The organism is Natronolimnohabitans sp. A-GB9, from assembly GCF_030848565.1.
In the GTDB taxonomy this organism is placed as follows: domain Archaea; phylum Halobacteriota; class Halobacteria; order Halobacteriales; family Natrialbaceae; genus Natronolimnohabitans.
Genome location: NZ_JAVDDV010000002.1, coordinates 283,276 through 339,410, shown reverse-complemented (window position 1 = coordinate 339,410; position 56,135 = coordinate 283,276). Strand labels below are relative to the sequence as shown.

54 protein-coding genes and 1 tRNA gene (1 of these 55 running past the window's edge) are annotated in these 56,135 nt (G+C 63.2%); 36 read left to right on the top strand and 19 right to left on the bottom strand.

The window, feature by feature from the left end; translation table 11 throughout:
* A protein-coding gene (locus RBH26_RS04160) for a glutamate--tRNA ligase (RefSeq protein WP_306756751.1) crosses the window boundary here: on the top strand, window positions 1-1,346 show its 3' portion. 373 nt of this gene lie to the left of the window's left edge; 1,346 of the gene's 1,719 nt are visible here — the last part of the coding sequence; its start codon lies beyond the left edge, outside the window; the stop codon is at window positions 1,344-1,346.
* 59 nt (window positions 1,347-1,405) lie between these two features.
* Here RBH26_RS04160 and RBH26_RS04155 read toward each other — a convergent pair whose 3' ends face one another.
* Window positions 1,406-1,660, bottom strand: a complete 255-nt coding sequence (locus RBH26_RS04155) for a zinc ribbon domain-containing protein (RefSeq protein ID WP_306756749.1) — start codon at window positions 1,658-1,660, stop codon at window positions 1,406-1,408.
* A 110-nt stretch (window positions 1,661-1,770) separates the two neighbouring features.
* The gene (locus tag RBH26_RS04150) at window positions 1,771-2,256 is read right to left on the bottom strand and encodes a DUF456 domain-containing protein (protein ID WP_306756748.1); all 486 of its coding nucleotides are present in this window, start codon (window positions 2,254-2,256) and stop codon (window positions 1,771-1,773) included.
* A 157-nt stretch (window positions 2,257-2,413) separates the two neighbouring features.
* On the opposite strand from RBH26_RS04150, the gene RBH26_RS04145 reads away from it, so the two are divergent.
* Window positions 2,414-3,157: an SDR family NAD(P)-dependent oxidoreductase gene (locus RBH26_RS04145; RefSeq protein ID WP_306756745.1), complete on the top strand. Its 744-nt coding sequence runs from the start codon at window positions 2,414-2,416 to the stop codon at window positions 3,155-3,157.
* Window positions 3,158-3,215: 58 nt separating this feature from the next.
* Window positions 3,216-4,280, top strand: coding sequence for an alanine--glyoxylate aminotransferase family protein (locus RBH26_RS04140; protein ID WP_306756744.1), 1,065 nt, complete (start codon window positions 3,216-3,218; stop codon window positions 4,278-4,280).
* A 121-nt stretch (window positions 4,281-4,401) separates the two neighbouring features.
* On the opposite strand, the gene tmcA is transcribed toward RBH26_RS04140, so the two are convergent.
* The gene (gene tmcA, locus RBH26_RS04135) at window positions 4,402-6,708 is read right to left on the bottom strand and encodes a tRNA(Met) cytidine acetyltransferase TmcA (protein ID WP_306756742.1); all 2,307 of its coding nucleotides are present in this window, start codon (window positions 6,706-6,708) and stop codon (window positions 4,402-4,404) included.
* A gap of 349 nt (window positions 6,709-7,057) precedes the next feature.
* Between tmcA and rpl7ae the strand changes: the two genes are divergently transcribed.
* The 11 genes from rpl7ae to RBH26_RS04080 all read left to right on the top strand — a co-directional run bounded on the left by rpl7ae (window position 7,058) and on the right by RBH26_RS04080 (window position 15,371).
* Window positions 7,058-7,420 carry a 50S ribosomal protein L7Ae gene (rpl7ae, locus tag RBH26_RS04130; protein WP_306756741.1) on the top strand — a complete coding sequence of 121 codons (363 nt, stop codon included), beginning with the start codon at window positions 7,058-7,060 and terminating at the stop codon, window positions 7,418-7,420.
* A 10-nt stretch (window positions 7,421-7,430) separates the two neighbouring features.
* The gene (locus tag RBH26_RS04125) at window positions 7,431-7,655 is read left to right on the top strand and encodes a 30S ribosomal protein S28e (RefSeq protein ID WP_049926927.1); all 225 of its coding nucleotides are present in this window, start codon (window positions 7,431-7,433) and stop codon (window positions 7,653-7,655) included.
* Window positions 7,655-7,969, top strand: coding sequence for a 50S ribosomal protein L24e (locus RBH26_RS04120; RefSeq protein ID WP_306756740.1), 315 nt, complete (start codon window positions 7,655-7,657; stop codon window positions 7,967-7,969). Before RBH26_RS04125 ends, RBH26_RS04120 begins: the two co-directional genes overlap by 1 nt.
* Window positions 7,969-8,433, top strand: a complete 465-nt coding sequence (gene ndk / locus RBH26_RS04115; protein WP_049989872.1) for a nucleoside-diphosphate kinase — start codon at window positions 7,969-7,971, stop codon at window positions 8,431-8,433. The genes RBH26_RS04120 and ndk overlap by 1 nt, the downstream gene beginning before the upstream one ends.
* A gap of 160 nt (window positions 8,434-8,593) precedes the next feature.
* The gene (locus RBH26_RS04110) at window positions 8,594-8,995 is read left to right on the top strand and encodes a hypothetical protein (protein WP_306756738.1); all 402 of its coding nucleotides are present in this window, start codon (window positions 8,594-8,596) and stop codon (window positions 8,993-8,995) included.
* 244 nt (window positions 8,996-9,239) lie between these two features.
* Window positions 9,240-9,842 carry a superoxide dismutase gene (gene sod / locus RBH26_RS04105; RefSeq protein ID WP_306756736.1) on the top strand — a complete coding sequence of 201 codons (603 nt, stop codon included), beginning with the start codon at window positions 9,240-9,242 and terminating at the stop codon, window positions 9,840-9,842.
* 221 nt (window positions 9,843-10,063) lie between these two features.
* Entirely contained in the window at window positions 10,064-10,330 is a 267-nt protein-coding gene (locus tag RBH26_RS04100; protein WP_306756735.1) for a DUF5827 family protein, read from the top strand.
* A complete protein-coding gene (locus RBH26_RS04095) occupies window positions 10,327-11,154 on the top strand; it encodes an ATPase (protein ID WP_306756734.1) in 828 nt (275 codons plus the stop codon). The genes RBH26_RS04100 and RBH26_RS04095 overlap by 4 nt, the downstream gene beginning before the upstream one ends.
* Window positions 11,155-11,290: 136 nt before the next feature.
* Window positions 11,291-12,415: a thiamine ABC transporter substrate-binding protein gene (locus tag RBH26_RS04090; protein WP_306756733.1), complete on the top strand. Its 1,125-nt coding sequence runs from the start codon at window positions 11,291-11,293 to the stop codon at window positions 12,413-12,415.
* Window positions 12,416-12,429: 14 nt separating this feature from the next.
* Window positions 12,430-14,325 (top strand): iron ABC transporter permease, encoded by a 1,896-nt coding sequence (locus tag RBH26_RS04085; protein ID WP_306756732.1) that lies wholly within the window; start codon window positions 12,430-12,432, stop codon window positions 14,323-14,325.
* The gene (locus RBH26_RS04080; RefSeq protein ID WP_306756731.1) at window positions 14,322-15,371 is read left to right on the top strand and encodes an ABC transporter ATP-binding protein; all 1,050 of its coding nucleotides are present in this window, start codon (window positions 14,322-14,324) and stop codon (window positions 15,369-15,371) included. The genes RBH26_RS04085 and RBH26_RS04080 overlap by 4 nt, the downstream gene beginning before the upstream one ends.
* A gap of 138 nt (window positions 15,372-15,509) precedes the next feature.
* Here the strand turns inward: RBH26_RS04080 and RBH26_RS04075 are convergent, their stop codons facing one another.
* The gene (locus RBH26_RS04075) at window positions 15,510-16,088 is read right to left on the bottom strand and encodes an MBL fold metallo-hydrolase (protein WP_306756730.1); all 579 of its coding nucleotides are present in this window, start codon (window positions 16,086-16,088) and stop codon (window positions 15,510-15,512) included.
* Between the two features lie 149 nt (window positions 16,089-16,237).
* Here RBH26_RS04075 and RBH26_RS04070 point away from each other — a divergent pair, with 149 nt between their 5' ends.
* The 3 genes from RBH26_RS04070 (at window position 16,238) to ppc (ending at window position 20,970) form a co-directional block, all read left to right on the top strand.
* Window positions 16,238-17,458, top strand: a complete 1,221-nt coding sequence (locus RBH26_RS04070; protein WP_306756729.1) for a helix-turn-helix domain-containing protein — start codon at window positions 16,238-16,240, stop codon at window positions 17,456-17,458.
* 144 nt (window positions 17,459-17,602) lie between these two features.
* Window positions 17,603-17,677: transfer RNA gene (locus RBH26_RS04065), tRNA-Glu, on the top strand.
* 602 nt (window positions 17,678-18,279) lie between these two features.
* Window positions 18,280-20,970, top strand: a complete 2,691-nt coding sequence (gene ppc, locus RBH26_RS04060; RefSeq protein ID WP_306756728.1) for a phosphoenolpyruvate carboxylase — start codon at window positions 18,280-18,282, stop codon at window positions 20,968-20,970.
* 24 nt (window positions 20,971-20,994) lie between these two features.
* Here the strand turns inward: ppc and RBH26_RS04055 are convergent, their stop codons facing one another.
* Complete coding sequence (locus tag RBH26_RS04055; RefSeq protein WP_306756727.1) at window positions 20,995-21,531, bottom strand: hypothetical protein; 537 nt, start codon at window positions 21,529-21,531, stop codon at window positions 20,995-20,997.
* A gap of 208 nt (window positions 21,532-21,739) precedes the next feature.
* On the opposite strand from RBH26_RS04055, the gene RBH26_RS04050 reads away from it, so the two are divergent.
* Both RBH26_RS04050 and RBH26_RS04045 read left to right on the top strand, forming a co-directional pair.
* Window positions 21,740-22,051 (top strand): DUF192 domain-containing protein, encoded by a 312-nt coding sequence (locus RBH26_RS04050; protein ID WP_306756951.1) that lies wholly within the window; start codon window positions 21,740-21,742, stop codon window positions 22,049-22,051.
* Window positions 22,052-22,107: 56 nt separating this feature from the next.
* Window positions 22,108-22,422: a glutathione S-transferase N-terminal domain-containing protein gene (locus tag RBH26_RS04045; protein WP_306756726.1), complete on the top strand. Its 315-nt coding sequence runs from the start codon at window positions 22,108-22,110 to the stop codon at window positions 22,420-22,422.
* A gap of 26 nt (window positions 22,423-22,448) precedes the next feature.
* Here RBH26_RS04045 and hpt read toward each other — a convergent pair whose 3' ends face one another.
* Entirely contained in the window at window positions 22,449-23,009 is a 561-nt protein-coding gene (hpt, locus tag RBH26_RS04040; RefSeq protein ID WP_306756725.1) for a hypoxanthine/guanine phosphoribosyltransferase, read from the bottom strand.
* A gap of 213 nt (window positions 23,010-23,222) precedes the next feature.
* Here hpt and RBH26_RS04035 point away from each other — a divergent pair, with 213 nt between their 5' ends.
* Window positions 23,223-24,749: a (R)-citramalate synthase gene (locus RBH26_RS04035; RefSeq protein ID WP_306756724.1), complete on the top strand. Its 1,527-nt coding sequence runs from the start codon at window positions 23,223-23,225 to the stop codon at window positions 24,747-24,749.
* Window positions 24,750-25,039: 290 nt separating this feature from the next.
* Here the strand turns inward: RBH26_RS04035 and RBH26_RS04030 are convergent, their stop codons facing one another.
* Window positions 25,040-25,234: a hypothetical protein gene (locus RBH26_RS04030; protein WP_306756722.1), complete on the bottom strand. Its 195-nt coding sequence runs from the start codon at window positions 25,232-25,234 to the stop codon at window positions 25,040-25,042.
* Window positions 25,235-25,384: 150 nt separating this feature from the next.
* Window positions 25,385-27,004 (bottom strand): 4Fe-4S ferredoxin N-terminal domain-containing protein, encoded by a 1,620-nt coding sequence (locus RBH26_RS04025; protein ID WP_306756721.1) that lies wholly within the window; start codon window positions 27,002-27,004, stop codon window positions 25,385-25,387.
* A gap of 414 nt (window positions 27,005-27,418) precedes the next feature.
* Between RBH26_RS04025 and RBH26_RS04020 the strand changes: the two genes are divergently transcribed.
* Window positions 27,419-28,525, top strand: a complete 1,107-nt coding sequence (locus RBH26_RS04020; RefSeq protein WP_306756720.1) for a hypothetical protein — start codon at window positions 27,419-27,421, stop codon at window positions 28,523-28,525.
* On the opposite strand, the gene RBH26_RS04015 is transcribed toward RBH26_RS04020, so the two are convergent.
* The 4 genes from RBH26_RS04015 to RBH26_RS04000 all read right to left on the bottom strand — a co-directional run bounded on the left by RBH26_RS04015 (window position 28,522) and on the right by RBH26_RS04000 (window position 33,538).
* Window positions 28,522-29,433, bottom strand: a complete 912-nt coding sequence (locus RBH26_RS04015; RefSeq protein ID WP_306756719.1) for a dihydrodipicolinate synthase family protein — start codon at window positions 29,431-29,433, stop codon at window positions 28,522-28,524. The two genes, RBH26_RS04020 and RBH26_RS04015, sit on opposite strands and share 4 nt — an antisense overlap.
* Window positions 29,434-29,552: 119 nt before the next feature.
* Window positions 29,553-30,227 (bottom strand): helix-turn-helix domain-containing protein, encoded by a 675-nt coding sequence (locus tag RBH26_RS04010; RefSeq protein WP_306756718.1) that lies wholly within the window; start codon window positions 30,225-30,227, stop codon window positions 29,553-29,555.
* Between the two features lie 422 nt (window positions 30,228-30,649).
* Window positions 30,650-31,864 (bottom strand): orc1/cdc6 family replication initiation protein, encoded by a 1,215-nt coding sequence (locus tag RBH26_RS04005; RefSeq protein WP_306756717.1) that lies wholly within the window; start codon window positions 31,862-31,864, stop codon window positions 30,650-30,652.
* A gap of 402 nt (window positions 31,865-32,266) precedes the next feature.
* Window positions 32,267-33,538: an HAD family hydrolase gene (locus tag RBH26_RS04000; RefSeq protein WP_306756716.1), complete on the bottom strand. Its 1,272-nt coding sequence runs from the start codon at window positions 33,536-33,538 to the stop codon at window positions 32,267-32,269.
* 125 nt (window positions 33,539-33,663) lie between these two features.
* Between RBH26_RS04000 and RBH26_RS03995 the strand changes: the two genes are divergently transcribed.
* The 4 genes from RBH26_RS03995 (at window position 33,664) to RBH26_RS03980 (ending at window position 36,899) form a co-directional block, all read left to right on the top strand.
* A complete protein-coding gene (locus RBH26_RS03995) occupies window positions 33,664-34,761 on the top strand; it encodes a glucose 1-dehydrogenase (protein ID WP_306756714.1) in 1,098 nt (365 codons plus the stop codon).
* Window positions 34,758-35,408, top strand: coding sequence for a transcriptional regulator GfcR (gfcR, locus tag RBH26_RS03990; RefSeq protein ID WP_306756712.1), 651 nt, complete (start codon window positions 34,758-34,760; stop codon window positions 35,406-35,408). Before RBH26_RS03995 ends, gfcR begins: the two co-directional genes overlap by 4 nt.
* A gap of 281 nt (window positions 35,409-35,689) precedes the next feature.
* Entirely contained in the window at window positions 35,690-35,941 is a 252-nt protein-coding gene (locus RBH26_RS03985) for a hypothetical protein (RefSeq protein WP_306756711.1), read from the top strand.
* Window positions 35,942-36,341: 400 nt separating this feature from the next.
* Window positions 36,342-36,899 carry a DUF4399 domain-containing protein gene (locus tag RBH26_RS03980; protein WP_306756708.1) on the top strand — a complete coding sequence of 186 codons (558 nt, stop codon included), beginning with the start codon at window positions 36,342-36,344 and terminating at the stop codon, window positions 36,897-36,899.
* 79 nt (window positions 36,900-36,978) lie between these two features.
* Here RBH26_RS03980 and RBH26_RS03975 read toward each other — a convergent pair whose 3' ends face one another.
* The gene (locus tag RBH26_RS03975) at window positions 36,979-37,941 is read right to left on the bottom strand and encodes a transcription initiation factor IIB (protein ID WP_006108914.1); all 963 of its coding nucleotides are present in this window, start codon (window positions 37,939-37,941) and stop codon (window positions 36,979-36,981) included.
* Window positions 37,942-38,103: 162 nt separating this feature from the next.
* On the opposite strand from RBH26_RS03975, the gene rnhA reads away from it, so the two are divergent.
* A complete protein-coding gene (gene rnhA, locus RBH26_RS03970) occupies window positions 38,104-38,697 on the top strand; it encodes a ribonuclease HI (RefSeq protein WP_306756700.1) in 594 nt (197 codons plus the stop codon).
* 153 nt (window positions 38,698-38,850) lie between these two features.
* Complete coding sequence (locus tag RBH26_RS03965) at window positions 38,851-39,498, top strand: rnhA operon protein (protein WP_306756699.1); 648 nt, start codon at window positions 38,851-38,853, stop codon at window positions 39,496-39,498.
* Window positions 39,499-39,552: 54 nt separating this feature from the next.
* Here the strand turns inward: RBH26_RS03965 and RBH26_RS03960 are convergent, their stop codons facing one another.
* Window positions 39,553-39,912 (bottom strand): PadR family transcriptional regulator, encoded by a 360-nt coding sequence (locus tag RBH26_RS03960; protein WP_306756698.1) that lies wholly within the window; start codon window positions 39,910-39,912, stop codon window positions 39,553-39,555.
* A 205-nt stretch (window positions 39,913-40,117) separates the two neighbouring features.
* Here RBH26_RS03960 and RBH26_RS03955 point away from each other — a divergent pair, with 205 nt between their 5' ends.
* The 3 genes from RBH26_RS03955 (at window position 40,118) to RBH26_RS03945 (ending at window position 42,489) form a co-directional block, all read left to right on the top strand.
* Complete coding sequence (locus tag RBH26_RS03955; protein ID WP_306756697.1) at window positions 40,118-40,651, top strand: inorganic diphosphatase; 534 nt, start codon at window positions 40,118-40,120, stop codon at window positions 40,649-40,651.
* 160 nt (window positions 40,652-40,811) lie between these two features.
* The gene (locus RBH26_RS03950) at window positions 40,812-40,946 is read left to right on the top strand and encodes a hypothetical protein (protein ID WP_306756694.1); all 135 of its coding nucleotides are present in this window, start codon (window positions 40,812-40,814) and stop codon (window positions 40,944-40,946) included.
* A 199-nt stretch (window positions 40,947-41,145) separates the two neighbouring features.
* The gene (locus RBH26_RS03945; protein ID WP_306756691.1) at window positions 41,146-42,489 is read left to right on the top strand and encodes an alkaline phosphatase family protein; all 1,344 of its coding nucleotides are present in this window, start codon (window positions 41,146-41,148) and stop codon (window positions 42,487-42,489) included.
* 104 nt (window positions 42,490-42,593) lie between these two features.
* Here RBH26_RS03945 and RBH26_RS03940 read toward each other — a convergent pair whose 3' ends face one another.
* Complete coding sequence (locus tag RBH26_RS03940) at window positions 42,594-44,762, bottom strand: ATP-binding protein (protein ID WP_306756690.1); 2,169 nt, start codon at window positions 44,760-44,762, stop codon at window positions 42,594-42,596.
* Between the two features lie 117 nt (window positions 44,763-44,879).
* On the opposite strand from RBH26_RS03940, the gene RBH26_RS03935 reads away from it, so the two are divergent.
* From RBH26_RS03935 to bluB, 3 genes are all read left to right on the top strand, one after another.
* On the top strand, window positions 44,880-45,293 hold the full coding sequence (locus tag RBH26_RS03935; protein ID WP_306756689.1) for a DUF371 domain-containing protein: 414 nt from the start codon (window positions 44,880-44,882) through the stop codon (window positions 45,291-45,293).
* 149 nt (window positions 45,294-45,442) lie between these two features.
* Complete coding sequence (nth, locus tag RBH26_RS03930) at window positions 45,443-46,273, top strand: endonuclease III (protein WP_306756688.1); 831 nt, start codon at window positions 45,443-45,445, stop codon at window positions 46,271-46,273.
* 113 nt (window positions 46,274-46,386) lie between these two features.
* On the top strand, window positions 46,387-47,061 hold the full coding sequence (gene bluB, locus RBH26_RS03925) for a 5,6-dimethylbenzimidazole synthase (RefSeq protein ID WP_306756686.1): 675 nt from the start codon (window positions 46,387-46,389) through the stop codon (window positions 47,059-47,061).
* A 323-nt stretch (window positions 47,062-47,384) separates the two neighbouring features.
* Here the strand turns inward: bluB and RBH26_RS03920 are convergent, their stop codons facing one another.
* The gene (locus tag RBH26_RS03920; protein WP_306756685.1) at window positions 47,385-49,319 is read right to left on the bottom strand and encodes a beta-CASP ribonuclease aCPSF1; all 1,935 of its coding nucleotides are present in this window, start codon (window positions 49,317-49,319) and stop codon (window positions 47,385-47,387) included.
* Window positions 49,320-49,654: 335 nt separating this feature from the next.
* Between RBH26_RS03920 and RBH26_RS03915 the strand changes: the two genes are divergently transcribed.
* Window positions 49,655-50,137: a hypothetical protein gene (locus RBH26_RS03915; protein WP_306756684.1), complete on the top strand. Its 483-nt coding sequence runs from the start codon at window positions 49,655-49,657 to the stop codon at window positions 50,135-50,137.
* Here RBH26_RS03915 and RBH26_RS03910 read toward each other — a convergent pair whose 3' ends face one another.
* Window positions 50,138-50,746 carry a hypothetical protein gene (locus RBH26_RS03910; protein WP_306756683.1) on the bottom strand — a complete coding sequence of 203 codons (609 nt, stop codon included), beginning with the start codon at window positions 50,744-50,746 and terminating at the stop codon, window positions 50,138-50,140.
* 136 nt (window positions 50,747-50,882) lie between these two features.
* Here RBH26_RS03910 and nucS point away from each other — a divergent pair, with 136 nt between their 5' ends.
* Window positions 50,883-51,671: an endonuclease NucS gene (gene nucS / locus RBH26_RS03905; protein ID WP_306756682.1), complete on the top strand. Its 789-nt coding sequence runs from the start codon at window positions 50,883-50,885 to the stop codon at window positions 51,669-51,671.
* Between the two features lie 104 nt (window positions 51,672-51,775).
* Here nucS and RBH26_RS03900 read toward each other — a convergent pair whose 3' ends face one another.
* On the bottom strand, window positions 51,776-52,237 hold the full coding sequence (locus RBH26_RS03900) for a YbhB/YbcL family Raf kinase inhibitor-like protein (RefSeq protein ID WP_306756680.1): 462 nt from the start codon (window positions 52,235-52,237) through the stop codon (window positions 51,776-51,778).
* A gap of 179 nt (window positions 52,238-52,416) precedes the next feature.
* Window positions 52,417-55,116: a DNA mismatch repair protein MutS gene (mutS, locus tag RBH26_RS03895; protein WP_306756679.1), complete on the bottom strand. Its 2,700-nt coding sequence runs from the start codon at window positions 55,114-55,116 to the stop codon at window positions 52,417-52,419.
* Window positions 55,117-55,577: 461 nt separating this feature from the next.
* Here mutS and RBH26_RS03890 point away from each other — a divergent pair, with 461 nt between their 5' ends.
* Window positions 55,578-56,027: a cupin domain-containing protein gene (locus RBH26_RS03890; RefSeq protein ID WP_306756678.1), complete on the top strand. Its 450-nt coding sequence runs from the start codon at window positions 55,578-55,580 to the stop codon at window positions 56,025-56,027.
* Window positions 56,028-56,135: the final 108 nt, after the last annotated feature.

Sequence of the window (56,135 nt, the reverse complement as noted above, 5' to 3'; positions counted from 1 at the left end):
CCCGGATGCCCGCGGTCATCGGGAGCTACAAGGAGCGCTACGACGGCTGGTTCTGTGTCCGGTTCGACGACACCGATCCCGAGACGAAACGGCCCGATCTCGAGGCCTACGACGCTATTCTGGAGGATCTGGAGTATCTGGGCTTCGAACCCGACGCGACCTACAAGGCAAGTGACCGCCTCGAGACCTACTACGAGTACGCCCGTGAGCTGATCGAACTGGGCGGGGCCTACACCTGCTCGTGTTCGGGCGAGGAGTTCTCGGAGCTGAAAAACGCGGGCGAGCCTTGTCCCCACCGCGACAAGGACGTCGAGACCGTCAAATCGGAGTTCGAGGCGATGATCGACGGCGAGTACGACAGCGGCGAGATGGTTCTCCGGGTGAAAACCGACATCGAGCACAAGAACCCCGCCCTGCGCGACTGGGTCGCCTTCCGGATGATCGATACACCCCACCCCCGTGAGGAAGCCAGCGACTATCGATGCTGGCCGATGCTCGACTTCCAGTCGGGGATCGACGATCAGCTCCTCGAGGTCAGCCACATCATCCGCGGGATCGACCTCCAGGATTCGGCCAAACGCCAGCAGTTCGTCTACGACTACTTCGACTGGGAGTACCCCGAGGTCATCCACTGGGGCCACGTCCAGATCGACGCCTACGACGTAAAGATGAGCACGTCGACGATCTCGGAGCTGATCGAGACGGGCGAACTCGACGGCTGGGACGATCCACGCGCGCCGACACTTTCGAGCCTGCGCCGGCGGGGTATCCGCGGTGAGGCGATCGTCGAGGCGATGGCTGCACTCGGAACGTCGACCAGCGACGTCGACCTCGCGATGAGCTCGATCTACGCGAACAACCGTGAACTGATCGACGACGAGACCGATCGCCGCTTTTTCGTCCGCGAGGGCGAACGGCTCTCGCTGGCCGGCGATCCGCCTGCAGTGGCGAATCCGCCGCTGCACCCCGACCACGAGGACCGCGGTGTCCGGGAGATCCCCGCCAGCGACGCCGTGTTACTCGAGTCCGAAGACGTCCCCGCCGACGAGGACCGCGTCTGGCTCAAGGGGCTTGGCTGTTTCCGTGGCACCGACGACGGCCTGGAGTACACGGCCGACGAGATCGACGTGGTCCGCGAGGGCGACGTCGACGTCGTCCACTGGGTGCCGGCCGACGAGAACGTCACCGTTCGGATGCGAACGCCCGATGGAGACGTCTCCGGCCACGCCGAACCCGGCGTCGGCGGCCTCGAGGCAGACGAACTGGTGCAGTTCGAACGCGTCGGCTTCGCCCGCATCGACCGTCACGAGGACGACGAGACGGTCGTCTACTACACCCACCCCTGACCGTCGACTCGATTACCGATCGCGTCGACTGCGACAGTCTGCGTGTCCGGCTGGTGGCGTCACTTCGTGTTAGTCTCCGATTCTGACTCCGAGTTCGCGTCTGACGCTGACTCCGCCTTTGCTTCCGACTCGGGTTCGGTGGCGGATTCGACGCGAGCTATCTCGGTGCTTCCACACTCCGGACACGCTTCCGGTTCGCTGTAGAACCCTTCTCCGCAGTCGCGACAGCGAAACTCGACGCTGTCTTCCCGTCCGGCTACCGCTTCCTGTTTCAGTCGCTCGACTTTCTCGCCGAGCCGTTCGAACATACCCATGCTAGTATCACTGTTGTACAGACGGATAAATTCCGACCACGGCCGGTCGAATACGAATTTCGGTACTATACTGGAACCGAAGCCGAAAGCGGCGACGACCGACGTCGCCCTTACAGCACGAACACGGCGAGGACGAACGTCACGAGGATCGTCAGCGTCAACAGCGCCTGCAGTGCCGTCGAAGCGAGCGTCCCGACGGTGGCGAACAGCGCCGATCGAGTGCTGTGTGCGGCGTCGCCCCGCCGGACGTACTCGACGACGAAGACGGTCCCGAACAGTCCGACGAGCAATCCGAGCGGGCCGGTGACCAACAGCAGGACGATCGCCACGGCGGCTGCGATGGTCGTCGTCGTCCACGACGCACCGCCGGCTCGAGCGGCGAGCGAGCCGGCGAACAGCTCCGCAAACAGGGTCAGCAGGCCCAACAGTGTGAGCACGGCGAGCGTGATCGTTCCAGGCTCGGCAAAGCCTGACTGCCACCAGTAGAGGTAGACGCCCGACAACGAGAGCAACCCACCGGGGACCAGCGGGACGAGCGTTCCGACGACGCCGCCGACGAGCAGGACGACCGCGAGGGCGGCGACCGCGTCGATCATATCGGTTCGACGACCGACCGCGCCAAAGGCGTACCGCCTTCGGTCTCGAGGACGTCGCCACGCGCTCCCCATCGAGGGTCGTCCAGTCGTCCGTCCCGGCGTGGTCGTGCTCCAGTCGTGTCGGAATCTTCACATCGGTGCCGGCAAATCTCGAGACGTGAGCGAACCACGCGGAGCGATCGTCGTCGGCGCGTCGTCGGGGATCGGCGAGGCGCTGGCCCGAACGCTCGCCGAGGAGGGGTATCGGATCGGCTTGGCTGCCCGCAGAACGGAGCGTTTGCAACGGATCGGCAGCGAGTTACCGACTCAGGCTTACGTCGCGACGATGGACGTCACCGACGTCGACGACGCCCGCGAGGGCTTTTTCCAGCTCGCCGAAGCGATGCCGTCGGTCGACGTGGTCGTCGTCAGCGCCGGCGTCGGCGACGCGAACCACGACCTCGAGTGGGAGACCGAACGCCGGACGATCGACGTCAACGTCCGTGGGTTCACCGCTATCGCGACGGCCGCGATGGAGTACTTCGAACGCGACTCCGACACCGCTACCGACCGGGACGGCCACCTCGTGGGTATCTCTTCGGTCGCTTCCCGGTTCGGTAACGGCGGGACGCAGGCGTACAACGCCTCGAAGGCCTACGTCTCGCGATACCTCGAGGGACTGCGAGATCGACAGACGGACAGCGACGCCGATGTGACGATCACGACGATCGAACCGGGGTTCGTCGACACTGAGATGGCCTACGGCTCGTTCTGGCAGTGTTCGCCCGAGACGGCCGCCGAACAGATCGCACGGGCGATCCGCAAGGAGCGAACCCACGTCTACGTGACACGCCGCTGGCGGCTGGTCGCGTGGCTGCTCCACGCGATGCCCGAGGCGGTGTGTCGACGGCTGCTCTCGTAGTGTCCCGTGACCTCGAACTCACCGTAACCGACTCCCGTGGGCGGCCCGCAGGACGACCATGCAGTTCACACCAGGACCGACTGCAGTGCCGCCGTCCGTCAGGGAGGCGATGGCCGAACCGCAACCGAACCCGGACGTCGATCCCGACTTCGCGACGCGGTACGAGGCGCTCTGTGAGAAACTCGCAGACGTCTACGACACGGATCACGACGTCATCGTCCCCGGCGGCGAGGGCATTCTGGGCCTCGAGGCGGCGATCACCTCGCTGGTCGCGCCCGGCGACCGCGTCTGCTGTCTCTCCAACGGGCGCTACGGCGACGGCTTCGCCGATTTCGTCGCGTCCGCCGACGGTGACGCCGAACTCGTCTCCGCGCCGTACGACGAGGGCCTCGATCTCGAGGCCATCGAGGCGTCACTCGAGGCGGCCGCCGACGCCGACGAGCCGTTCGCGCTGGCGACGATGGTCCACTGTGAGACGCCGACGGGGACGCTCAACGATCTCGAGCCCGTCCTCGACCTCCTCGAGGAGTACGACGTGTTGAGCGTCGTCGACGCCGTCTCCTCACTGGGTGGGACGTCAGTGCCGACCGATCGGATCGACGTCTGCCTCGGCGCTTCCCAGAAGTGTTTCAGCGCGCCGCCGGGGTTGACCACGGCCGCGATCAGCGACCGGGCCTGGGACGCGATAGCAGAGCGCGACCCGGACTCGCTGTATACGAACTTCCTCCCGTGGCGGGACGTCTCCGACGGCTTCCCCTACACGCACCTGAACGCAAACGTTGCTGCACTCGAGACGGCCGTCGATCGGCTGCTCGAGGAGGGTCTCGAGTCCGTCCTCGAGCGCCACGAGGCTGCCGCCAAGCGGTGTCGCGAGCGCGGTCGTGAACTGGGACTCGAGATCTACCCCGATCCCGAGCGAGCGTCGCCGACCGTGACGGCCGTTCATCTCCCCGGCGAGGCACAGCGGATTCAGGAGCGCGTCGCCGAGGAAGCAGACGTCGTGCTCGCGACCGGACTCGGCGACATGAAAGACGACATTCTCCGCTTTGGTCACATGGGATACAACGCCGACGTCGAGAAAGTAGATGGGGCGATGGACGCGCTCGAGGCCGTTCTCGAGTAGTTCGAACGGTGGAACACTCTCTCCGTGATCGGATCGCTCGAGACTGCTGTGAAAAGGGCCTATCGTCGTATTCACAACTGAAAAGCCGACAACACCCTCGATCTGACAAGCGGCGACGGTCTTACGGGTCGGTGAATCGCTCCCGAACCTCGAGTGCGGCGTCCGATCCGTAGTAGTCGACCAGCGGCTGGAACGTCTCGCCGAGGGCACGCATACATTGGCTCGTGGAGGGATACTCGAGCCGATCGGCGACGGCCGACCAGTCACGCCCCTGTAACGCGCGCAAAACGAGCAGCCGCTCGTTACGGACGGACACCTCGATCCCATCGGGATCTTCCACGAAGTAGCGGACGACCAGTTCGCGAAACGGCCCCGGGTCGACGTCGAACAAACCCGGGCCGTAGGCCGCGCCGGCGACGACGCGCCACTCGTGGGCGGTCAGGTCGATTGTCGGGGCCGCGTCGGCGTCGACCGAGCGCAGGAGAGCGCGGGCGACGTCGGGCTCGAGATCGGAGAGGGCGTCCGTACAGAGCGCGCCGAACCGACGGGCGAACCAGTCGGCGTGGCGGTCGTGAAGTTCACGGCCGGCATCGCTCGTCGGTGTGAGCATGAGCGCGGAGTACTCGCCGCTTGCGTCGTTGCGCGTCGTCGAGACGTGGACGGTCCGATAGTCGTTTTCGCACCAGAACTCGAGCAGGCCGGGCGTGGCGCCGAAGCCGGTGCCGAGCCAGTCGACCGCGGCCGAGAACTCCTCGTGGATACACTCGAGCAGCTGTGACCCGAGCCCGCGGGAACGGGCCGCGTGGTGGGTCGCGATACGAACGACTCGAATTCCGGCGGGTTCGCTTGCGGCCTCGTCGCGCAGCTGGCTCGTGAGCACGTCGGGGAGCATGTTCCCCCGAACGCGACCGCCTTCGTACATCATGGCCTGTGTTTCGGGCTCGAGGTTCCCCTCGCGGGCCAGCAGGGCGACGCTTGCGACGTGGCCGTCCGCGACGAGCGCGCGTGCCTCGAGGTTGGGCGCGTCGAGCAGCCGTGCGAGGTCGTTGGGTTCGGTTCGGTAGTGAGCGAGGACGAGTAGTCCGAACGCCTCCCGGAGGAGCCGCTCGTCCGCGAGAAGCGCGTCGGGCTCGAGGCGACGGTAGTCGACGGACTCGGGTTCGGCGTCAGCCACCAGCGGCTCGACGGGTGGCCGAGCGTCGAGCAACAGCGCGCGGAAGGCCCAGACCTCGACGGGATCGCCGGCGGCGTAGCGGATCGGTTCGAGGAGCGTCCGCTCGGTGACGTCGTGGTCGCTTTCGGCGAGTCGATCACGGAATCGGACCGAGAATCCCCGACCCGCGCCCTCGTAGCCGTGTATCGTCGTCGCGAACGCGACCTTCTCGGCCGCGAGTAACGACTCGAGGATCGAGACGGGGAGTGCCGCGGCCTCGTCGACGATCACGACGTCGGCTGCCTCGAGTCGGTCACCGTCGTCCTCGACAGCCGCTGTGGGCTCGAGAAAGCGAACCCGACCGCCCGAAGCGGTTTCGACGCGTCGTGGTTCGACTGCCGTCGCCTCGCAGTCCGAACACGTCTCGCAGCGTTCGCCGGCCCGCTCGAAGAGCTCCGTCGCGTTGCGCGACCGGGGAGCGGTGACGAGCACGTCCAGCCCGTCGGCAGCGAACGCACCCGCAGCCAACCCCGCCGCGCTCGATTTCCCCCGGCCGCGGTCGGCCTCGAGGACGACGGCCCGTGTTCCGTTTTCGGCGTCCCGATCGGGATGGAGCGACTCGAGGGCGGCGACGGCCTCGACCTGGTCGGCCGTGAGACACGCCTCGTAGATCTCGGCAGGGAAGCGGGCGTCCGTCGGGGACTCGATCGCCGTCGCCCCTGCTTTTCCTTCGTCGAGCAGTCGCGGCGCCGGTTCCGTCAGTCCGTCGTCGACGACACGGTCGGCCTCGAGGTCGACGATACCGATCCCCCGATGTGCCCGCAGCGTCTCGACGAGCCGTCGTTTGAACCGACCGCCGACGTCGGAGAGGTCGAACGGCGGGACGGCGAGCGATTCGTCGAACGCACCGCGTCGGTCGGGCCAGGCCTCGAGCGGCGGCGTCAAGAGGACGAGGAGGCCACCGCCGTCGACCGCGCCGACGACTTTCCCGAGTGCGTTCGGACGCAGCCCCTCGTGGGCGTCGAGGGCGACGACCGTCCGGGTCGTCCCGAGGAGTTCGCCCGCGTTCGCCTGTGGGAGCTGTTCACACCGAAGGCGATCGTCGGGACCGACGAGCGTCGTCGCCGTGATCGAAACCGGGAGCCTATCGAGAACGGACTCGAGGGCGTCGTACCCTCGCTCGCGGTCGCCAGCGAGGACGAGCAGTCGACGCTCGTTGCCCTGCGTCGCTTCTTCGAACAGCGACTCGGCGCAGCCGACAGCGTCCGCGTTCATGTGTCGGTCTTGGCGTCTCGAGAGTAATAGCCACCGGATCGACAGACGGCGTCGACGCCCGGTGCCACGACAGGACAACTGAGTAACATTTCGTTGGAGACGATACGTGTCACCGACACTGGTCGACACCGACTCGCGGGAGCCACACACGTCCGTGCGGACCTATCGCACGCATCCGGCCGTTTGAACACGCTTTTAAGGGGGGCAACGCTACAGCGTAGTACACCCTACGCGGGGTTGATGATGCTCCTAGCCTTACAGGACTACCGCCGAACGTTCTTCGGCCCGGGCCCCCAGTTCCCGGACGGCAGGGGAGCGCGAGCCCACGCGTAGGAGAGGTGAACAACCAATGTCAGTCTACGTAACCACCGACATCCCAGCCGACCTCGCAGAGGACGCCCTCGAGGCCCTCGAGGTCGCACGAGACACCGGACGAGTAAAGAAAGGAACCAACGAAACGACGAAGGCGATCGAGCGCGGCAACGCCGAGCTCGTCTACGTCGCCGAGGACGTCTCGCCCGAAGAGATCGTCATGCACATCCCCGACCTCGCCGAGGAGAAGGGCATTCCCGTCGTCTTCATCGAGACCCAGGACGACGTCGGCCACGCTGCCGGCCTCGAGGTCGGCTCGGCCGCTGCGGCGATCGTCGACACCGGTGAGGCCTCCGGCGACGTCGAGGACATCGCCGACAAGGTCGAGGACCTCGAGTAGGTGATCAGAGATGAGTGCTGAAGAGGAAGAAACCGGATCTACGCCCGCCGAGGTCATCGAGATCGTCGGCAAGACCGGCATGCACGGCGAGGCCATGCAGGTCAAATGCCGGATCAAGGAGGGCGAGAACCAGGGACGTATCATCACCCGAAACTGCCTCGGGCCGGTCCGCGAAGGGGACGTACTCCAGCTTCGCGAGACCGCCCGTGAGGCGGACTCCATCGGAGGACAATAATGGTCGAGAAACGCACCTGCGACTACACGGGCGAAGAGATCGAGCCCGGCACGGGCATCATGTACGTCAAAAACGACGGCACGGTGCTTCACTTCGTCAACTCGAAGGCCGAGAAGAACTACAAGCTCGGTCGCGAGCCGCGTGACCTCGAGTGGACCGAGGAAGGTCGCGCCGGCAAGGGGCCGGCCGAGGCCGACCAGGACGAAGTCGTCGAAGCAGGCGAAGACGAAGACATAGAGACGGAGGCCGACGACGAGGAAGACGTGCCCGCCGGGGACGAAGCAGTCGACGAGACCGAGGAAGGTGAAGCCTGATGAGCGATCACGAGCGCACCTTCGTGATGGTCAAGCCCGACGCCTTCGCACGCGGCCTCGTCGGTGAGGTCGTCTCCCGACTCGAGGACCGCGGGCTGAAGCTCGTCGGCATCAAAGTAGAGAACATGCCCCGCGAGCGGGCCGAGGAACACTACAGCGAACACGAGGACAAGCCGTTCTACGACGACCTCGTTGATTTCATCACCTCCGGTCCGGTCGTCCCGATGGTCTGGGAGGGCCAGGACGCGACCCGTCAGGTCCGCCAGATGATCGGCGAGACCGACCCGCTCGAGGCCGAACCCGGCACCATCCGTGGTGACTACGCACTCGACCTCGGTCGGAACGTCGTCCACGCCGCCGACCACGAGGACGAAGGCGCCAACGAACGCGAGATCGCGATTCACTTCGACGAGGACGAGCTGATCGACTACGATCAGCACGACGCCGAGTGGCTCTACGAGTAGCGACTCCGTTCTCTCCACGTTCATTCCGAGCGCTGTGCACTGCCTTTTAATGGCTAGTCTATCAGCTGCATCTCTTTGGGCAGACGTAACATCTAATGTGTCTGCTCCAGTAGGGTCGAGTGGTGGTTTCGAATGGTAACACACGGTAGGTGGTTCGTGGATGCGTGAATCGGAGGGTGAATCAGCGAGAATCACGGCCCAGGCGACGCCGTCGCTGGACCTGATTTTCGACCTGCTCTCGAACCGCCACCGTCGGCACGCGCTCTATTATCTGTACGACCAGCCCGACGGCGTCGCGACGATCGACGAGCTCGCGGACGCCATCATCGCGCGTCAGTCGACCGATTCGACGACCGACGGGACGACCGGTGACGCCGATTCCGCATCCAGCCCGGAGGTACGTCGCCAGCGAATTCGAACCGAACTGCAGCATACACATCTACCGAAACTCGAGGATGCGGGCGTTCTCGATCACGATCCGCGCAGCAAGACGGTCCGGTACTGGAGCCAGCCGTCGCTCGAGGAGTGGCTCGAACACGCCAAATACAAAGAACGCCTGTAGCGCCGTCGACGCGGGAACTGCGACGCCTGATACGGTCTCCTGTACCGATGAACCACAGACGGGCCGTTGTTTCGCCGGCAACGACGTACAGCAGACCCTATGAAAGATTTAACACGAACTCCGGTGTGGCAACACTGTCGGGAGCGCCCCGCACGAGGAGAGAGCGGCGTCGTGTTGCGTGATAGCGTTTCTCTCCTCAAAACTTAACAGGTCCGCAATCGATACAATAGACAGGTGAATTCCAATGACTGACCACGAACTTCCACCACTCCCGTACGATTACGACGCGCTGGAACCGTCGATCTCCGAACAGGTCGTGACCTGGCATCACGACACCCACCACCAGGGGTACGTCAACGGCCTCAACGCCGCCGAGGAGACCCTCGCGGAGAACCGCGAGTCGGGCGACTTCGACTCGACGCCCGGTGCGCTCTCCAACGTCACCCACAACGGCTGTGGACACTATCTCCACACGCTGTTCTGGGAGAACATGTCCCCCGACGGCGGCGGCGAACCCGAGGGCGACCTCGCCGACCGAATCGAAGAGGACTTCGGTTCCTACGAAGGCTGGAAAGGCGAATTCGAGGCCGCTGCCGGCGCCGCCGGTGGCTGGGCACTGCTGGTATACGACCCGGTCGCCAAGCAACTGCGCAACGTCGCGGTCGACAAACACGACCAGGGCGCGCTCTGGGGCTCCCATCCGGTCCTCGCACTGGACGTCTGGGAACACTCCTACTACTACGACTACGGTCCGGACCGTGGGGAGTTCATCGACGCCTTCTTCGACGTCGTCAACTGGGAGAAGGCCGAAGAGGAGTACCAGAAGTGCCTCGACCACTTCGAGTAATTCGCCAGCAGTAACGCGACGACTCCGTCGAACACGTCCTTTTTTGTGATCCGCTACACGCTAAGTGGCGGTCCAAGCCCGAACTGCTGGATGAAATCGATGGCCGTCGGCTGATTTCACCCAGCAGTCGACGGTTGGTCCGGTACTAAGAGCCGCCGCTGTCCCACGCGCTGTTGGCCGGGAACGAACGATTTAGGCACTCGAGGACGGAACACATCTGTATGCCCGTTCCGAAGTCCGAGTTCGACAGCCTCCCGCCGTGTGACTTCTATACACCCGCGGAACTGCTCGAGGACGACCAGATGTACACCGTCTACGAGATAGCCCGCCTCTTACAGGGGTTAGAGCCCGACGCCGAGATCGACGAGGGAACCGAGGACATCTTACTCGACTGGGCGATCCCGTGGGTCATGACCAACGCCGACGATCTCGTGGTCGCCGAGCCACGAACCGAGGACGAACCCGGTTACTACGGACTGAAAGAATGATCCTCCTCGTGGTCGGTGCCGACCGCGTCGACGCCGGGAAGACCACGTTTTCGGTCGGGTTGCTCGAGCGAACCGGCGCGGTCGGCTACAAACCGCGTGCCGGCAACGACTACTGGTTCGACCACGACGACTGCCGACGAGCCCTCTCTGCGGGCCGGCTCTACGGAAAGGACGCGAAACGACTCGCGACTGCTGAAGGCCGATCCCGCGAGCCGGAACGGCTCAATCCCGTCCACCGGCTCTGGCGACCCACACCCGGTGGCGGAACCGGCCTGCTCGGCAAGAGCGACCGGGAGTTCGTCGTCGACCGTGTAGGACGAGCGGACGATCCGACGTTTGTCCGCAACGCGACCGCCAAAATCCCCGACGACGTCGCCGACGCGCTCCCGCTCGAGGACGTGATTTCGGTCGAAACCGTCGACGAGTTCAACGAGGTCGCCGAGCGACGCTACGTGCCGGCCTTCGAGGAGTTAGCCGCCGAGATCGAATCGACGGACGTCGCGGTCGTCGAGTCCTACGGCGACATCGCACAGCCACTGCAGTCGCTCGATCCTGCTGCGATCAGCGCCGTTGCGGCCGTCGAACCCAGCTGCGTGCGGATCTATCCCGGCGACCGCTACTGTCGGGCCTGCGAGATCGCCAGCTCGAGTCCGAAAGACGGCGCCATCGAGAAACGCGTCCCCGACGTCCTCGAGTATCTCGACCCACTCGAGCGCGTTCGTCTCCCACCGTTGAGTGGGGACAAACGGCGCGACCCGGCCGCGATCGCCGACGCGTACGATGACGCCTACGACGTGTTGCTCGACGCAGCCGGAACGGTGTGAGCCGAACGCCGAGATAATATCTCTTCGCTGCCACAAGCACCTGTAGCCAATACTTCCCACAGAGAGCCGTATTCGCAACTCTCTCAGTAATCTGTCGATCAACGGGGTTAAGACTACCCAGTTGAACAACCAGGTAATGAACCACCAACGACGAACGTTCATCGGAACTGTCGGTAGTGTGGCTGCACTCGGGCTCGCCGGCTGTCTGACTCGAGAGGACGACGCAAACGGTAGTTCGGACGCCGATCCCGAACCCGAGGATCCGGATCTGGAGGGGACACTCACCGTTGTCACTTACGAATCCATGATCGACGGCGAGAACCCCGCGGGACCGTGGCTCAAAGACGCGTTCGAGGACGAGTATCCAGACGCTGAACTCGAATGGGTACAGCTTCCGAACCAGGGGATCGGCCACTACATCGAGCAGGCACGGGGGAATCAGGAGATCGACGCTGACGTCTACGTCGGGCTAAACATCGACGACCTCGTGAGTGTCGACGACCATCTGGACGACGGCGGTCTCTTTCGTGAACTCAACGAAGACCGAATCGACCGATCGAGTCGGATCCGTGATGGGTTAGATATGGGCGATCCACACGACCGTGTTCTCGCCTACGACACCGGCTACATCAGTCTCGTTTACGACGAAAACGTCGTCGACGAGCCGGAGACCTTCGACGATCTGACCGACCCGGCATACGAGGACGAACTCCTCGCACAGAACGCCCAAACCTCCGATCCCGGACAGGCGTTCTTACTGTGGACGATCGACGCCTACGGTGAGGACGGCTACCTCGACTACTGGCAGGACCTCGAGGACAACGGCGTCCGCGTTCTCGAAGACTGGACCGAGTCCTACTACGGCGCGTACATGAACGAGGAACGGTCGATGGTCGTCTCCTACTCGACCGATCAAGTGTTCGCCACCGACGAAGGGCACGACCTCTCGCGCCACCAGGTCGCTTTCCCGAACGGTCAGGGCTACGCGAACCCGGAAGGAATGGCGATCTTCGAGGACGCGGACACAGTCGACCTCGCTTACGAGTTCCTCGACTTCGTGCTCTCGAACGAGGCCCAGGCCGAGATCGCCCAGCGAAACGTCCAGTTCCCGGCCGTCGAAGACGAGTACGTCGACTTAGACGACGAGTTCGACCGGTACGCACACGTTCCCCCGGAAGCGGTGACGGTCGGCTACGACGACCTCCGCGGTAACCTCGACAGCTGGGTCGACGACTGGGGACGTGAATTCGCCAGCCACTAACTGCTACCCCACTCGTGTCTCCCCTCGATCGTCTTCCGAGCGACCGCGGCCGCGCCAGCGAGTGGCTCGAGCACCACGCCCTCGTGGCTGTGACACTCGGGACGGCGGTCGTTCTCGTCGTCATGCTGTATCTCCCTGCCGGCGTCGTCTTCAGCGAAGCGTTCGTCGACGACGGACTCCCGACGCTCGGCCACTTCACGGACGTGCTGACCGATCCCTTCTACTTCGGGATCCTCGCCGACGTCTTCGCGGAGCCGCTCGCGATCGGGACCCATCTCGGGTCGCTCGCAGCCTGGGTCGGTGCCGTCTCGATCTCACTCAGCGTCGGGTACCCGATCCCCGGACTCGACGTTCCAGTGCCGTGGATCGGTATCGATACGCCCGGCGTCCGGAAGGGACTGTTCGGTTTCACGGCCTACCAGGCTGCGCTGTCGACGATTGCAAGCGTCGCCCTGGGGCTGCCCGCAGCGTACGTGCTCGCAAACTACGAGTTCTACGGCCGCCAGACGCTTCGGTCGCTGACGATTCTTCCGTTCGTGCTGCCGGGAATCATGGTCGCGGTCGGCTTCTACGCCATGTTCGGCCGGACGGGAACGCTCAATTCCCTGCTTGGCGCGGTCGGCCTCGGCCCGTTCGCGTTCATCGAGGCGAACCCGCTCGCGATCGTCATCCTGGCCCACGCCTTCTACAACGCACCGTTGGTCGCCAGACTCACCGTCACCGCCTGGGAAGCCGTCGACGCACGGACCGTCGAAACCGCACGCAGCCTCGGCGCGAGCGAGCGACGTGCGTTCCGGGACGTCGTCGTCCCACAGCTCGCGCCGGCCGTCCTCACCGGCGCCTTGCTGACTTTCATCTTCACGTTCATGACGTTCCCGATCGTGCTTGCGTTGGGCGGCCTCCAGCTCGCCACCGTCGAAGTCTGGATCTACGATCGCATCCAGCAACTCGACTACGCCGAGGCTGCGACCCTCGCCGTTCTCGAGACGATCCTCTCGCTGGGACTGACCTACGCCTACCTCCGATACGAGTCCGCACAGACCGGGTTCGCTCGAGCACCGTCGCCACCGTCGAAAGAACGGCTGATTCCTGACCTGCGGACGGCGCTCTCGCTGCGACGGCTCGCGATCTTCGGCTACGGGCTCGTCGCGTTGCTTCTGTTCGTCGGTCCGATGGCGAGTCTCGTCGTCGGGAGTTTCACCGATGGCTCCGGGTTCACGCTTCGGAACTACGCGTTCTTGCTCGAGCGCCAACTCGAGGGTGCGAGCTTCCAGACACAGCCGTGGCCGGCCGTTCGAAACTCGTTGCTGTTCGGCGTCGCGACGCTTCTCGTCGCGGTGCCGATGGGCGTCGTGATCTCGGTCGTGACGGTTCGGGCGGGCCGTCGCGGTCGGATCGTCGATACCCTGGCGATGCTCCCGCTGGCGGTCAGTGGCGTCGTCTTCGGGATCGGGCTCTTGCAGGGACTGGTCTTTGGCATCTCACTGCCCGGCGGGTGGCGGTTTCAGGTGACCGGCGCCGTCGCCATCGTCGTCGCACACGCGGTCGCGGCCTACCCGTTCGTGACGCGAAACGTCTCGCCGCTGCTTGGCAGTCTCGACCCAGCCATGGTCGAGTCCGCCCGTGCGCTTGGCGCCTCGAGGACACGAGCGATGCTCGACATCGAACTCCCGCTGGTCGCAAACGGCATCGTCGCCGGCGCGGCCTTTGCCTTTGCCATCTCGGTCGGCGAGTTCTCTTCGACGGTGATTTTGGCCAGCGGTAGTGAGAGCTACACCATGCCCGTCGCCGTCGAACGATATCTCGGCCGGCGCTCCGGTCCGGCGATCGCCATGGGGACCCTGCTGTTGATCGTCACCGCAGCGAGTTTCGTCGTCATCGACCGCGTCGGCGGGAGGTACGAACTGTGACGGAACTCCGTCTTGAGGGCGTCTCGAAGCGCTACGGCTCGGGGGAGGGAACGGCTGCGCTACGAGACGTCGATCTGACCGTCCGCGACGGTGAGCTCTTTACCCTCGTCGGCCCCTCGGGCTGTGGAAAGACGACCACCCTCCGGACGATCGCGGGCTTCGAAGAGCCGACCGCGGGCACCGTCTCTTTCGACGGCGAGCCGATGACCGCCGTTCCGCCCGAAGAACGGGACGTCGGCGTCGTCTTCCAGAGCTACGGGCTCTTTCCACACATGACCGTCGCCGAGAACGTCGGCTACGGGCTTCGGTTTCGGGACCCGCCGAACGGAACGAGCGTCGACGAGCGCATCGCGGAGCTGCTCGAGCTGGTCGACCTCGAGGGGATGGGCGATCGCGACCCTGATCAGCTGTCGGGCGGGCAGCAACAACGCGTCGCGCTCGCCCGTGCGCTTGCCCCGGCGCCCGATCTGCTCTTGCTCGACGAGCCGATGAGTGCACTCGACGCCCGGCTCCGGGAGTCGCTGCGCCGCCAGCTGACACGGATTCAGTCGACGCTCGGGCTCACGACCGTCTACGTCACCCACGATCAGGACGAGGCGCTGGCGATCTCCGACCGTCTCGCGGTGATGAACGACGGGCAGATCGAACAGGTGGCGACGCCACGGGAGCTCTACCACGAGCCGGCAACGCGGTTCGTCGCCGAGTTCGTCGGCGACAACAACGTCTTCGACGGCACCGTTCGGACTCGAGTGGAAGACGGAGCCCGATACCGTGTCGACGTCGACGGAACGACGTTCGAGCTCGCGGGCGTTCCAGCCGGTGTGGATCGAGTGAGTTTCTGCGTGCGTCCGGCTGCCCTCTCCCGGACCGTCGAGCGAAACGAGATCTCCGTCGCCGTCGAGACGAGTGAGTTTCGCGGCGAGAGCGTCCACGTCTACGGCCGGTGGCAGGAGCGCCCGATCGTGTTACGGCTCGAGGACGCCTCCGAGGACGAGTTGACCGTCGGTTTCGAGCCCGAGGACGCACATATCGTCGACGCCTGGTAGCCGAGGCTGTGTCTGTGGCTGTGACTGTGGCTGTGGGTTTCCTCGCCGTACAGTACGTTATACGGGCTGCTGTAACTATGTCCCGCCGACCGCAGGACGAGGTCGGCGATCGACGGCACGTGACGACAGGAGACCGTATCAGGCCTGTCTTGCCATCCGTGCCGACAGCTCCACGTGGCCGTAGGGATCGGTCGTGACGCTTGGCCCGTGGCCCGTGTGCATCTCCGCGAGGTCCTCGTCGATCCACTCGAGGACGCGGTCGATGCTCTCGATTAGCTGTTCTCGATTGCCTTCCTCGAGGTCGGTCCGACCGAAACTCCCGTTCTGGAAGATCAGATCGCCCGCGAAGAGGACGCCGGCGTCGTCGGCGTAGAAACACAGGTGATCGTTCTTGTGTCCCGGTGTGTGGAGGGCGACGTACTCGTGGTCGCCGAGCTGAACCCGTTCTTCGTCCTCGATCGCGTGATCGACGCCGTCGATCGAGGGGTCGTACCCCCATGCGTCGACGTCGAAGGCGTCTGTGACCGTCTCGAGGTTCCCGACGTGATCGGGATGTGTGTGAGTGAGCACGACGGCGTCGAGGTCGTCGACCCGTTCGTCGATGGCGTCGACGACGTCGAAGTTCGAACCGGTGTCGACGAGGACGGTTCGGTCGCCGGCGACGAGAAAGACGTTGCTCGTAAACGCCTGGACTCCCTGTGCGAGATTAGCGATCATGGCTGACGGTACAGCGTCGACCGGTTTGTGCGTATCGACACATCCGCGCGACGTCGTCTCGATAGTCGACTCTTCTTGCATTTCGCACGGCCAACCATCCGTATCGCTATTCACAACCATTTTTAGCTCCGCCACGTAGTAAGAGACGAATGAATCGGTCGGCCTCCGTCGGCGTTGTCGTTCTCGTCGCCGCGTTGCTCGTCCTCGTCGGCGTGACACCGGTGATGGCCGACACGGGAACTGCCGGTTCGACACAGACCCAGCAGTCAGCACTCGAACCGGCGATGCAGTCCCAGTCGGACTCGTTTACGACGTCACAAGACTTCGATCGGACGACCTTCGAGATCACCGTCCACGAGAACGGAAGCGCAACGTGGACCTTCCAGCACCAACAGTGGTTCGACGGCGACAACGAGTCCGAGGAGCGCGAAGCGTTCGAGGCGTTCGCCGAGGAGTTCGAATCGGAGGAGACGGATCTCTACGAGGGGTTCGTCGAACAGGCCGAGGGGATGGCCGAAAGCGGTGTCGAGGAGACCGACCGCGAGATGGAGGCCACGAACTTCCAGCGTTCGGCGACCGTCGACGATCAGTTCGGTGCTCGCGGAATCGTCGAGATGACGTTCGTCTGGGAGGGATTCGCCGACGTCGACGACGACGGCACTGTCCGGGTCGGCGATGTCTTTACGAACATGTACCTCGCGGAGGACCAACGGCTGATGATCGTCGCCGACGACGATCTCACCTTCGATCAGATCGATCCCGAGGGCAGCGCCGAATACCAGGGCGGCATGCTCGAGAGAGCCGACTGGGTTCGCTGGAGTGGCGAACAGCAGTTCTTCGCCGGACAGCCAGGGGCGGTTCTCGTCCAGAACGGGGGTGCCGGCGAGAGTACCTCCTCGTGGACGATCGCCGGTGACGCGCCATGGCTTCTCGCGATCGGTGTCCTCGCCGCACTGGCCCTCGCCGGTGGCGCCGTCTGGTACCGTCGTCGGTCGACCGACGGTGCGTCCGGCGGACTCGAGCACGAGCAGCCGGGGCCGGATGCGGCGGCGTCGGCGGCTCGGCCGCCCGATTCGTCGTCGGAACCGACTGTGGCGGACGACGGAGCGTCCGAGACGACGGACCCACTGCCCGACGAGGAACTGCTTACCGACGAGGACCGGGTCGTCAAACTCATCCGCGAGAACGGTGGCCGAATGAAACAGGTCAACATCGTCGAGGAGACCGGCTGGTCGAAATCCAAGGTCAGTATGCTCCTCTCCGATATGGAAGAGGAGGGTACGATCAGTAAACTCCGCGTCGGCCGAGAGAACATTATTAGCCTCGAGGGATTCGAGCCCGAGGCGACCAAATCACCCTTCGAAGAGTGATCGTATCACCGTTCGAACTCGTGTTATAACACGACAATCTCGGTTCGAAACGGAATGCTTAAACAGTACACCGCGTAACGAATGAATGCAGACGACGACCGCGCCGACGGCTGCGATGACCCAGCAGGCAGCGAGAAACGGTGCGCTCCGATAGTGTAGTCCGGCCAATCATATTGCCCTCTCGAGGCAATGACCAGGGTTCGAATCCCTGTCGGAGCACTCTTCTGAACGAACCTCGTGAGTGAAGAAGGAAGCACACGAGGTGATTCGAATGAGAGAAACGCGAGCGTTTCGCGTGGTTCGAATCCCTGTCGGAGCACTCCTTTCCTGACGTTTTTTGATACGGTTCGTCCCAGCCACGTCGTGCCGGCAGCCGACCGTGTGTGTAAGTCGTTTCATACTGCCGGACAGAACTATTCAACGTCGGTCGCACGACTGCGGCTGTCTCAGACGGTGGCAGCCGCGAATTCGCGACCGACGGGTCACTGACTGCTGTCCGGCAGTATCAGTTGGTACTATAGCCTCGTCCGCAGTCGAACGACGAGCACGCATGGTGGTGTCGGCCAGCCGACCCTTCCACTGATACATCACTCTCGTTCAGCACCGCCGAAGAATGTAACTCGAGTTTGAGTTTCTATTTCGAGCATATCGGTGACAGCGACCGTGGGCCGAATGATTTCTCGACCCGATCACACAACATATGTGTGATATGGTAGGTTGTTGATCGCTGGTCCCCGTATAATTTATCAAGAAACTCGAGGTTTATTGCAGAAACCCCCTCTACACGGGGGTTTTTGAGGGTGAAGCCGCACGGTGATGGTATGGCACTACACAACAGGGAGATCCGACAGGACGTCCGGGAGCTTGGGGCATTGCTCGGCGACGTCCTCGAGGACCAGACCTCTCGACGGGACTTCGAGACGGTCGAGTCGTGTCGGCAAGCCGCGATCGACTACCGGTCTGGCGAGACCGAGTCTCGCGAACCGCTGATCTCGCGACTCGAGGGGCTCTCACCCCACCAACAGCGGGTCGTTGCCCGTGGATTTACGACCTACTTCGAACTGATCAATCTCGCGGAGGAACGCGAACGTGTACGGACGATCCGAAGGGAGTCCCAGGAGGGAACCCTCGAGGACAGCCTTGAGACGGTCGCCGAGGAACTAGGAGAGACCGACATCGAGACTGTCTCGCAAGTCCTCGACGACGTCCTGATCGAGCCGACGTTTACGGCGCATCCGACGGAGGCCCGCCGGAAGACGGTCAAATCGAAACTGCGGACGATCTCGACCCATCTCGAGACGCTCGACGAGCGACTGCTGACCGACAAGGAGCAAGCGCAGGTCTGGCGGGACATCGACGCGGAAGTGACGAGCCTCTGGCAGACCCCACAGGTGCGAAGCCGCCAGCCCGAGCCCGAAGACGAAGCACGGAACGTCCAGTGGTACTTGGAGAACACGCTATTCGACGTCGTCGGCGAGGTCTACGACGAACTCGCGGATGCGATCGACGAGGAGGTCGACGGAGAGCTCGAGATACCCAAACTGTTCGAGTTCCGCTCGTGGGCCGGCAGCGACCGGGACGGCAACCCGTACGTGACCCCCGAGGTGACGGCAAACACCTTAGAACGGCAGCGCGAGGTCGTCCTCGAGAAGTACCGTGACCAGCTCAAGCGCCTCTCGGGCGTGTTGAGTCAGGACGGGAGCCGGATCGACAGTGGGTCAGCGTTCGAGGCCTCCCTCGAGGACGACCGGGAGCGACTCCCTGGCAGCGCTCGCACCGCCGAGGAGCGCTACCCTGGCGAACCCTACCGCCAGAAGCTCAAGCTCATGCGCGAGCGCCTAGAGCGGGTCGGTGACGTTCGACCGGGCGGCTACGACGACGTCGACGGTCTGCTCGAGGACCTCGAGATCCTCGCCGAGAGCCTGCGGGACAACGGCGCCGAGCGCGTCGCCGAGTCCCACGTCGATCCGATCCGCCGGCAGGTCGCAACTTTCGGCTTCTCGCTTGCTAGTCTCGACTTGCGCGAACACCAGCAGAAACACACCGACGCCATCGCCGAGGCCCTCGAGCGCGAGGGAATCGACTACGCGTCGCTTTCCGAGGACGAACGTGTCGAACTGTTGACCGACGCGATCGTACAGGACGAACCCGTCGTCGACCTCTCGGCGACCGACGGCCTCTCCGAGGATTCGGCCCGCGTGCTTCGGCTGTTCGATAACCTCGGCGACTGGCAGACCGAGTACGGCGTCCACGCCATCGACACCTACGCGATCTCGATGACCGAGGAGCCGAGTCACGTCCTCGAGGTGTTGTTCCTCGCCGACCAGGCGGGTGTCGTCTCCCTGCCCGAACACAGCGGCATCGACATCGTTCCGCTGCTCGAGACCGAGTACGCCCTCTCGGGCGCCCGGCGGATCATGGGCACGCTGTTCGAAAACGAGGCCTACGCACAGGCACTCGAGGCCCGTGGACGGACCCAGGAGATCATGCTTGGCTACTCGGACTCGAACAAGGAAAACGGCTTCCTCGCGGCCAACTGGTCGCTGTACAAGAACCAGCGTCGGTTGGGTGAGATCTGCGACGATCACGACGTGACGATGCGGCTGTTCCACGGCCGCGGCGGCTCGATTTCGCGGGGTGGCGGCCCGATGAACGAGGCACTGCTCGCGTTGCCCAGCTCGACGGTGACGGGGCAGGTCAAGTTCACCGAACAGGGCGAGGCCATCGCCGAGAAGTACGGGAATCCCCGTATCGCCGAGCGCAACATCGAACAGATGCTCAACGCGCAGTTGCGATCCCGCCTGTACGCGATGGACCAGCCCGAGGAGGAGGTTCCCGAGGAGTGGTTCGACGCGATGGAGACGATGGCCGACGCCGCCCGACAGGAGTACCGTGACCTCCTCGAGAGTGACGGCTTCGTCCAGTACTTCGAGCAGGCGACGCCGATTACGGTCATCGAAGATCTCGATCTCGGATCGCGGCCGGCCTCCCGCAGCGGCGAGCGTACCGTCGAAGACCTGCGGGCGATCCCGTGGGTGTTCTCCTGGACCCAGTCGCGGTGTATCCTGCCGGGCTGGTACGCGCTCGCGACCGGAATCGACGCGTACATAGACGAGGGCGGGTCGATGGAGACGCTCCAGGAGATGTACGACGAGTGGCCGTTCTTCCGAACGACGCTCGACAACGCCGCGCTCTCGCTGTCCCGGACCGAACTCGAGATCGCCGAACAGTACGCCGACCTCGCCGATGAGGATCTCCGGAGCCGGTTTTTCCCCCGGGTATCCGCCGAGTACGAACGAGCGAGTGACCTGATCACCGAGATCGGCCAGCGTGAGACGCTGCATACCCGCGACTGGCTCGGCGAGAACCTCGCACGCCGTAACCCCTACGTCGACCCGTTGAACCTGCTACAGGTCTACCTACTCGAGCGAAGCGATCGGACGGACGTCGAGGAACGGACGCTGCGGCTGACGGTCAAGGGAGTCGCCGCCGGGATGAAGAACACGGGCTGATCGGAGCAGACGGCGGTAGGGTCTTTATCCGTCGCCGTCGCCGCTGTCGTATCGTTCGGCTGCGGATTCGAACCCCAGTTCGGACTGTTCGCGCCCGCGTCGCCCCTCGAGTTCGGCGATCGCTTCCGGATCCGGTGACGCGTCGTCGGTGATCCGCGCCCAGGAGTCGTGGACCTTCGCGTGACACCACCGACAGAGATAGATCGTAATCTCGTGTGAGAGACGGTCGCCGTCGCGTGCATACGAGAGGTGATGCTCCTCGAGCAGTGGGCGCTCGTCGTCGTGGGCCATCCGCTTTTCCTCGAGTCCACACCGGGTACACTCCCGATCTCGGTTCCGTGAGCGGAAGTGGGGACAATCGGCCCACGTCTCGTCGGTCTCGGGATCGATGACGGGACACTCGTAGTCTTCCGTGGCGCGGTCGCGGGCGAAATCGGGGTCGTGCTCGTAGTGCTCGAAGGCGTATCGACATCGTCCCTCGCCAGTGAGGTGGTCACAGACCCCCGCGAACTCGTAGGGGTCGTCGACACCGACCGACGTCCCCCGTGGCGTTTTCTCCATCGGAAGGTAGCGTTCGTTCGCACGGCACGAAGTTGAATCTCACGGGCATCCGGGGCTGTCGGCTCGAGCGAGAAGACTTTTGGAATCGGCCCTCGGACTCGAGGGCGTGCGTCTGGTGCAGTATCCGGTCGGGGACGTCGAGTCGGCGGGCGATGACGACGGCGACGCGACCTCGCGAGCGACGAACGGAGGGGGCGACGAGCGACGGGTGGTGGCGACGACCGTCGAGTTCGCTGACTCGCTGATCGATCAGACCCGTGGGTTGATGTTCCGGCGGTCGCTGCCCGACGACTACGCGCTCGCGTTTCGGTTCGATACCGTCAAAACCCGCGACGTCCACATGCTGTTCGTCTTCGTTCCTATCGACGCCGTCTGGGTCGTCGACGGCGTCGTCCAGCGCGTCGAGCGGTTACGCCCGTGGCGGGGGTTCGCCCGCGAGGAGTGTGATCTCCTCGTCGAACTCCCGGCCGGCGCCGGGGCGGACGTCACAGCGGGTGATCGACTCGTCTTCGAGGAGTAATACCTTGGCCGGCAGTGACTGGGAACACTCTTCTCGTCGTATTCACTAGCCCCTCTATGACCAGTCCCGACCTCGAACTGTACGAACTCACCGGCTGTCCGTACTGTGCGAAGGTACGCTGGGCGCTTTCGGACCTCGGCCTCGACTACGAGTCACATACCGTTCCGTCCTCGCGGGAAGACCGGACGGCCGTCTACGAAGCGAGCGGACAGTACGAGGTCCCCGTGCTCGTCGATCGAACGAACGGCGTCGATGGGCTTTCCGAGAGCGACGACATCATCGCGTATCTGTACGAGGAGTACGGGGACGCGGACGACTCGTCGCCGTCGGGACTCCTCGGCTGGCTTCGCGTCCGCTTTCTGGGTCGGTAATCTCTCGACCGACGGTCGATACGCAGTTACTCGAGGATTTCGACCGCGCCGTCGCGGACTCGAACGTCGAGCAGGCTCGTGACCGATCGCGAGACGTCCGCGTGGTCGGCGTCGACACGCCGGAGGACGACCACGATATCGACGAGTTCGGCCTCGGCGGCCTCGAGGGCGTCACAGACGGCTTCGATCGTGCCACCCGAGGAGAGTACGTCGTCGACCAGGACGACGCGATCACCCGGTTCGACGCCGTTGAGATAGAGGTCGCTCTCGCCGTAGCTCGTCTCCTGGTGGACGGCGATCTCGTCCTGGAAGCCGTAGGAGCGCTTGCGGACGACTGCCATCGGGATGCCGGTTGCAAGCGAGAGCGCCGTCCCGTGGTGGATTCCCATCGCCTCTGGGGCGACGAGCGTGTCGACGTCTGTGAGGTCGACCCGCTCGCGGATCCCGTCGGCGATCGCTTCCAGGACCGCCGGTTCGATCGGTGGGACGCCGTCGGTGACGCCGTGGACGAAGTACTCGTAGCCGTCGCGGTCGACGACCGGGGCGTCGCGAAGCGAGTCGGCAAGTGGCTCCAGAGTCGAATCCATACTCGAGTGCGGATACAACGAGGGGGTGGAAGGGTGTTCGGGTCGGGTGAAAGCGCGTTCGGGCCACCTCGAGCGAGGCGGGACCGGCGGATTTAAGTCAGCATGCTGCAATAGGTTGGCATACCATGTCCGAGGATAGAGGAAGTCGGGGCAACCCGGCTGGGCGTGAAATTCTCCGATGAAACGACTGCAACTACCGATTCACTTCTACCTGTGACGCACTCCGCCGACGATACGATCGCTCCAGACCGTACAGTCCGCCTTCTCGATACGACGCTTCGCGACGGCGAACAAGCGCCGGGCGTCTCGCTTTCGCCCGACGAGAAAGTCGAGATCGCCCGCGCGTTAGAACGCGCCGGCGTCGCCGTCATCGAGGCAGGCAGCGCCTGTACCGGTGCGGGCGAGCGACAGGCAATCTCGCGGGTGACCGACCTCGAGCTCGACGCGCTCGTGACCAGTTTCTGCCGCGGGATGCAGTCCGACGTCGATCTCGCCCTCGAGTGTGACGTCGACGGTGTCCACATCGTCGTCCCCTCGAGCGATCGCCACATCGAGGGGAAAGTCGGCACCTCCCACGAGGACAACCTCGAGACGACGGCCGAACTCGTCGAGTACGCCAAGGCCCACGACCTGTGGGTCGAGGTCATCGGCGAGGACGGCTCGCGGGCCGACCTCGACTATCTAGAGGAACTGATGGCGACCGCTGCCGACGCCGGCGCCGATCGGATCTGCTTTGCCGACACCGTCGGCCACACGGGGCCGGAACGCACCGCCGAGGCGGTCTCCCGGCTCGACGAGATCGGGCCGGTCAGCGCCCACACCCACGACGATCTGGGGCTGGGCGTTGCGAACGCGCTGTCGGCCGTCTCGGCCGGCGCCGACCTCGTCCACTGTACCGTCAACGGCCTCGGCGAACGGGCCGGCAACGTCGCACTCGAGGAGGTCGCAATCGCTCTCTCACACGTCTACGACGTCGAGACGCTCGAACTCGAGGAGCTGTACGACCTCGCACAGGTCGTCTCCCGGTCGACCGGCGTCCAGTTGCCGCCGAACAAGGCTGTCATCGGCGAGAACGCCTTCACCCACGAGAGCGGCATCCACACCGACGGGACGCTCAAAGACGACAAGATGTACGAGCCCTACGCGCCCGAGACGGTCGGCCGCGAGCGCCGGCTCGCGCTGGGGAAACACACCGGCCGTGCGGGCGTCAAGGCGACTCTCGAGGAGCACGACGTCGATGCCGACGACGACGAGATCGCCGCGATCGCAAAGCGGGTCACCGAACTGGGTGACCGTGGTCGTCGGGTGACCGACGCCGACCTGCTGGCGATCGCCGAGGACGTCACCGGCGACGACCGTGAGCGCGTCGTCGACCTGCTCGATATCACTGCGACCAGCGGTGGTCCCGTTCCGACCGCGAGCGTTCGCCTCGAAGTCGGCGGCGAGGAACGCGTCGCCAGCGGCACCGGTTCGGGCCCCGTCGACGCGGCGGTCTCGGCCGTCCGCGAGGCGCTTGGCTCGATGGCCGACGCCGAACTCGAGTCCTACCACGTCGACGCCGTGACCGGCGGTACCGACGCCGTCGTCACCGTCGAGGTGACGATGGTGCGAAACGATCGGTCCGTTACCGTCGCCCGCAGCGAGGCCGACATCACGCGTGCAAGCGTCGAAGCGATGGTGGACGCACTCGATCGGCTGCTCGCGGCCGATCAACAGCCGCTCGCGCCGGCCGACGACTGATACGGACTGCTGTAACTATGTACCGCCGATCGCCAGGACGGGGTCGGCGATCGGCGGTAATTGACTACAGGAGACCGTATGAGACGGACTGTTATCCGTCGTTTCCGCCGCGAGTGCGATCCACTGTGGATGTGTATTACGGGACTCCGTAGCGACGTCTGTCGCGTTTCGAACCAGTCTGGATACGTGTATCGGCTCCCAGTCCGGATACGAACACCCTACAAAGCGTCGATTACAGGGTCGAATCCGGCGGTGTGGTTCGATACGATCCTGCAGCTGGGCGTACGACGTTAGGGCGAGTGCCGACTGACGATGTCCCAGGGATCGAACAGGTAGACGACTGCAAGAAACAGTGCGAAGACGACGACGAACAGTCGGGCGATTTCGCTGACCGTCGACGGGACTCCTGGCTCGAGCGTGATCGCCATCAATGCCGCGACGCCGATCCAGAGCCCGCCCACGATGATCCGTTGGCGAGTGTTCATACGGAACCGTTCGTGGCGGTCCTAATGAAGACGGCGAGTCGATCCGACGAGGACGGTAACGGACGCATACTGATCGTTGGACGTCTGTGGCGGTACAACCGCGATCGTCCGGGGTGGGCTGGGCACTCGGTACAGAAGACCGAGACCGTCTCAGAAGGACGGCCCGTCGGGGCCGACGGTGCCGTCGTCGAGGACGTCCTTGCGGTTGTCCGTCTGGCCGACGTCGTCGTACGCGACCGGTCCCTCGATCTGTTCGGCGTCCGGTCCCGGCTCGTTCCCGAGGTTGACGATGTTTGGATCCGTTCCGATGTCCTCGAGCAGTTTGAACCGCGAGTGTGGCGTCCCACCGAACTCCTCGAGTTGTTCCTGGGCGAGAGTTTCGCTTGGGCCGTCGAACTCCTCGTCCTCCTCGGGCTCGTCGGCGAGGTCGAGATCGACGAGCAGGTCTTCGCCCTCGACGTCGAGTCCCTGCTCTTCGAGGAGTTCCGCCAGTTCGATGGTCGCCGCCTCTTGTTCGGCGAGGCTGCTCGACTCCGGCCCCTCGGGCTCGCCACGCTCTTCGAGAATCGAGATCGCCAGTATGACCGTAAGCAGGTCCTCGTCGAAGTCTTCGACGGCGTCGACGACGTCGTCTGCCTCGAGGTCGTCCTCGTCCTCGAGTGCTTCTTCGACGTCCTCGGGCGAGGGGAGGTCTCGGTCGATCTGGACGAGCGTTCGGTTTTTGGCGACGTTGTCGATGTACCGCTGGGCGTCGCTGTTCGGATCGTTCATGTTCCCGAACTGGATCACCTCCGGCGGACACGCGTCCTCACAGGCGGTCGTCCCGACCATCTCGTCGCCCATGGTTCCATCCTGTCGCGTCGCACAGAACGTACACTTCTCCATAACGCCGCGTGGACCGCGGCTATCGACCGGCCGGTCGCGTGCGTCGTAGACGTGGTCCTCGTCGAGTTCGTCTTCGCCGACGTCCGGTTCGTCCCACTGGAAGTAGTTGACGCCGTACGGACAGGCGACCTGACAGTATCGACAGCCGATACAGACGTCGTAGTCGGTCAATACGAGTCCGTCCTCGTCGCGAGTGTGTCGTGCTGTTGTCGGACAGACCTTTTCGCAAGGTGCGTCGGTACAGTGTTGACACGGCCGGATCAGCCGGTTGACGAACTCGTCGCTCGTGGTGTCGTCCTCGTAGTCGAGGACGTACATCCAGTTGGCGCCCTGTTCCCAGTTGTGTTCGGCAGCACAGGCGGTGACACAGGCGAGACAGGCGTCACAGTACTCGAGATCGAGTGCCATCCCCCACTGGGTCCCGTGCCCGTTCGTGTCGTCCGGTTCGTCTGCCTCCTCGTCTTGGGCCGCCAGCGACTCGTCAGGCCCGTCGCCATCGGCGTTGGCCGTCGTCCAGGCACCGAACCCGACGGCGCCGGCGCCGCCCATCTTCTTCATCACGCCACGGCGTGAGTCCTCGCCCATTCCGAGTGCAGAAAGCGTGTTCTCGAGACGTCCCTCGGCTCTATCCGCCTCGATTTCGTCCGCCATCGGCCGATCGTCTTCGCCGAACTCCTCGACGACATCGTCGTGATAGCGGTCGTAGAATTCCGCTTCCGAGAGTTCCCCCTCGGTGACGCGCATGGCGTCTTTGGCCATCTCCATGCCGAGTTCCGCGTCGTAGTCGGTCTCCTCGAGTGCCTCCTCGAGTCCGTCCTGCCACTGCTCACCGAGTGGATGAAACGTCTCGTCGTCCGCGGGTCCACCGTCCTCGTCGGAACTCACCACACAACACCTCCGAATTCGGCGAACTGGTTACGATCGGTCTCCATTGGTTACCCGTAGGAATACCGCTTTCACTCCGACTTCGATAAACAGTATGCTTGCGTATGACACGCACTCGCCGGCGTCGGTCGATTCAATCGCCCTGAACCTGTCCGTTCCGGGCGGTTGGTTCAGACGATCGCCGCTCCGGTTGAACGGCGGTTCCCGGTCGACGATATGCAACCGTATTATCGAGTTGACTAGTGTCCTATCTTCCTCACTACCAAATATGTGTACGAATGTTACTAGTTCCTGTTTTGTGGAGACGATTCAGGTCTCTCTTCCTTCCAATCACATCTTTGTTGAATATGTCTTCGAGATACAAATATCGGAAATACGAAAGTACTATCAATAGTTACTGTCTCTCATACGACAATGAACGGAGAGCGTTCACGACGGGATTTCGTTCGAGACGGAGCTGCAGGACTTGCCACGCTCGGTGCTGTCGGACTGGCCGGCTGTACGGGTAGCCTCCCGGTTATCGGTGACGACGATGGCGCGGCCCTCGAGCAGTGGCTCGTCGATCCCTCTCTCGGCGATATCCTCGAGACGGATTCTGACGACGAGATCGACGACATCGAGCGACGCGATCGGTCGTTCGTCTACATCGCTCCCGAGGCGTTTGTCGACAACGAGGAAGCGACGGATCCCTACGGCGGGCACGGCGCGCTCAGTATCGAGAGTGAGTCGCGTAGCAGGGCCGGCGTCACGGCGACGGAAATCGATTGGCAACTTACACAGACAGTCGAGTACAACGGCGAAAACACGACTGGAACGGCAATAGACGTCACGATCCTCTCTGGATCGTTCGACCCCGACGACGTCGAGGAGAGTCTCGAACAGTGGGTCGACGACGAGTACGGCGATGACGACGATCAGGAGCTCTCGAGTGAGGGCGAGTACGAGTCGTTCGACTGCTACGAGATCGACGGACTCGGGGTAGCTGTTCGTGACAACTCCGTTATTGAGGCGACCGGTGGCAGCCTCGTCGATCCGGTCGCAGCCCTCGAAGCGACGATCGACGCCCGCGTAGACGGGGACGACCGCTGGACCGATGACGACGCCGAGGCGTTACTCGACCCGCTCGAGTCGGGTGCCACCGTGAGCGGGAACGTGTCCGAGCCGCGGACGATCGAGAACGCGTTCGAAAGCCAGTACGGTCACCGATACGACTCGATCGACGAACTGCCTGAAGCACAGCGTGAGCAGTTCGAAGAGCAGTTCGATACAGAGCACGATGACTGGGAGACCGGACTCATGGGAGAAGCATCATCGCGGGAGATCGACGGCGAGACGACCGACATCGTCGATGTACTGCTGTACGACAGCGAGGGGAACGCCGACGCGGAGGCGCTTCGTGACCACGTCGAAGCCAATCGCGACGTCGGCGACGAGTGGGCGACCCTCGAGGACTACTCGGTCAGCGACGAGGGACGTGCGCTCGTCCTCACCGGTACCGTTCGGACGCGATCGCTTTATTAGAGCACCTCGAGTTCCGTGAGTCGATCGCGCATCGCCGCCGTCGACTCGTCGTCTTTCAGCCGGAGCGGGCTGCGAAGCGGGCCAGCATCGAACTCGCGCATGCGAAGCGCGGTCTTGACGCCGGACATGTAGGCACCACCGGTTTTGAACGCGTCGCGGACGTCGAAGACGCGACTCTGGAGCGTTCGAGCGCGGTCCTCGTCGCCGTCGTCGTAGGCCTCGTAGACGTCGACGACCAGTTCCGGAAAGACGTTCGCGACGGCGCTGACCAGCCCTGAACAGCCGATCTCGAGGCCCGTAAACAGAAGCGAGTCCGATCCCGCGAGGAAGGTCAGTTCGGGGTGGGCGTCGGTCGCCTGGGCGAGCCACGGGACGTCCTTGCTCGAGTCCTTGACGCCGGCGATCCCGTCGACCGCGGCAAGATCGGCAAGCGTCTCGAGGGAGAGTTCGTTGCCGGTCTTGCTGGGAATGTGATAGACGTACACTGGGAGGGAGACGGCCTCGGCGACCCGCCGGTAGTGGGTGAGCGCGGCCTCGTGATCGATCGGATAGTAGTAGGGCGTCACGACGACGATGCCGTCGGCGCCGGCGGCCGCGGCGTGTTCGGCGTGGGTAACGGTCTCGTAGGTACTCGGCGCGCCCACGCCGGCGATGACGGGGACCTCGCCGCCGACCTCGTCGACGACAGCCTCGACGACGCCCTCGCGTTCCCCACCCGTTAGCAGTGGGAACTCGCCGTTGGTCCCCAGCGGAAAGACGCCGTGGACGCCCCGGTCGACGACGAAGCGGGCGTGTTCGGCCGTCGTCTCGTAGTCGACCGACTCGTCGTCGTGAAACGCGGTGACCGTCGGCGGAACGACACCCCGGAGGTCGAGTGGATCGTCGGTGCCGGGATCGTGGTATGCCATACCCCCTGTACTGGAGCAGGCATGAATAAAGGGCAGCCGTCAGCTGCACGTACACGGTCAAAAATGGACATCGGATCCGTCGGGGACCGTCTATCGCCGGCCGGCGGTCGGCTCGATCGCTACTCGGTCGCGAGTTCGCCAGTCGGTTCGTCTAACTGCTCGCTTGCGAGCACGCGGTTGGCCCGACGCAGTCGCTCCGACAGCGCCTGATGGGAGATGTCGAGTTCGTTTGCCAGCTCCTCGAGCGAGATTTCGCGGGGGACGTCGTAGTACCCCTGGCGGTAGGCCTCGGCGATCGCCTCCTGTTGGGGTTCGGTCAGTGCCGCCGTCGTCTCGAGGTCTTCGTCCTGTCCGGCCTCGACCATCCGCCGGACGTCGATACGCGCACCACAGTCCTCGATGGCCGAGACAGCATCGGAAAGCCCCTCGCGCTGGGGGAAGAGCAACCGAAGGGTCCACTGGTCGTCGGCGACCTGCGCGTCGAGTAGCGTACCGCCGTTGGTGTAAACTGCGCGACAGACCGAGCCGACGTCCTCGGCGTACTGGAGCCGGTAGAACCACTCGTCGTCGCTGTTCTCGAGGAGCCGTTGATAGTCGGCGACGGTCGAATCCGCCTCGAGTGTGTGTTCGATCTCCTCCCGGTCGACGTTACAGAACCAGACGAGAGGCATCGTTCGAGCCGGCCCTTCGGCGACGACGCTCTCGACACGGACTTCGAGGTTCGGCAGTTGCTGAAACGTCTCTGCGAGTGCGAACTCGTCGGTCGACAGCGTGAGCTCCGCGATCGTCGTCATCGGTCGATCACCCCGTCGAAACCGCTCGAGTCCGGTTGGCGAACAATGCCGCTGGTCTGTACGTCGTTGGACACGAATCGTCTCATAATTACCTCGCCGATCCACGCGCTGGGGTGGCGAGAGCGCCTTCGTGCCACGGTGACGTCGTATTCGTCCGCGCCACTCCCGCTCGGATCGTGCTACAATACGCTAGCGCCCGCGCCCGGTTGATGCACAGGCTTTGGTCTTCCAGCCGTTTAAAATAGCGTTTGGCGACCGGTGACGGCCAGTCCGTCTCATACGGACTGCTACTGCTGTCCCGTCGATCGCCAGGGCGGTGCTATCCGGTCGGCTATGGTAGCTCCTAAAACGATTCACACACCGATCGCAACAGCTGTCTGTCATCGAGTGTGAATTGACGTTCAGGAGCTACTATAGCTGTTTTAGAGGTCTTTAAGTGTTGTCTGTACCGATTGATGCACGCCCACCTGTTCGATTGTGTCGTTAAGTGCGTCCAACACTGCCGGCGGTTCTTGATCTAATGCGACTACTTTGTATTGCCCGCCTGTGCTGCCTTCGTTCCGTTTTTCGATATTAACGAGACCGAGCATTTCCATCTCGTCAAGGTGGTCGTGCATCCAGCGGCTAGTTAGTGCATCCCGGGCAGCTCGTTCACAAAATCCTTCATAGCGCCTGTAGAGATCGCGTGATCGGACTGGACCAGAGTTCGCGGAGTTGAACGATGCCAACGCGTATAGGAGGATTTGTTCGTGCTCGTTGAGTCCGAGAATCCCTCGAGTGACTTCTTCGCGCTGTAGGAGGCCACGACCGCGCCGAACATGATCTTCAGTTACCTGGTCAGCATCCTCTTCGTGTGCGAGATCACCGGCTTTCAGCAGGAGATCGAGTGCTTTGCGTGCGTCACCAGACTCTTGAGCGCCGAATGCGGCACACAACTGGATCACTCCACTATCCAAGACATCCTCTTGGAAAGCAATTTCTTTCCGTTGGTGCAGGACCTTTTCGAGTTCATTGGCAGTGTAGGCGGGGAAATTGATGCTGCGTTCGCATAGGGACGATCGGACTTTGGGGGAGAGGGTGTCGCGATAGTTGAGGTCGTTGCTGATGCCGACAACGCTTACACGCGCGTTTTCGATGTTGTCGTTTTCGCGTGCTCGAGAGAGTTGATACAGGAGAGAGTCGTCTTGTAGGTGGTCGATCTCGTCGAGAACGAGAATGATGAGTCCGCCAAGGTCGTCGAACGTGTCCCACATGAGGTCGTACACTTTGCTTCTTGGGTGGCCAGTCTCGCTGATTTTGTCGCTGCTGAAGGTGTTCACGAGTTCGACGCCGACGCGATAGGATGTGTCGATGCCATCGCAGTTGATGACTTTGGATGTGATTGTGACGTTGTGTTGTTCGCTAGCCGTTTCGAGACGGTCCAGGAGGAATTTAGTTGCGGCGGTTTTGCCGACGCCGGTTTTCCCGTATAAAAAGATGTTGTCGGGTTGACTTTGGTTGATTGCTGGCTGTAGTGCGCCGTGGTATTCCTCGAGTTCGGCGTCGCGACCGACCATTTCCTCGGGTGTGTAGTCGTCCAGGAGCGCGTTGCGGTTTCTGAAGGGGTAGTTTCCAGGTGTGAAGTCGAATTTCCCCATTTCTTACTACCGGTGTGCGTAGGTACCTTCTTAGAACTTACGACCACCCGTTCAAGTGATTCAACTGAGTACGCTCCTTTATACGTAGACGTGACACCCTGAGACCCCGTCGTTCGAGTGAGTTCCACCGAATTCCTAGGAGAAGGTTCTGTGTTACTCTATATAAAAGAAAAAGCTTAACACAATAGAATAGAAAACATAACTGTACTAAAGTCAAATATAAGAGTAGAGATATTTATTATGTAGCTAGAGTTGAGCGTTCGCAGGGACGGGCCACGTTTTTCGCTGACTCACTCGAACGACGGGGTGTCTGTAGTTATAAAGGAGACCACTCACTTGAACGGGTGGTCGCTGTTTGTGACGTTGCCAGTGAAGAAGCGAGGGGTGTCTACGCGAACCCCTTCAGTCGAGTCGAGCCAACCGATTCATCGCATAGACCGTTCGTAACACGTCGACGCTCTTCCCGCGGTCGAAGACGAGTTCGTCCGTCTCGAGAACGTGTTCCAAGGTGTCCTGGGAGGCGTGTTCGGGCGCGGCGGCGATTCCCACGTCGTTTTCGTCGGCCCACTCCATGACGCGGAGATCGCTCTTGGAGTCGCCCATCACGAGCGCGAACGGGTCGTCGACGCCCAGCACGTCCAGTGCCCGCTCGACGCCGACGACTTTGTTCAACTCGAGGCTACCGATCTCGGCCGCATCGGCCTCGTAGTAGGCGACGTCGATCCGCTCTAAGATCGTTGTCAGCTCCGTGGGGACCATATCGGCTGTCAGGTTCGGATACGCGCCCTCGCTCTCGAGGACGGCCCTGATCTCGGGGTCCTGATCGGCGTAGAACGCGCGCGTCCAGTCTTCGACTGTCTCGCCCTCGAGTTCGATGCTCCCGTTGTCGCTGTCCGCCTCGAGCGCCGAGCCGACGGCATCGGCGAGCAGATCGATCAGGTAGACCAGCGCGGCGTCGATGGTCTCTCTGGCCTTCGTCGAGCCGGTCTCGTAGTTGGGCTTCATCGTGACGTTGAACTCGTTGCCCTGCAGGTGACAGCCACGCCGGAGTTTCTCGGGTGCCTCGGGGAGCACTCGCGACCGGACTTCGTCGAAGACGTCCCTGATCTCGGCGTCGAGTTCCTCGTAGAGTAGCTGTTTCGTGTCTGCGCCGTGGCCCGGCGTAAACACGCCTGTCCCGGCTTCGTAAACGATCGAGAGGTCTCCGGAGTGGACGATCTCGCTGCCGAGGCCCTGGATCGCAAACCCCTTGACGTTCTCTAAGGTCTGGCCGGTACAGATCACGATCGGAACGCCCGCCTCGTGAAACTCCGTCAGAACGTGTAGCGTATCGCGGGGGATCTCGTTGTCGGTGCCGCCGGCCGAGCGCAGCGTTTCGTCGACGTCGAGGACGAGGACGTTCACCGCCCGTCCGTACTTGGCCTCGAGATCCAGCGCGGTAAACGCCTGATCGCGGTCGGCCCGCGCGGCGATCTCCGCGAACGTCTCGCCGGCCGCGAAATCCGACCGGATCTCGTCTTTCCGGTGCTCGAGTTCCTCGTTTGCGCTCTGCCAGTGTTCTAAGGCGACGCGGGAGTCGACAGCCGGGAAGACGTCGACGAACGCCTGGTACTCCCGTAACTGTTCGGTGTCGTACTCGTCGTAGAGCCGGTAGATGAGATCGTATCGCTCCATGTCAGCTACAGGTGGCGGCAGCGGGATAATCGTTTCCGCTACCGAACATCTCGGCCTCGAGCATGTTCTGATCTTTTACTCGAATAGGAATAAATACTTATCAGCCGAGCACGTACCGTGGTACCATGAAAGCCATCGCAGTCGAGCCCGGTGCGGGCAGCCCCGAACTCGTCGAGTTGCCCGTTCCCGAACCGGCCGCGGGCGAGGCCCTCGTCCGAACCCTTCGAGTGGGCGTCGACGGAACCGATTACGAGGTCATCGACGGCTGTCACGGCGGTGTTCCCGACGGCGACGACCGGCTCGTTCTCGGCCACGAGGCCGTCGGCGTCGTCGAGGATCCCAACGGAACCGACCTCGAGCGCGGCCAGTACGTCGTCCCGACGGTCCGGCGACCGCCGTCTGGCACCGAGACCAACGCCTACTTCGAGCGCGGCGAACCAGACATGGCTCCCGAGGGCGAGTACGTCGAACGCGGTATCGTCGGCGCTCACGGGTTCATGGCGGAGTACTTTACGAGCCCTGCCGACGCTCTCGTTCCCGTTCCGGACGCCCTCGCACACGTCGGCTTCCTCGTCGAACCGATCAGTATCACCGAGAAGGCACTCGAGCACGCGGCGGCGACACGGTCGGCGTTCGACTGGCAGCCCGAGTCCGCGCTCGTCCTCGGAAACGGCTCGCTTGGGCTGTTGACCGCGGCGATGTTCGAGACGACGCTCGGCTACGACCGCGTCTACTGTCTGGGTCGGCGCGACCGTCCCGATCCATCGATCGCGGTCCTCGACGAGCTCGGCGTCACCTACGTCGACTCTCGAGAGACGCCGGTGTCGGAGATCCCCGAGACCTACGAGCCGATGGACGTCGTCTACGAGGCCACGGGCTATGCGAAACACGCCTTCGAGTCGATCGACGCGCTCGCACCCAACGGCGTCGCCGCGTTGCTCGGCGTCCCCGGCGACTGGTCGTTCGAGGTCGACGGTGGTCGTCTCCACCGGGAACTGGTCTTGCACAACAAGGCGTTAGTCGGCAGCGTTAACTCGAACCGCGAGCACTTCGCAGCCGCGACCGATACGCTCTCACAGCTGCCTTCGTGGCTCTTCGAGGAGGTCGTGACCGGTATCTACGGACTCGAGGAGTTCGAGCGAGCGTTCCCGGCGGCGACGACGGCCGATTCGGCCGCCGACGACACGCCTATAAAAACAGCGGTCGAATTCGAAAGTATATGAAAAACGTCGACGACCTGATCGAGAGCGCAGCCGAACTCGCCGATCGCGGGCTCTCGAAAGGCGAGATTGCGGACGAACTGAACGTCTCCCGGGAGACGGCGAGTTGGCTGGTCGAACGAAGTGGCGCGACGACCCAGCCCAACGGCCGACAACAGGAGCCAGGGGCTAGCCCGGGCGGCCCACAGGATATCCACGTCGACTGGTCGGCGATCGGCCGGGACAGCAAACGGATGAGCGCGATCGCAGAAGCGATGGCCGATATGCTCGTCAAACACGGCGAAGACATCGATCTGACGATCGGTATCGAAAAAGCCGGCGGCCCCATCGCGACGCTTGTCGCGCGCGAACTCGAGACCGATCTGTCGACGTACACGCCCGCAAAACACCAGTGGGAGGAAGGCGATATCGAGGAACTGGGTGGAACGTTCAGCCGGAACTTCGCGGGTATCCGCGACCGACCGTGTTACATCGTCGACGACACGATCACCAGCGGCACCACGATGCGCGAGACCATCGAGGCGATCCGTGCGGAAGGCGGTGAGCCACTGGCCTGTGTCGTCATCGCGGACAAACAGGGGCTCGAGGAGATCGACGGCGTCCCGGTCTACTCGCTGTTGCAGGTCATCAGCGTCGGTAAAGACGAGTAACCGGTCTCCGCGAGACGCCGTGTCTACCGATCGAGTCGCGATTTCACGGCTGCGTCGAGTAACTATCTGTTTCCCGATGAGGGGCGACCCCGTCGCTGCCGTGGGTTCCGACGAAACGGTCGCGTCGAGACACCGATCAGTGATCCGTAATTACGGCTCTGTATCGGCCACAACTGTCGTCCACCGATGAATTCGCTATAACAGATGCTTTGATTCCACCGTCGTGATACTAGGCTCCGAATTCTCTTTTCCGTCACTCACTCGTCCACAAACGAGGTACAATGACGAATCCACTCACACGCAGACGGCTGATCGCGCTGAGCGGGGCGGTCGGTCTCACGGCACTGGCAGGTTGTAACGACGAGGAAGACGACGACATCGAAGAGGAGGAAGACGACGACCCCGCAGAGCCCGAAGACGACGACGAAGAAGTGCCCGAAGAGGACGACGACGAAGAGGAGAACGGTATCGAAGACGACGAGGATGACGACGATGAGGATGCGGACGACGAGGAAGACGAAAACGACGAATAACACCGTTCGAGAGGCGCGTTCGTACAGCACTCGAGCGAGTGTTTTTTCTCTCGAGGAGGCGCTGCGTCGCAGTGATACGCTCCTCACCGACGAATGTGTGGGCGCGTAGCGAACGCAGGGCATGGGCTTTTCGCCGCGAGGCCGCCAGCTAGAGTCGCCACTGAACCGATGCTCACACCGATTGCAACGCCGTCTTGCGGTCGGCTGCAGTGACCACAAGTGGCGACTATCGAACGAACATCCGCTGACTCGCCAGCGAGCAGCCACCGAGACGGACCGTCGTGAGTCAGTTTCGGTACAGCCGAAGACGGTTGCAGGTGTGGCGGTACATCGGTACGGCAGACCGTACGACGTCGCTGCGTTCGAAGCGATCACCGAATCACCACAGTCCCACTCTACTATGACACGGACACCGACACGACGAACGTATCTCACCGCGAGCGCGATGGCAGGAGTCGCTGCACTCGCGGGCTGTAGCGGCCTCGTCGAGGACTACGACGAGGACGAGGAACCGGACGGAGACGGCGGCGACGACGAGGCCGTCGACGACGTCGACCACGAACAGCCTGACGGAGACGTCGAGTTCGTCACACCCGAAGACGGCGACGAGGTCTCGAGTCCCGTCGAGATCGAACTAGACGCCGAGGATTTCGAACTCCAGCCGGCCGAGGACGACGAGGTCCCCGAAGATGGGGCCGGCCATCATCACGTCCTCGTCGACGAAGACTGCGTCGAGCCGGGGTACGTGATCCCCCACGACGACGGCTACCATCACCTCGAGGACGGCGACGAGGAGATCGAACTCGACCTCGAGCCGGGTGAGTACGACCTCTGTGCCCAGGCCGGCGACGCCCAGCACAACGCCTACGATATGACCGACGAGATCACCATCGAGGTCGCCGACGACGGAGACGAAAACGACGGCGACGATGGCAACGCTGGCGACGATGAGGCGTAACACCGTTACGCAACCCTGCTCGACGGTGCCATCGCTGGCTCGTTGCGACGATAAAAAGACGAATCGATGAACGGACGACTTAGCCGTGGATCCCCATCGCTTCGATCTGTTCCTGGTACCGATTCCGGATCGTCACTTCGGTCACCTGCGCGACGTCGGCGACCTCGCGTTGGGTCTTTTTCTCGTTACAGAGCAGCGACGCGGCGTAGATCGCGGCCGCGGCGTAGCCGGTCGGGGACTTCCCCGAGAGCAGTCCTTCCTCGGCGGTCTTCTCGATGATCTCGTTGGCCTTGGTCTGGACCTCTTCGGAGAGTTCGAGTTCGGAACAGAAGCGCGGGACGTATTTTTTCGGGTCGACGGGACGCATCTCGAGGCCGAGTTCCTGCGAGATATACCGATACGTGCGACCGATCTCTTTGCGTTCGACGCGTGAGACTTCCGAAATTTCCTCTAGGCTGCGTGGAATGCCTTCCTTTCGACAGGCGGCATACAGCGCGGAGGTCGCGACGCCCTCGATCGAGCGGCCGCGAATGAGGTCTTCTTTGAGTGCGCGTCGATAGATCACGGAGGCGACCTCGCGGACTGACCGCGGAACACCCAGTGCGGAGGCCATCCGATCGATCTCGCTGAGCGCGAACTGAAGATTACGCTCTCCGGCGTCTTTGGTGCGGATGCGCTCTTGCCACTTGCGCAGTCGATGCATCTGACTGCGCTTTTTCGAGGAGATAGAGCGACCGTAGGCGTCTTTGTCCTTCCAGTCGATCGTCGTCGTCAGCCCCTTGTCGTGCATCGTCTGGGTCGTCGGCGCACCGACGCGGGACTTCTCCTGTCGTTCCTGGTGGTTGAACGCCCGCCACTCTGGGCCGGGGTCGATCTTTTCTTCCTCCACGACGAGCCCACAGTCTTCACAGATGAGCTCACCCCGGTCGGAATCCTTTACGAGATTGTCCGATTCACACTCGGGGCAGGCACGTACCCCTTCTTGATCCTCGGTCTCGTCCGTCTCACGCGTTCGCTCCCGCTGGCGGGTGGACCGTGTCATCGCACTTTTATAGTAGTATCACCACAGTATATAAGTGTTTGGTAACTGTTTCACGCTGCTGAACCTAACTCCCCGAAATCGGCAGATACAGCGTTTCTCGGGCCGAGTTTACGATTTGGAACCGGAAAGCCTTTATCCCAGTCGAGTCGATAGCAGCGACGAATGCCGGTTATCGAGTGTGACGTCGAGGCGGCTCGAGAACGACTCGAGGAGGCAGGTGTGTCGGTCGAGTCCGGTAACACGGACCACGAACGCTGGCGTGCGAGCCGTCGGTCAGCGACGGCTGTCGCCTACGACGACAAGGTCGTGATCCAGGGATCGAACCCACAGGATATCGAAGCCCTGTTGCGGGAAGACGGCGGCCGCGCACACGTCTACTTCGACGGCGGGTCGCGTGGGAACCCCGGGCCGGCCGCGATCGGCTGGGTGATCGTCACCGGCGACGGCATCGTCGCCGAAAACGGCGAGACGATCGGGACGGCGACCAACAATCAGGCCGAGTACGAAGCGCTGATCGCGGGGCTTGAGGCTGCTCGCGACTACGGCTACGACGAAGTTCACGTACGCGGTGACTCCGAACTGATCGTCAAACAGGTCCGCGGGGAGTACGACACCAACAACCCCGAACTCCGGGCAAAGCGCGTCACCGTCCACGAACTGCTCTCGAACTTCGACGAGTGGACCCTCGAGTACGTCCCCCGAGAGGTCAACGACCGTGCGGACGGGCTCGTCAACGAGGCGTTAGACGAGGCCTGATACGGACTGCTGTAACTGTTTACCGCCGGTCGCCAGAACGGAGTCGGCGATCGGCGGTCAGTGACTACAGTAGACCGTATAAGACACCGTGGGACGACAGCAGACGGAAGCGAGACCAGCAAGGGAAAAGCCCTCGAGTGCGTACGCAGGTGTATGACCGAATCGAACGAATCGCTCGAGGACGCCGACCAGGAGTTCGACGCATCCGAGGCGACGACGGAAGCGTCCGAGACGGGGGAGCTCCCTACCGAGGTCATCGACGAGGCCGAACGACTGACCCGATTGGCTCGACGGACGCCGGACGAGAACGAGGCCGATGCCTACGTCCAACGGCGAGCGACGCTTCTCGAGGAGTACAAGTTCACCGCGCGGATCCGTGACGACGACGGCGACGACACGCTCGTTCTCTATCCTGCGGAGTGGCGCGACGCCGACGAGGGCGTCATCCGTACGGATCGAATCGAGGACACCTCTCGGGCGGTCGAGATTCCGCTCGAGGGAACGGGCGATCCCGACGACTGGGACGACGTCGACGACCACAACCGTGAACTCGTCGATCGGGTTCGAGAACGCCACGGCGACGTCCACGGCGACAACGCCGCCGTACTGGCAGATTTCGTCGGAAACCACTACGCGAAACGGATCGAAGAGCTGACGGCCGCGGAGCTACGGGAGTTTCGGACCGAGTACTTCGTTAGAAACGCGTGGCCGTCGGCCGCTCAGCGAGCGGCTATCGACGACTCGATCGAATTCGTCTACGAGACGGCCGGAAAACCGGTTCCTGACCGACAGGACCGGTAACGCGACTGCAACCGCAACTGGTGGTTCTGGTGGGTTTGCGGCTGTGGCTGTCGGTTAGTAGCTGTCGTCGACGATCTCGCTGATCTCGTCGGCGCGCTCGTCGTCGGTGACGATCTTCGAGAGCGACCACTGGATGCCGTCGAGGACGGCCTCGTAGCCGTCGTCGGTCAGCGAGTACTGGTTGGTTCGCTTGTCGAGTTCGCTCTTTTCGACTAAGCCGAGTTCGACGAGCTCGTCGAGGTTCGGGTAGAGGCGTCCGTGGTTTACTTCCGTTCCGTAGTAGTCCTCGAGTTCACGCTTGATCGCCAGGCCGTACATCGGCTCTTTGGCGAGGATCGTGAGGATGTTGGTCTGAAACGCCGTAAGTTCGCGCGCAATACTCTGTTCGCCGGTGATTGATTGTGCCTCTGACATACTTGTGCAAATGTCACCAGACTATTTAAGACTTGTCAACTATTCCCTGCGATCGGCCGATCAACTCGTCGTCGATCGGTTGCGACGTCGCCGGACACTGGTGGTTTCGCCCGGAGTTCATCGTTGGGTATCTGGTAACCGTCATGTGGAAGATGACAGTCGATTACGAAAGTACTTTTTGATCCACCGTTGCAGTTCCGGGTACATGGTCAATCTCTGGGAAGACCTCGAGACCGGACCGAACCCGCCAGAAGAGATCTACGCCGTCGTCGAGTGTCTCAAAGGCGAGCGAAACAAATACGAGTACGACAAGGACGTTCCCGGCGTCGTCCTCGATCGCGTGCTCCACAGCAACGTTCACTATCCGAGCGACTACGGCTTCATCCCGCAGTCCTACTACGACGACGAGGACCCCTTCGACGTCCTCGTGCTCGTCGAAGACCAGACGTTCCCCGGCTGTGTCATCGAGGCTCGTCCCGTCGCTCTGATGAAGATGGACGACGACGGCGAGCAAGACGATAAGGTCATCGCGGTGCCGTCCGAGGACCCGCGGTACGATCACATCGAAGACCTCGACGACATCCCACAGCAGCAACTCGACGAGATCGACGAGTTCTTCGCGACGTACAAGAACTTAGAGGAAGGCAAGGAAGTCGAAACCCTGGGCTGGGAGGACAAGCAGGCCGCATACGACGCGATCGAACACGCCCAGGACCTCTACGAAGAGAACTTCGAGTAATTCATCCGTTCGTTCGTTTTTTAGGGTGCGCCGCCGTCGAACGCGTTCGTTCTGTCCTCACAGTCACCACCGGATACACCGGAGTTATCGACACCCGTTTCGCTCATGCATTATGAGCATGGGTAATTTTAACCCGTCTGCCGACCAACGATGAGTTGTCATGGCAGCATCCAACCGACCCACCCGAACGCCGACCGACGAGGACGACTGTACCGATGCCGGCGTCGGTATGAACCACCTGACGGTCGTCCCGACGAACTTCGACGCTGCCGAAAACGACGACTCCGACGAGTAGTCCCGTTTTTGTCGCCCGAAGGCGGCAGATATCGCTGTCGTCGCGCTCGCACCCGTTCTATCGCCCGTCGCTCGAGGCACGTCACGCTCGTCGTGTCGACGCCGTTGGACAGTCCGCGTATTCGTGAACGTGTCCCAGATATTCTCAATATAGTGTCCCGAAACGAACCTTCTTGTATACGGTTGAACTACCCACGGCCATGGGTCTGTTCGATCGATTGCGGGGCGACGACACCCCCCGCGTCGCATTTATTGGGGTCGACGGCGTGCCGTACAGTCTCTTATCGGAAAACGAAGACCTGTTTCCTAACTTCGCAGCGCTCGCCGAGGACGGAACCGCGGGCGAAATCTCGAGTATCGTTCCGCCCGAATCCAGCGCCTGCTGGCCGGCACTGACGACCGGTGTGAACCCCGGTGAAACGGGCGTCTACGGCTTCCAGGACCGGGAGGTCGGAACCTACGACACCTACGTCCCGATGGGCCAGGAAGTCCAGGCCGACCGCGTCTGGGACCGCGTCCAGGAGGATGGCCGACGAGCGACCGTGATGAACGTTCCCGTTACCTTCCCCCCACAGCGGAACGTCCAGCGAATGGTCTCGGGCTTTCTTTCGCCGGACCTTGAGAAGGCCGCCTACCCCGACGACGTTCGTGACTATCTCGAGTCGATCGACTACCGGATCGACGTCAATCCGAAACTCGGTCACCAGGAGGACAAAGCCGAGTTCATCGAGGACGCCCACGCGACCCTCGACGCCCGCTTCGAGGCGTTCAAACGGTACATCGAGGAGGACGACTGGGAGCTGTTTTTCGGCGTCTTCATGACGACCGACCGGGTCAACCACTTCCTGTTCAAGGATTACGAACGCGACGGCGAGTACAAAGACGAATTCGTCGAATTCTATCGAAAGGTCGACGACTACATCGGTCGTCTCCGAGAGACACTTCCCGAAGACGTTACCCTGATCGTCGCCTCCGACCACGGCTTTACCAGCCTGGACTACGAAGTCCACTTCAACGAGTGGCTTCGGGAGGAGGGGTGGCTCTCCTTCCGAACCGACGACCCCGAGGAACTGGGCGACATCGCCGACGACACGCGGGCATACTCGTTCATTCCTGGTCGGTTCTACATCAATCTCGAGGGCCGCGAACCGCGTGGCTCGGTCCCCGAGGAAGAGTACGATGCGGTCCGCGACGAACTCAAGGCCGAACTCGAGGCACTCGAGGGGCCGGACGGCAACGAGGTCGTCGACCGCGTCGTCGAGAAGGAGGCCGCGTTCCGCGGCGATCACGACGACATCGCGCCGGATCTGGTCGCGATCCCGAACAAGGGCTTCGACCTCAAATCCGGCTTCAAAGCGGATTCCGACGTCTTCACGTCCGGCCCGCGAAACGGAATGCACAGCTTCGACGACACCGCGTTGTTCATCGACCATCCCGACGCGACGATCGGCGACGCCGACCTCTTCGATATCACGCCGACGATCCTCGATCTGCTGGACGTCGAGTACAGCCGCGGCGAGTTCGACGGTGCGAGTCTGGTCTAGGGGACTCGAAGACGGCGACCGACGCATTCGGGCTGCTGTCGGTCGGTGCTGGCACACCCGTGACCGTCCCAGGATGGGCCGGGTAATCGGTACAGGGCTCCGTCTCAGTGACGGCGTTCCGTCTCGACTGACGGCGGTCGATCGTCGGTCGCTGCCGGGAGCGTAAAGGAAAACGTCGCCCCGGAACCGGGTTCGGAGTCGACCCAGATTTCGCCGCCGTGGCGTTCGACGATTCGTTCACAGACGGCGAGGCCGATCCCAGTCCCCACGTACTCGTCGTCACCGGGTAACCCCTCGAAGATCTCGAAGATCAGTTCCTGATCGTCCGGATCGATACCGATTCCCGCGTCGGTTACCGAGACCGTCCACTCCGTCCCGTTTCGTTCGGCGGAGACGTGTACTCGCGGTGGCTCGTCACCGCTGTACCGGATCGCGTTCGACAACAGATTCTGGAACACCTGTCGTAACTGTCCGCTGTCTCCCTCGACACGTGGCAGCGTATCGACAGTGATCTCGGCGTCGCTTTCCTCGATACGCATCCGGAGATCCTCACGAGCGCCCTCGAGGACGGCCTCGAGATCGACGGGCTCGAACGGTTCGCCGCCCGTTTCGACGCGTGCGTACTGGAGTAACCCGTCGACCATCGAACGCATACGATCGGCGCCGTCGACGGCGAATTCGAGGAACTCCTCGCCCTCCTCGTCGAGTTCGTCGCCGTAGCGGCGCTCGATCAGTTGCAGATAGGTCGACACCATTCGCAGCGGCTCCTGCAGGTCGTGGCTGGCGGCGTAGGCGAACTGCTCTAACCGCTCGTTCGATTCTTCGAGACGGACGTTGGACTCCTCGAGGTCGTCGATCAACGTCTCGAGTTCGTCCCGGTACTGGCGGCGCTCGATCGCTTCGGCCAGGACGTTGGCGACGCTTTTGACGAACGTGACGTCATCTTCGGTAAACGTCCGCCGTTCGGTGTCGTGGATGCCCAGGATCCCCCATGGCTCGTCGAACGGTCCGATGACGGTGCTGACCCCGCTGTGGACGTCGTGATCCCGCAACAGCTGGGGACCACTGAACCGCGTTTCGCTCTCGAGATCCTCGACGACGACCGGACGGTCGGCCTCGAGGGTGTACGCGGCCTGGGAGTTCGCTTCGACGGCCGACACCGTCGCCTCACCGACGAGGCCGTCGTTCCAGCCGACGCCCTGACGAAGCAGAAGCGCCTCGCTCTCCGTGTCGAGGTCGAGCACTTTGCAGTAGTCGGTGTCGAGGACGGCGGCCACCTTTCGGCTCGCTTCGCGCATGAGTTCGTCGAGGTCGTCGGTCTCGAGTGCGAACTGACCGAGGTCGGCCACGACCCGTTGCTGGTGGGCTCGCTTCTCGAGTGTTCGCTCTCGCGTTTTGCGTTCGGAGATGTCGCGTCCGATGCCGGCGAGCACTGACTCGCCCGCGGGGGTCTCGAGTTTCGACGCGGCGAACTCGTAAGGGATCCGCTCACCGTCGCTGGTGAGCAGGTTCGCCTCGAGCTGTACGCTTCCGGTTTCGAACCCCTCTGCAACCGCCGCCGTGACCCGTTCGCTGTCGTCTGGTGTGAAAAACTCCGCGGCGGTCATCGACGAAATGTCCGCGTTGTCGTAGCCGGTAGCCGCTTCGAGGCTCTCGTTCCACCGGACCAGCGTGCCGTCTGCTTCGAGAACGTAGAAGACGTCGTGGATCGAATCCAACACTTCGTCGGTGTACTCCCTGTAGCGCTCGAGACGCTCGTTCGAGCCCTCGAGCTGGATGTTCGTCTCTTCGAGTCGCTGGACCGTCTCCTCGAGTTTCGCCTGCGTCTTCTCGAGTTCTCGATTGCGTTGCTCGAGCTCTCGGGTTCGGGTTTTAGCTCGTCCATCGTGGGAACCCACGGCAAAGCCTGCGAGCGTACCGAGTGCGGTCAGGATCGACGACGTCGTTTCCGGCGTGGTGATCCCTCCGGCAGGCTGGAGGTGATAGAGCACGAGTATACTCGCTATCGCTCCGAAACCTCCGAGACACCAGCGGAACACGGTCGGGTAGAACTCGGGATCGATGTCGGACCGGGAGAGCCACTGGCTTCCGTAACTGAGCCCGAACCCGGGGATCACGATGAGCAGTGTGACGATGACGACGTTTCCCAACGGCGTTCCCTGCCGGAGCTGTACGAGCGCTAAGCCGACGGCGAGGGCGATGTACAGTCCGCCGAGGACGCCGATTGCACGCCTCGCACCGGTTGGGGAGCGAAGACGGTTTCGGGCGACCACTGTACACTCCCATTCGAGGTCACGGTAATGGGCGTTGTGCTACATGGTCGATTTCCGACGGATCGGCCGATCGACGGACTTCGAGGCCGTTTTCTGGCAGGCAACGAACCGCCGGACATGGAAGAGATCATCCACGCTCGAGGCCACGAGAACGTCTCCGCCGAGCACTCGAGTACGTTCGAGGTGACGACCGACGACTATCTCACGCCCGCCGGTGACTGCATTCTCGCGGTCGAGGCCGATCGTGCGCCGGCTGACTTCGATCCCGCGTTCGTCGACGCGTGTCAGGATCGGGACGCGACGATCACCGTCGAAATCGAGGCCGACGGCCACCGAGATTCGGTGACCGGACGGGGCGATCCCGACCTCGAGTTCACGAACGAGCGCAGCGCGGTGGGTCGGACCAGCGACTATATCGACGATCGGACGATCGTAAACGACGCCGAGTTCGCCGCGGCGGGATTCGACCGCGATCTCGTCGCCGCGCTGGCCGACGGCGCCGAGGCGACGGTGACGATCCGCGTGGAGTGATACGGATCGTTGTAACGGTGTCTCGCCGGTCGCCAGATACGGGTCGGCGATCGGCGGTGATTGAGTAACGATCCGTACGATATCGTCGATCGCGTACCCGTTTGCCGATATTCCGTCGTCGTTTTGTCCTGCTGGTTCGAAGATATCGTATGAGCGACGATCAGGAGCCAGCGGTCAACATCAGCGGCGGCGTCGAGGGTGGTGGCGTCGCAGCCGAGTTCGATCCAGCGACCGCCGATACCCGCGCGGAGGAGGTCGTCGATCGACTGGGCGAACTGTACTGGGAGAAGACCTACGGCGGCCAGGACGCCTTCACCTGTCTCGTCCGTACTATCCTGAGCCAGAACACGAGCGACAAGGCCAGCCAGCCGGCCCACGACGCGCTGATCGAGCGCTACAACGACGACGACGTCGACCTGGCCGAGTCGCTCGCCGACGCCGACCGGTCGACGCTCGCCGAGACGATCAGCTCCGCCGGACTCTACAACCAGAAGTCCGAGATCATCATCGACACCGCGGAGTGGGTCAAAGCGGAGTTTGGCTCCGTCACGGAGTTCGACGCGTTCGTCAAGGACGCCGACCCGGAGACGGTCCGCGAGACGCTTCTCGAGGTACGAGGCGTTGGGCCGAAGACTGCCGACTGTGTGTTGCTGTTTGCGGGCGGTCGCGGTGGCGTCTTCCCCGTCGACACACACGTCCATCGGATCTATCGCCGCATGGGGATCGCCCCGTCGGCGGCCGACCACGAGGCGGTCAGGGCCGTCCTCGAGCGCGACGTTCCCGCCGCGAAGTGTGGGTTCGGTCACACGGCGACGATCCAGTTCGGCCGCGAATACTGCAGCGCGCGCAAGCCGGCCTGTCTCGAGGATCCGGAAGCCTGTCCGATGGCGGACGTCTGCGAGCAGGTCGGCGTCTATCCCGAGACCGGCGAGGTCGTCGATCCGGCCGACACACCGGACGGGGACGAAACGGCCGACTGAGTCGAGTGAGTTCTCGACCAGTCCGCGATATCACTCGATCGAATTCACCGATCCCGATTTGGGATGGCCTCCGACCAGCGGATTTATGAAATATAGGTTGAACGTGGTAAACGATGGTTTCATTCACGGACGCCGAGCGGGATGCGGTCTACAAGACCATCTACGCTCGCCGTGATATCCGACGGTTTCGCGACGACCCGATCCCCGAGGACGTCCTCGAGCGCCTCCTCGAGGCCGCCCACCACGCGCCCAGCGTCGGCTTCTCACAGCCGTGGGATCTCGTGGTCGTCCGCGACGACGAGACGAAAGCCGAAATCGCCGAAATCGCCGACAGAGCGATCGCTGCCGCCCGAGAAGCCTACGAGGAACCGCGCCGGAGTGAGTTCGCCGACCTGAAACTCGAGGGGATTCGCGAGTCGCCGGTCAACATCTGTGTCACCTGTGACCCGACGCGAGGTGCCCCCCACGTCCTCGGCCGAAGTTCGATGAAACGAACCGACGTCTACTCGACGTGTCTTGCGGTTCAGAACCTCTGGCTGGCCGCTCGAGCGGAGGGGATCGGTGTCGGCTGGGTGAGCGTCCTCTACCCCTACGAGCTTCAGGAAGTACTCGACGTTCCACCACACGTCAAGCCGATCGCTTACCTCTGTCTGGGCTATCCCGAGGGTGGGTTTCCGGACGAACCGGTCCTCCAGCAGGAGGGGTGGCGCGACCGTCTCGACGTCGAGACGCTCGTCCACGAGGAACGCTGGGAGGGCGAGGCGGCCACGGATAACGAGACCGAGTAGAAGCGCTCCATCGATTGATACGGGCCGCTGTCCGTCAATGCCGGCGCGACCGCAAGACGGGTCGCGGTCACGTCGGGAACTCGTCTCGAGTATGTCCCGAAACAGCTCTTCTGAGCCCTTCCCATCGCCGTGTTCGAGTATCGACGTCTCTGCGCCGTTCGGCTCCGCTCTTGCCGCCAGGCGACCAGCGGTCGCGTCGGGTCGGGGGTCGGCGACACTGATGAATAGCGTTTCGTATCACGGACGGGACAGAACGGGACCCGGCGTGGCGCGGATCCGCGAGCCGTAGTGGAAAACTGGCGAGCGCCGAAGCGTCGCGAAGCTTACAAGAAGCGGAAGGTCTCGAGGTTCTTCGGCGCGAAGGTCCGCATGTCGTACTCGTGATAGAGCGCGGAGGAGAGGTCCTGTGTGGAGCGTTCGTCGCCGTGGACACACAGTACCTTCTCGGGGCGCGGGTTCATCGTCTTCACGAAGTTCTCGAGGCCGGCGCGGTCGGCGTGGCCGGAGAAGCCGTCGACGGTCTCGACGTTGACGTTGAGATCGAGCGTGCCGCGGCCGTTGTTGCCGCCCATGGCGCCGACTTCGCTGGTCGGGATCTCGTCCCAGCCGTTCTGGATACGTCGGCCGAGGGTTCCCTGAGCCTGATAGCCGACGAAGACCAGCGACGAGTCTGGATCGGGACCGATGTGGCTGAGCCAGGACATGATCGGGCCGCCGGTCACCATACCGGACGTCGAGAGAATAATACAGGGACCACCGTCGGCGACCTCCTGGCGTTCCTCCTCGCCGCCGTCGATGTGGTTGAACTCCTCGGCGAGGAACGGGTTCTCGTCCTCGTGGAAGATCCGGTCGCGCAGTTCGTCACGCAGGTACTCGGGGTAGGTGGTATGAATCGCCGTCGCCTCCCAGATCATTCCGTCGAGGTGGACCGGCATCGACGGAATATCGCCTTCGCGCATCGCCTCCTCTAAGACGAGCATGATCTCCTGGGAGCGGCCGACCGCGAACGCCGGAATGAGGACTTTCCCGTCGCGCTCGTAGGTATCCTTGATCACCTGTTTTAGCTTGCGCTCTGAGTCCTCCTGGTCGGTCTGGTAGTCGTTACGGCCACCGTAGGTCGACTCGAGGACGAGCGTTTCGACGCGGGGGAAGTCGTTGACCGCGCCGTTGAACAGACGCGTGTCCTCGTAGTGGATGTCGCCGGAGAAGGCGACGTTGTAGAGGCCGTCGCCGATGTGGAAGTGGCTCACTGCGGAGCCCAGAATGTGCCCGGCGTTGTGGAACGTGAGCTTGACGTCGGGGGCGATATCCGTGACGTCGCCGTACTCGAGGGGGATGGTGTGTTTGATCGCTTCGCGGACCTGTTCGCTGTCGTAGGGTGGCGTCCGTCCCTCCTTGGCCGCGACGTCGAGGTAGTCGAGTGTCAGCAGCCCCATCAGGTCGCGGGTGGGCTCGGTACAGTAAATCGGCCCGTCGTACCCGTACTTGAACAACAGCGGGATGAGTGCGGAGTGGTCGAGGTGGGCGTGCGTGAGGACGACGGCGTCGATCGTCTGGGGACCGGCACCCAGCGCCTCGGGCGCGTGGAGATAGGGGACTTCGCCTTCGGCACCGGGCTTGTCGCCGCAGTCGATGAGGATCCGCGTTTCGGGCGTCGAGAGGATAAAGGAAGCCCGTCCGACCTCGCGACAGCAGCCAAGCGTGGAGATGCGGACGTACTCGTCGTCGGACATCTCCTCGCGGTGGATCTGTCGGCCGACTTTCTCCAAGATGTCACGACGCTCGTCGCGTTCCTGTTTGAGGAAGCTCCGGACGTTCGAGACCGTCGAGGACTCGATCGGTGGCGTCCGGACGACTTCCGGCGTCCAGCCGACGGTTTTGGTGATCTCACGGAGCGTCGAGCCGTGGCGGCCGATGACCATGCCGGGCTTTTCGGCCTCGATGACGACTTCGCCGGTGTCGGCGTGGAAATCAAGATCGGTGACACCCGCCTCTTCGGGGATGACGTTCATGATCTCCTCGCGGGCCTCGTCGGGCCGCGCGAGAACGCTCGGGTCGGGACGGACGGTGATCCGCTTGCGAAGCTTGCTCGCGAGTTGTCGTACGAGATCGCCCTGCTGGGCGAACTTCTTCGGATCTCGCGTGTAGACCACCACTTCTGGGCCTTCGTATTTCACCGAGGAGACCGAGATATCGCTCGGTAACTCGCTCGTGATCTCTGCTTTCAGATCGTCGAGTTGCTGCTCTACAGTACTCATAATCGCCGATTGTGGCTCGCGTGTACTCGCCGCCGGGGAGCGAACGTGTCTGAACGGTGTTCGGAGAGTCCGGACGGTGTCGATATCGGATCGACGGTCACCGGAACTCGAGTGTCCCGGAGATACCGTTTCGACTGGCCGTCCACGAAGAACGGCACAAGACGTCTCGTGTCCCGGATCATCCTGTGTGAAACCGTGTCGCGACGGATACGCTCCCAGGTCGGTCGTCCTGGTCTGCGGGAAGATTCCAGGGAGAACCCGCTTGTTCGACGCTATTCCTTGCGTAGTATAAAAGCCTTCGCAAAACCCAGGGCCGTTCGTCACGAACGGCGCGTATGCACCTGACACCGGAACGTGTCGCTGCCGAACGAGACTGGGTCAGCGACCGCGCCGAAACTGTCGTTCCGATCATCAACGACGTTCGTGACGACCTCGGTTCGATCTTCGAGACCGACGTCGACTGTGTCACCACCGACCAGTACAAGACGGAGGTCGACGCCGTCTTCGCGGACGGGGATCTGGCCGTCAACGTCGCTGCGCTGGTCGCGATCCTCCGAGAACTCGACGTCGATGGCGACTATCCCGGCTTCGTCGTCGACGAGATCCTCGGCCGGGAGCTGGCCGGAACGATCGCCGGAACACAGCCCCTGCGAACGCTCGGCGAGGCGACCTTTCACTACGCCGATCTGCAGGTCCACGGCGACGCCGACGAGAACGCGGGTGTCGACGATCTCGAGGCGGCGCTTGCGGCTGGCTTTCAGGAACGGCTCCCGGGCTGGAACTGGACCGAACGCGAGAGTCCCTTTACCGTCGAGTGATCAGTCGTCGTCTTCGTCGCCGCTGTCGTCTTCATCGTCGCTGTCGTCTTCATCGTCTCCGTCGTCGTCGTCGACGTCCTCGTCCGGCTCGGGTTCGGGTTCGGGTTCGGGTTCGGGTTCGGCCTCGGGCGGTGTTTCCTCTCCCGATTCCAATGCGGCCGCGTACTCCTCACCGGGGAGCAACGCGTTGACATCCCCGTCACGAAGCAGTTCGACCATCCGCTCGTCCGAGCCCGAAAGCAAGAACGCGCCCATCTCACCGATCGCGGCCTCGACGGTGAGATCGTCGATATCCGCGATCGTCGATTCGAACTCGATCGACCGCGACATGAACAGCTCGTTCTGTCGCTCCATGACCTCCGCTTGTGCTTCTTCCTGACTGACATCTCCTGCTTCGACGTCGGACATGACGTCCTGCTGGAGCTCCATCAGTTCCGCTTCGGGCGGCTGGACGGCCGCGGTGATACCTTCCTCCGGATCGATGTCCGGTTCCTCGTCGGCCTCGAGTTCACCGTTTCCATCGAGCAGTCCGGTACAGCCGGCGAGGGATGCGGTCGCTCCGGCTCCAGTAAGCTGTAGTACGCGGCGCCGGGTCGGATCGGACGTCATCGTGTCCCGACTTCGGAGATGCGGACGAATAAACCCTCGTCATCTCCGATACCAGTTGTCACACCGTTGTCGGGCTCGAAATCGCTCGTTCGTCGGTCCGGGGTCCTTTTATTCGACCGCTGGCTAGGACGGGTCAGTGACCTCCGGGACATCGCCATCGCAGTCCTCGCAGGTCGTCTCTCTCGAGCAGCCAACGCTTTCGGCCGCCTGCGAGGCCATCGCCGACGGGATCGAGCGCGAGGCGCTCGTGACTGTCTTCGGCCGCTGTACCGTCGACTACGAGGGGCGAGCCTCGAGTACGCTCGAGGCGGGTGACCGTCACGTCATGCTCAAACCCGACGGCGCGGCACTGGTTCATACCGACGAAGGCCAGCAGCCGGTCAACTGGCAGCCGCCGGGCTGTGAGCACGACGTCTTCTGTGAGGGCCCCGAGGCGACCGACGACGACGACGGGACCACAGACGTGGATGCCCTCGTCCTCGAGAGCGCTCGCTCGACGCCCGACGAGCGTCTCCGCGTTCGTTTCCAGCGCGTGCTCCAGGTCTCGGCGTTCTCGGGGACCGACGAGAACGACCTATCGCTGTCCGGGACCGAAGAAGACCTCCGCCGTCGGATCCTCGAGGAGCCGAGCTTGCTCGAGCCCGGCTTCACGCCGCTTGCGACCGAACGGGACACGCCCGCGGGAGCCGTCGACATCTACGGCGAGGACACCGCGGGACGGACGGTCGTCGTCGAGCTCAAGCGCCGCCGCGTCGGCCCGGACGCGGTCGGCCAGTTGCGCCGATACGTCGACGCCCTCGAACGTGACCTCCACGCCGGTGCCGACGTGCGCGGGATCCTCGTCGCACCCTCCGTGACTGACCGGGCCGATCGGCTCCTCGTCGAGCACGGCCTCGAGTTCGTCTCGCTCGAGCCGACGGCGTAGATCATACGGACTGCGGTACCGATGTCCCGCCGATCGCCAGGACGGGTCGGCGATCGGCGGTACGTGACTCCAGTAGACCGTATCAGTAGCCGGCGAGGCGCCGATCAGGCGGGATACGTCCCCTCGAGGGTCGCCTGCGCGACGGTGTGGCCTTCCATCGCGTCCCTGAGAGCGTCCGCGTCGGCGTTCGTGCCCGGATCGACCGTATTGTTCACCGCGAAGACCGTAAACCGGTAGGTGTGTTCCTTGTCCGGCGGGTTCGGACCGCCGTAGCCGGGCTCTCCGAAGTCGTTCGTTCCTTCTTCGGCGCCGACGTCGTCGGGGCTCCAGTCCTCGGAGATCGTCGTCTCGTCGGCCGGAACGTTCCAGACGACCCAGTGATCCCACACCTTGCCGGCGGGTTCGACCGCGTCGGGATCGTCCACGATCAGCGCCAGCGTCTCGGCGGCGTCGGGTACGCCGTCGATCTCGAGTGGCGGATTGACGTTGTCGGCCTCGTAGCCGTACCGGTCGGGAATCCGTTCTCCGTCGTCGAATTCGGGGCTCGTCATCGTCAGGTCTGTCATTCCTGTTACCTCCGTACCGTCGGCCTCGGACGGGACTCGCGATTGGAGCCGGACGGCGCCGAGCGAGCCGAGACCAACGATCGCCGCGGATACCCGTTCCACGATCGGGCGGAAGAAACTTACAGTGGGGCGTCTCGAGGGAGACGGGGTAAGGACACTCGAGTTCGAAGTCCCGTTGGCTACTCCTCGATCATCCGTTTCAGCCGATCGAGTTCCGTCAGCGCCTCGACGGGCGTGAGGTGGGCGAGGTCGAGCCCTCGGAGTTCGGCGGCGACGTCGGTCGGCACGTCTCCGCCGTCGGCAGTCGCCTGTGACGGGGACGTCTCGTCAGCAGACGAAGGTGGTGAGTCGGTCGCTCCCTCGAGTGTCCGATCGTCGTCGGCCGCCTCGGCGACCAGTTCGCGAGAGCGTTCGACGACGGTCTCGGGAACCCCCGCAGCCGTCGCGACCTCGACGCCGTAGGAGCCCGTCGCCGCACCGGGGGCGATCTCGTGATGGAAGACGACCTCGCCGTCGGTCTGTTCGACCTCGAAGTGAAGCGTGAAGGCGGCCTCGAGGTCCGCCGCCAGTTCCGTCAGCGGATGGTGGTGGGTCGCAAAGAGCGTCGTCGCGCCGACCTCGTCGTGAACGTGTTCGGTGATCGCCTGGGCGATGGCGAGGCCGTCGGCCGTCGACGTCCCGCGGCCGACCTCGTCTAATAACACGAGTGAGTGCTCGTCGGCCTCACGCAGGATCGTCGCGAGTTCGTCCATCTCGACCATAAAGGTCGAGCGGCCGCCTGCGATGTCGTCGCTTGCGCCGACGCGGGTAAAGATCCGACCGACGGGGGTGAGTCGCGCCGTCGTCGCCGGGACGAAGCTGCCGACCTGTGCGAGCAGGACGATCTGGGCGACCTGGCGCATGTACGTCGACTTCCCCGACATGTTCGGACCCGTGATCACCGCTACTCGGCGGTCGTTCGTCAGTCGGGCGTCGTTCGGAACGAACGACTCCTGGGTCCGTTCGACGACGGGGTGGCGACCGCCCTCGATATCGATCTCGAGTCCGTCCCGGCCGTCGCGCTCGAGGATCTCGGGTCGACAGTAATCGTACTGGGCGGCGACGGTCGCAAGCGAGACGAGCGCGTCCAGGGTCGCGACCGCGTCGGCGAGAGCCTGGACGCGCTCGACGTCCTTGGCGATCTCGCGTCGGACTTCGCGGAACAGTTCGTACTCGCGTTCGTCCGCACGCTGCTTTGCGCCGACGATCTCGTCCTCGCGCTCTTTCAACGCCGGTGTGACGAACCGCTCGGAGTTTTTCAGCGTCTGCCGGCGCTGGTAGTTCTCCGGGACCGCATCGAGGTTGGGGTTCGTCACCTCGATGTAGTAGCCGTGGACCGAGTTGTGTCCGACCTTCAGCGAGTCGACTCCGGTCCGTTCGCGCTCTCGCTGCTCGAGGTCGTCGATCCATTGCTCACCGTCGCGTGCGGTTCGTCGGAGTTCGTCGAGGTCGTCGTCGTACCCCTCGGCGATGATCCCACCCTCGGTGATCTCGATCGGTGGGTCGGTGACGATCGCGTCGTCGATCAGCTCGCGGACGTCAGCGAGCGGATCGAGTCGCTCGTGGAGTTCACACAGCCGGTCGCAGTCGGCGTCGGCGAGTTGCTCGCGGATATCAGGGACGACCGCCAGCGTGTCCCGCAGCGATCGCAGGTCTCGCGCGTTGGCGCGTTCGCGGGAGATCCGTCCGATCAGCCGCTCCAGATCGTAAACGTCCCGTAGCAGTTCGTGAAGTCGCTCTCGTTCCCGGACGCTTCGTTTCAGCTCCGCGACCGCGTCGTGGCGCGCCTCGATCCGGCTGGGATCGAGCAGCGGCCGGCGGAGCCAGTCCCTGAGTTTTCGGCCGCCGAGAGCGCTTGCCGTCTCGTCGAGGACGCCGACGAGCGTCGCCTCGTCCCGGCCGTGGACCGACCGTGGCTCGAACAACTCGAGGCTCCGCAGGGCGACGGCGTCCAACAGCAGGTACTTGCGGGGGTCGTATCGGGTGAGTCGTGTGATGTACTCGAGACGTTCGGTCGGCCCCTCGAGGTCGACGCCGTCGTCCCCATCTCGGTCGCTCCCATCGCCGCGCTCGCCCTCGTGTTCGCCGCCACGGACGTACTCCGCGTAGGCGAGCAAGGCCCCACAGGCTCGGATTTCGGCGTCGCTGGCGAGCAAGGTGTCGCGGTTTCGGAAGTACGCCGAGAGCTTCTCGCCGGCCCGCTCGCGATCGAACGCGCGGGCGTCGAACGGCGTGACCATACAGTCGTCGGGGACGGGATCGGTGGGCGCGTCGGGACCGACGACGGCCTCCGAGGGAGCGAAGCGACTCACTTCGTCCTCGATCGCCGATTCCGACGTCGAACTCGTCGCGAGGAAATCGCCGGTCGAGACGTCGAGTAGGGCAAGTCCCAGCGAGTCGCCGTTCCGGGCCAGCGCCGCGACGAAGTTGTTGTCGTCGCCGGCGAGCAGTTCGTCCTCGGTGAGCGTGCCGGGCGTGATCACCCGCGTGACCGCACGCTCGACGACACCCGAGGTCTCGCCGGGCTCTTCGACCTGGTCGGCGACGGCGACCCGGTAGCCGGCCTCGAGCAACTCCTCGATGTACGACTCGGCGTTGTCGATCGGAATCCCGGCCATCGGATACTCGCCGGTCGAATCCTCGCGGCTGGTCAGGGTGATCTCGAGCAGCCGCGCGGTGCGTTCGGCGGCGCCACAGAAGGTCTCGTAGAAGTCGCCGACCTGAAAGAGGACGATCGCGTCGTCGTAGCGGTTACAGAGATCGTGGTACTGCGCCATCATCGGCGTCAGCTCGTCGCGTTTCTCGGCCATCTCTGCGGGAGGGCCAAGCGCCGGATCCATACACGAACCGCGCCGTCGGATGCGGAAATAGCTTGCTGGATCGGCCGCGATCGGTCCGAATCGTCGACAGGTCTTGGCTCGTAACGTCGACTTCGAGAGGCGGAACACGCCTACTACAGCTGATAGGGATTATCGTAGCCAACCGCAGAATCTAACGCCCGTCTGTCGATGCCGTGTCACCGTTCGTCGGGGAGAAACTATGGACTCCTACGATAATCCCTATGAGACCGAGGACTCGCTCGCGGAGCCCCTTTCGTACGGATCGAGAAGCCCAGCTCGTTATCGTAGCCACTGAAAGTCAATACCGCTTTTCGCGCCCGCTGTTTCGTCGGTTGTCCGGAGATTGTCCGGATTGCCGGCTCGTTCGGTTCCGGACTGCTGTCCGCCAGTGTACTGTCGTGTCCACTTGTCCCATTAGCGCAATATATAGATATTTCACGCGACGGCCCTTCGTTCCACGTATGGAGAAAGTCTCTGTTGACGATGTCGAACCGGGTGCGTTTGGACGAGACGTCGATGTTCGTGGGCTGTCGGATCACCTCGGGACGAGCGACTTCTCGATTAATTATTTCCGGCTCGAGCCCGGCGAGAAGTTCTCGAAGATGGTTCACACCCACATGGATCAGGAAGAGGTATTCCTCATCGTCGAGGGGGAAGCGAAATTCGAAACGGTAGACGACGAGATCACCGTCGGCGAAGGTGAAGCGATCCGGTTCGCACCGGGTGAGTTCCAGACGGGCGAGAACGCATCGAACGGCGAATTAGTGGCGTATGCCATGGGTGCACCTCGCGACAGCGAGGACGTTCGCGTCGCCCAGGAATGCCCCGAGTGCGGACATGACAACATGAAAGCAGTTCCGGCCGACGATGGCTTTACACTCGTTTGTCCGGAGTGCGGTACAGAACTATAGCGCCGACCCGTCTCTGACGATCGTCGAATAGTGCTGTCCAACAGTATGCCTACAGGTGATCGTATGAACGGTAATGCACACCGATCGCACAGTCATCGTGCGATCGAG

What these genes read in the sequence shown, in the direction of transcription:
- RBH26_RS04155 (WP_306756749.1), bottom strand. Translation starts at nt 1,660, where the DNA reads ATGGGTATGTTCGAACGGCTCGGCGAGAAAGTCGAGCGACTGAAACAG.
- RBH26_RS04150 (WP_306756748.1), bottom strand. Translation starts at nt 2,256, where the DNA reads ATGATCGACGCGGTCGCCGCCCTCGCGGTCGTCCTGCTCGTCGGCGGC.
- RBH26_RS04140 (WP_306756744.1), top strand. Translation starts at nt 3,216, where the DNA reads ATGCAGTTCACACCAGGACCGACTGCAGTGCCGCCGTCCGTCAGGGAG.
- tmcA (WP_306756742.1), bottom strand. Translation starts at nt 6,708, where the DNA reads ATGAACGCGGACGCTGTCGGCTGCGCCGAGTCGCTGTTCGAAGAAGCG.
- rpl7ae (WP_306756741.1), top strand. Translation starts at nt 7,058, where the DNA reads ATGTCAGTCTACGTAACCACCGACATCCCAGCCGACCTCGCAGAGGAC.
- RBH26_RS04125 (WP_049926927.1), top strand. Translation starts at nt 7,431, where the DNA reads ATGAGTGCTGAAGAGGAAGAAACCGGATCTACGCCCGCCGAGGTCATC.
- RBH26_RS04120 (WP_306756740.1), top strand. Translation starts at nt 7,655, where the DNA reads ATGGTCGAGAAACGCACCTGCGACTACACGGGCGAAGAGATCGAGCCC.
- ndk (WP_049989872.1), top strand. Translation starts at nt 7,969, where the DNA reads ATGAGCGATCACGAGCGCACCTTCGTGATGGTCAAGCCCGACGCCTTC.
- RBH26_RS04110 (WP_306756738.1), top strand. Translation starts at nt 8,594, where the DNA reads ATGCGTGAATCGGAGGGTGAATCAGCGAGAATCACGGCCCAGGCGACG.
- sod (WP_306756736.1), top strand. Translation starts at nt 9,240, where the DNA reads ATGACTGACCACGAACTTCCACCACTCCCGTACGATTACGACGCGCTG.
- RBH26_RS04100 (WP_306756735.1), top strand. Translation starts at nt 10,064, where the DNA reads ATGCCCGTTCCGAAGTCCGAGTTCGACAGCCTCCCGCCGTGTGACTTC.
- RBH26_RS04095 (WP_306756734.1), top strand. Translation starts at nt 10,327, where the DNA reads ATGATCCTCCTCGTGGTCGGTGCCGACCGCGTCGACGCCGGGAAGACC.
- RBH26_RS04090 (WP_306756733.1), top strand. Translation starts at nt 11,291, where the DNA reads ATGAACCACCAACGACGAACGTTCATCGGAACTGTCGGTAGTGTGGCT.
- RBH26_RS04075 (WP_306756730.1), bottom strand. Translation starts at nt 16,088, where the DNA reads ATGATCGCTAATCTCGCACAGGGAGTCCAGGCGTTTACGAGCAACGTC.
- RBH26_RS04070 (WP_306756729.1), top strand. Translation starts at nt 16,238, where the DNA reads ATGAATCGGTCGGCCTCCGTCGGCGTTGTCGTTCTCGTCGCCGCGTTG.
- ppc (WP_306756728.1), top strand. Translation starts at nt 18,280, where the DNA reads ATGGCACTACACAACAGGGAGATCCGACAGGACGTCCGGGAGCTTGGG.
- RBH26_RS04055 (WP_306756727.1), bottom strand. Translation starts at nt 21,531, where the DNA reads ATGGAGAAAACGCCACGGGGGACGTCGGTCGGTGTCGACGACCCCTAC.
- RBH26_RS04045 (WP_306756726.1), top strand. Translation starts at nt 22,108, where the DNA reads ATGACCAGTCCCGACCTCGAACTGTACGAACTCACCGGCTGTCCGTAC.
- hpt (WP_306756725.1), bottom strand. Translation starts at nt 23,009, where the DNA reads ATGGATTCGACTCTGGAGCCACTTGCCGACTCGCTTCGCGACGCCCCG.
- RBH26_RS04030 (WP_306756722.1), bottom strand. Translation starts at nt 25,234, where the DNA reads ATGAACACTCGCCAACGGATCATCGTGGGCGGGCTCTGGATCGGCGTC.
- RBH26_RS04020 (WP_306756720.1), top strand. Translation starts at nt 27,419, where the DNA reads ATGAACGGAGAGCGTTCACGACGGGATTTCGTTCGAGACGGAGCTGCA.
- RBH26_RS04015 (WP_306756719.1), bottom strand. Translation starts at nt 29,433, where the DNA reads ATGGCATACCACGATCCCGGCACCGACGATCCACTCGACCTCCGGGGT.
- RBH26_RS04010 (WP_306756718.1), bottom strand. Translation starts at nt 30,227, where the DNA reads ATGACGACGATCGCGGAGCTCACGCTGTCGACCGACGAGTTCGCACTC.
- RBH26_RS04005 (WP_306756717.1), bottom strand. Translation starts at nt 31,864, where the DNA reads ATGGGGAAATTCGACTTCACACCTGGAAACTACCCCTTCAGAAACCGC.
- RBH26_RS04000 (WP_306756716.1), bottom strand. Translation starts at nt 33,538, where the DNA reads ATGGAGCGATACGATCTCATCTACCGGCTCTACGACGAGTACGACACC.
- RBH26_RS03995 (WP_306756714.1), top strand. Translation starts at nt 33,664, where the DNA reads ATGAAAGCCATCGCAGTCGAGCCCGGTGCGGGCAGCCCCGAACTCGTC.
- gfcR (WP_306756712.1), top strand. Translation starts at nt 34,758, where the DNA reads ATGAAAAACGTCGACGACCTGATCGAGAGCGCAGCCGAACTCGCCGAT.
- RBH26_RS03985 (WP_306756711.1), top strand. Translation starts at nt 35,690, where the DNA reads ATGACGAATCCACTCACACGCAGACGGCTGATCGCGCTGAGCGGGGCG.
- RBH26_RS03980 (WP_306756708.1), top strand. Translation starts at nt 36,342, where the DNA reads ATGACACGGACACCGACACGACGAACGTATCTCACCGCGAGCGCGATG.
- RBH26_RS03975 (WP_006108914.1), bottom strand. Translation starts at nt 37,941, where the DNA reads ATGACACGGTCCACCCGCCAGCGGGAGCGAACGCGTGAGACGGACGAG.
- rnhA (WP_306756700.1), top strand. Translation starts at nt 38,104, where the DNA reads ATGCCGGTTATCGAGTGTGACGTCGAGGCGGCTCGAGAACGACTCGAG.
- RBH26_RS03965 (WP_306756699.1), top strand. Translation starts at nt 38,851, where the DNA reads ATGACCGAATCGAACGAATCGCTCGAGGACGCCGACCAGGAGTTCGAC.
- RBH26_RS03960 (WP_306756698.1), bottom strand. Translation starts at nt 39,912, where the DNA reads ATGTCAGAGGCACAATCAATCACCGGCGAACAGAGTATTGCGCGCGAA.
- RBH26_RS03955 (WP_306756697.1), top strand. Translation starts at nt 40,118, where the DNA reads ATGGTCAATCTCTGGGAAGACCTCGAGACCGGACCGAACCCGCCAGAA.
- RBH26_RS03950 (WP_306756694.1), top strand. Translation starts at nt 40,812, where the DNA reads ATGGCAGCATCCAACCGACCCACCCGAACGCCGACCGACGAGGACGAC.
- RBH26_RS03945 (WP_306756691.1), top strand. Translation starts at nt 41,146, where the DNA reads ATGGGTCTGTTCGATCGATTGCGGGGCGACGACACCCCCCGCGTCGCA.
- RBH26_RS03935 (WP_306756689.1), top strand. Translation starts at nt 44,880, where the DNA reads ATGGAAGAGATCATCCACGCTCGAGGCCACGAGAACGTCTCCGCCGAG.
- nth (WP_306756688.1), top strand. Translation starts at nt 45,443, where the DNA reads ATGAGCGACGATCAGGAGCCAGCGGTCAACATCAGCGGCGGCGTCGAG.
- bluB (WP_306756686.1), top strand. Translation starts at nt 46,387, where the DNA reads ATGGTTTCATTCACGGACGCCGAGCGGGATGCGGTCTACAAGACCATC.
- RBH26_RS03920 (WP_306756685.1), bottom strand. Translation starts at nt 49,319, where the DNA reads ATGAGTACTGTAGAGCAGCAACTCGACGATCTGAAAGCAGAGATCACG.
- RBH26_RS03915 (WP_306756684.1), top strand. Translation starts at nt 49,655, where the DNA reads ATGCACCTGACACCGGAACGTGTCGCTGCCGAACGAGACTGGGTCAGC.
- RBH26_RS03910 (WP_306756683.1), bottom strand. Translation starts at nt 50,746, where the DNA reads ATGACGTCCGATCCGACCCGGCGCCGCGTACTACAGCTTACTGGAGCC.
- RBH26_RS03900 (WP_306756680.1), bottom strand. Translation starts at nt 52,237, where the DNA reads ATGACAGACCTGACGATGACGAGCCCCGAATTCGACGACGGAGAACGG.
- mutS (WP_306756679.1), bottom strand. Translation starts at nt 55,116, where the DNA reads ATGGATCCGGCGCTTGGCCCTCCCGCAGAGATGGCCGAGAAACGCGAC.
- RBH26_RS03890 (WP_306756678.1), top strand. Translation starts at nt 55,578, where the DNA reads ATGGAGAAAGTCTCTGTTGACGATGTCGAACCGGGTGCGTTTGGACGA.